The sequence below is a fragment of the Xanthobacter versatilis genome (genome assembly GCF_043193975.1).
Classification (GTDB): domain Bacteria; phylum Pseudomonadota; class Alphaproteobacteria; order Rhizobiales; family Xanthobacteraceae; genus Xanthobacter; species Xanthobacter autotrophicus_E.
The window spans coordinates 112,879-154,853 of record NZ_JBAFVB010000012.1; the positions used below are offsets into that span (position 1 = coordinate 112,879).

Sequence of the window (41,975 nt, forward strand, 5' to 3'; positions counted from 1 at the left end):
CCGGAAATGGAGGCGTTGCGCTTGATGAGCGCGCCCACCGCCGCTGCGGTCAAAAGGAAGTCCCGCAACTGGGCGTGGCTGGTGTCGGGGCAGATGTCGCGCACATAGCGCAGCACCGCCGGCACGATGCCCGCCGCCCCGTTGGTGGGGGCGGTGACGATGCGCCCGCCGGCGGCATTCTCCTCGTTCACCGCCATGGCGAACACCGAGACCCAGTCCATGATCTCATGGGGCGGGCGCTGGTTGGCGAGCCGATCGGCCTGAAGCTGTTCGTGGATGGCCTTGGCGCGCCGCTTCACCCGCAGCCGGCCGGGCAGGGCGCCGTCGCGGGCGAGGCCCCGGTCGATGGAGGCGAACATGGCGTCCAGAATGGCATCCAGCCCCCGCTCCACGTCTTCGCGCGGGCGCAGGGCGCATTCGTTGGCCATCTGCAGATCGGCGATGGAGAGTTGCGCGCGGGCGCAGGCGGAGAGCAGCTCCGCCGCCGTGGCGAAGGGGTGGGGTACGTCCTGCGCCGGCGCCTCGCGGGTCTCACCCTCCTCCACCACGAAGCCACCGCCGATGGAATAGAACACACGTTCTTCGAGGGTCGCGCCGTCTTCTCCAAATGCGCGGAAGCGCATGCCGTTGGAGTGGAGCGGCAGCAGGGTGGCGAAGTCGAAGATCAGGTCGCGCTCGGTATCGAAGGCGATGCGCGCGCCGCCGGCCTCGATGAATTTCTGGATGGCGAGGCGCGCGGAGAGCACCGGCACCTCGTCCGGGTCCAGCGTATCCGGCGCGGCGCCCATGAGGCCGAGGCAGATGGCGGTGTCGGAGCCATGGCCCTTGCCGGTCCAGGCCAGCGATCCGAACAGCTCCGCCGTGACGCGCCGCGTGCCCTGCGGCAGCCCCTCGCGAAACCGCCGCGCCGCCACCATGGGCCCCACCGTGTGCGACGAGGACGGCCCGATGCCAATCTTGAAGAGGTCGAACACGCTGATCATCCGTTGCCTCTGGTTTGAAGGTGGGGCGCGCTGGAACCCTCTCCCGCTCGCGGGACAGGACGGGTGGAGGAAGCGGCGCTCTTCACTCGGCGCCGGAGTGGGTGGCGCGGACCGGCCACTCCCCACCCGCCCGCCCGGTCTTGACCTGCCCCCGGACGGGGCCGATGCTGTGATACTGCCTGCCGCAAGCGCCTTGATCTCGGCGTGGTGCGACCCCTGTCTGGAACAGATGCGACATTCGCCGCCCTCCCGAACGCCGCCGGGCGCCCGGCACCCGAGCGCCAAGCTGCGGGTGGGCTTCGTGCTGATGCACAATTTCACCCTCACCGCGTTTTCGAGCTTCGTGGATGTGCTGCGCCTCGCCGCCGACGAGGGCGACCGCTCGCGCCCCATCGGCTGTTCGTGGCAGGTGATGAGCCCCGGCCGGCGCCCAGCGCGCTCGTCCTGCGGCATCGACATCCAGCCCACCGCCGACCTCGGTGATCCGGGCGATTTCGACTACATCGTGGTGGTAGGCGGCCTGCTGCACGGCATGCCGCCGTTGCCGGCCGCGGTGGCCAGCTGGCTCCAGCGCGCGGCCAAGGCAAACGTGCCGCTGGTGGGGGTCTGCACCGGCTCGTTCGTGCTGTGCCGGCTGGGGCTGATGGCGCAGCGCAAGTGCTGCGTCAGCTGGTACCACTACCGCGATTTCCTGGAGGAATTTCCCACCCTCGTGCCGGTGGCCGACCAGCTGTTCGTGGTGGACGGCGACCGCATCACCTGCTCCGGCGGGGCGGGGGTGGCGGACCTCGCGGCGCAACTGGTCACCCAGCATCTGGGATCGGCGGTGGCGCAGAAGGCGCTGAACATCCTGCTCATCGACCGCCCGCGCACGGCCGACAGCGCCCAGCCGGCGCCGGGCCTTGGGCAAGGCAGTCCGGGCGAGGGGCGGCCTGGGGATGGCGGCATCGAGGATGCCCGCGTCTCCCGCGCGCTGCTGCTGATGGAGCAGAACCTTGCCGAGCCCCTGCCCATCGCCGCGCTGGCCGATGCGCTGGCGGTGAGCCCGCGCCAGCTGGAGCGGCTGTTCGCCGAGCGGCTGGGCGAAAGCCCGCAGGAGAGCTATCTGGCGCTGCGCCTGCGCCATGCCCGCTGGATGCTGGCCAACACCCCGTTTTCCGCCGCGCGCATCGCCGCCGACCTGGGCTTCGCCGACGGTTCCCATTTCGGCCGGGCGTTCAAGGCCCGCTTCGGCGAGACCCCCGCCGCCTTCCGCCGCGCCACCGCCCGCCCCGCCCGCCGATCAGCCCCGGCGGAGGAGACGCGGGTGTTCGATTAGAGACCCCCGGCCACACCGGGAGCAACATGGGGAGACGACATGAGCACGACCGAGTTGAGCACGACCAAGGCGCCTTTCGTGGTGATCGCGGAGTTCGATGTGGAGCCCGCCCACCTCGCCGATTTCCTCGCCGTCGCGCGCGATGATGCCGCCCATTCGGTGGTCGACGAGCCCGGCTGCCAGCAGTTCGAGGTGACCGTGCTGGAAGGGTCGTCCACCGTGGTGTTCTTTGAGGTTTACGACGACCGCGCGGCGTTCGACGCCCATCTGGAGACGCCCCACCTCGCCCGTTTCCGCGATGCCTTCCAGGCCCTGATCCGCTCCGAGCCGACGGTGCGCTTCGGCGCCCTGCGCAGCGTGTAGGGCGCCGAAGCGCTTCGCCTTAAGGCTCGCCGTCGTCCCCCGGGACGCGGCGGTCGCTCCGTCCCGCCTCGCCGACGCTTTTCCACCAGGGGGGCTTGTCAACGCCATCCACTTTGATCAATATCTCAATCTGTATTGAGGTGTTGAGATGGATGAACCCCACGCCCTGGCCGCCTTCGCCGCCCTGTCCCAGGAGACGCGGCTGCGCATCGTGCGGTTGCTGGTGGAAGCCGGGCCGGAAGGCCTAGCCGCCGGCGCCATCGGCGCGGCGATGGATGGGGCCTCGTCCTCGCGCATGTCGTTTCACCTGAGCCACCTGGAACAGGCGGGGCTGGTGGCGTCGCGGCGCGAGGGGCGCTCCATCCTCTACAGCGCGGTCTATCCCACCCTGTCGGGGCTGATCGCCTTCCTCATGCGCGACTGCTGCCAGGGCCACCCCGAGGTGTGCGCCCCCGCCGTCGCCGCCTTGTCCTGCGCCTGCGAACCCACCGGGGACACCCATGCCTGATGCAAAATGCTCTGATGCAACTCTGCCTGGCGCCGCCACCGGGCACGTTTTCAACGTGCTGTTCCTGTGCACCGGCAATTCCGCGCGCTCGATCCTCGCCGAGAGCATCCTGAACAAGGACGGCGCGGGCCGCTTCCGGGCCTTTTCGGCCGGCAGCCAGCCGAAGGGCGAGGTGAACCCCTATGCCCTGAAGGTGCTCAGCGCCCTCGACTATCCCGCCGAGGGCTTCCGCTCCAAGAACTGGGCGGAGTTCGCGGCCCCCGACGCGCCGGTGATGGATTTCGTCTTCACCGTCTGCGACGCCGCCGCCGGCGAGACCTGCCCGCTCTGGCCCGGCCAGCCCATGACCGCCCATTGGGGCATTGAGGACCCCGCCGCGGTGGAGGGCACCGACATCCAGAAGGAGGCCGCCTTCGTCGCCGCCTTCCGCTATCTGAGGAACCGCATCTCGGTGTTCACGGCCCTGCCCATCGCCAAGCTCGACCGGCTCGCTCTGGGCGCGCAGCTGCGGGAGATCGGCCGGCTCGACGGTTCCACCCACCCCCGCCCGGATGTCGCGTGAGGCCCGCCATGGACGTGATCATCTACCACAACCCCGCCTGCGGCACCTCGCGCAACACCCTGGCCATGATCCGCAACGCGGGCATCGAGCCGCATGTCATAGAATACCTGAAGACACCGCCGTCGCGCACGCTGCTGGCCGAGCTGATCGCCCGCGCCGGCCTCACGGTGCGCGGCGCGCTGCGGGAGAAGGGCGCGCCCTATGCCGAGCTTGGCCTCGCCGATGAGGCGCTCTCCGACGATGCCCTGCTCGATGCCATGATGGCCCATCCCATCCTAATCAACCGGCCGCTGGTGGTGTCGCCCAAGGGCGTGCGCCTGTGCCGGCCGTCCGAGCTGGTGCTGGACCTGTTGCCGCCCCAGAAGGGCGCCTTCACCAAGGAAGACGGCGAGCGTGTAGTGGACGCCGCCGGCCAGCCCGTTGCCGCCGGCTGACGCACGGCAGAGAGATTTCAATCATGTCTATTTTTGAACGGTTCCTCACCGTCTGGGTCGGCCTGTGCATCATCGTGGGCATCGCGCTCGGCCATTTGGCGCCGGCCGCGTTCCAGGCCATCGCCGCCGTGGAGGTGGTCAAGGTCAACATCCCGGTGGCGGTGCTGATCTGGCTGATGATCGTACCCATGCTGCTGAAGATCGATTTTGCCGCCCTCGGCGAGGTGGGGCGCCACTGGCGCGGCATCGGCGTGACTCTGCTGGTGAACTGGGCGGTGAAGCCATTCTCCATGGCGCTTTTGGGCTGGTTGTTCATCGGCTGGCTGTTCCGCCCGCTGCTGCCCGCCGACCAGATCGACAGCTATATCGCCGGCCTCATCATCCTCGCCGCCGCGCCGTGTACCGCCATGGTGTTCGTGTGGTCGAACCTGACCCGCGGCGAGCCCCATTTCACCCTGTCACAGGTGGCGCTTAACGATGCCATCATGGTGGTGGCCTTCGCCCCCATCGTGGCGCTGCTGCTGGGGCTCTCGGCCATCACCGTGCCGTGGGGCACGCTGGTGCTCTCCGTGGTGCTCTATATCGTGGTGCCGGTGATCGTCTCCCAGCTGGTGCGCCGGCGGCTGCTGGCGCAGGGCGGGCCGCAGGCCCTCGAGGGCGTGCTTGCTAAGCTCGGCCCGGTCTCGCTGGTGGCGCTGCTCGCCACGTTGGTGCTGCTGTTCGGCTTCCAGGGCGAACAGATCATCGCCCAGCCGCTGGTGATCGCGCTCCTGGCGGTGCCGATCCTGATCCAGGTCTATTTCAACTCGGGCCTCGCCTACATCCTCAACCGCATCGCCGGCGAAGAGCATTGCGTGGCGGGGCCGTCCGCCCTCATCGGCGCGTCCAACTTCTTCGAGCTGGCGGTGGCGGCGGCCATCTCGCTGTTCGGCTTCCAGTCGGGGGCGGCGCTCGCCACCGTGGTGGGCGTGCTCATCGAGGTGCCGGTGATGCTGTCCGTGGTGTGGATCGTGAACCGCTCCAAGGACTGGTACGAGCGCGGCGGGCAGGCCGCCAAGCCGGCGCGCCAGACCCCATGACTGACGATACCCTGCCCAATGTGGACGCCCACGTCCTTCCCCTCCCGTCCGTGGATGCGCTGCTGCCGGCGGCGCCGTCCCGGCATCCGCCGCGCATCCTGCTGCTCTACGGCTCGCTGCGGGAGCGCTCCTACAGCCGCCTGCTGACGCTGGAGGCCGAGCGGCTGCTGCAGCATTTCGGCGCCGAGACCCGCATCTTCGATCCCCACGATCTGCCGCTGCCGGACGGAGCGCCGGTGGAGCATCCCAAGGTGCAGGAACTGCGCGAGCTTTCCCTGTGGTCCGAGGGACAGGTGTGGTGCAGCCCGGAGCGGCATGGCGCCATGAGCGCGGTGATGAAGGCGCAGATCGACTGGATCCCGCTTGCCATCGGCGCCATCCGGCCCACCCAGGGCCGCACCCTGGCGCTGATGCAGGTGTGCGGCGGCTCCCAGTCCTTCAATGCCGTCAACCAGATGCGCATCCTGGGACGCTGGATGCGCATGCTGACCATCCCCAACCAGTCCTCGGTGGCGAAAGCCTACGCGGAGTTCGACGCCGCCGGCCGCATGAACCCCTCCCCCTACTACGACCGCGTGGTGGACGTGATGGAGGAGCTGGTGAAGTTCACCCTGCTGACCCGCGACGTGGCGCCCTATCTCACCGACCGCTACAGCGAGCGCAAGGAAGCGGCCGAAGCGCTGGACGCCCGCCTCGCCCTCGACGCGGCGGTGCGGTGACGGGGCAGGGCGGATCCTCTCAAGGGCCCCTCCGCTGAACCGGCTTCCCGGACCGGCGCGTTTCAAGATCTTGTCGGGTCCGCTCCGGACGAGATCAGGCTCTGCCGCGGACGCGGGGCGTGATCCACCGTCATGCCGGTGCGCTGAACGGTCGTGGCCGCCCTTATCCAGACTATTGGCCAGCAAAGCACTGGTCTTCGCGCCCGCCGGGCCGACCGGGGATGCCGCAGCGATCTGAGTTGCCCGAAAACACTATTTCGCAAATTGCGAATACAGGACTTATTATGGCGTGCGGAGATGAGCTGCACAGCTTTCCCTTGCGGTCGCGTTCGCCATGTGCACCCTATCGGGCAGTGTTCCCGACGGGGCGGACGGCGACATGGCAACGCGAACAATCACATGGGCATGGGGCGCGCAGGAGGTCGTCAGCTTCGACCCCGCCACGGATGTCCTTGATTTCGGCTGGCTGAACGCCAGCGATTTCACCATCACCGAAGTCAACGGCTCGGTGGTCATCGCGCTGCCGGCCAATGCGCACAGCTACACCCTCGAAGGGGTCAGCCTCTCCGACCTGTCGCTGGCGAACATCAGCGCGTTCGATGCCTCGGTGTTCGCGCAATGGAGCGCCGCCATCGCGGCCGACGGCGCCACCACGCCCGTGGCCGGCACCCTCTTCGCGCTCTCCGCCGTGCGCGACACCGACACGGTGCTGAGCTTCAACCCCGCCGCGGACAAGCTGGATTTCAGCGGCCTGTCTGCGTCCGATTTCTCCATCGCCGAGGTCAACGGTTCGGTGGTGATCTACCTTTCGGCCGAGCGCCAGACCTACATCCTCGATGGTGTGACGCTCTCCCAGCTTTCCCTGTCCAGCATCGCCAGCCAGGATGCCGCCGTGCTCGCCGAATGGAGCCAGGCGCTGGCGAGCCCGGCGGGCAGCAGTGCCGCGCCAACGTCCGGCGGCGGTGAGGCCGTCACCACGACCCTCGGCTGGAACTGGAACACGCAGACCGTGCTGGCCTTCGATCCCACCCGGGACAAGATCGATTTCGGCTGGCTGACGCCGCAGGACTTCTCCGTCGTCGAGCTGAACGGCTCCGTCGTGATCCTGATGCCCGGCGCGCAGCAGAGCTATACGCTGGAGGGCGTGACCCTCGCCGAGCTGTCGGCGGCGAACATCACCGCGCGCAGCGCCGTGGTGCTTGAGGAATGGGCGACGCTCCTGTCCGGCGCGAGCGGATCGGGGGGCGGATCGGGCGGCGGGTCGGGCAGCACTCTTCCCGTCATCGAGGCGTCGGCCTGGATCGATGCCAAGGCCTATGTGGCTGGCGATCTGGTGAGCGTCGGCCACCTCGTCTACCAGGCCAATTGGTGGACGCTGGGCACCGATCCCACAAGCGACCACGGCGCCGTGGGCACGGGCCATGTGTGGAGCGTCGTCGGCTATGCCGATCTCACGCCGGTGGCCCCCGACGCGCCGGACGGCCTGCACCGTTTGACCACCACCGAGACCTCCGCGACCCTCACCTGGGACGCGGCGGAGGTGTCGGGCGTGGGCACGGTGACAGGCTATGCCATCTATCGCGACGGCGAGCTGGTGGGCACCACCACCGACCTGAGCTTCAAGGTCTCGGGCCTTGCGGCGGACACCACCTATCATTTCTCCGTGGTGGCCGTGGACGAGGCCGGCACATCGCCCGCCGCCACCCCCATCACGGTGACCACCGACGCCCCCGGCACCGATGCTGCCGACCAGCAGCATTTCTCGCCCTATTTCGAGATGTGGCTGCCCTCCAGCCAGAACCTGGTCCAGACGGTGGAGGATGTGGGGCTCACTGCGGTCACCCTCGCCTTCGTGCTGGGCACGGGGCCGGACCAGATCGGCTGGGGCGGTCTCGGCTCCATCGACAACGACACCCTGGCCAACGGCACCACCATCTCCTCCATGGTGGCGGCGCTGCAGCAGAACGGGGTCGAGGTCACCATCTCCTTCGGCGGTGGCTATGGCCAGGAGCCGGCGCTGTCGTTCACCGATGCGGCGCAACTGACCGCCGCGTACCAGTCGGTGATGGACAAGTACAACGTCACCTCCCTCGACTTCGACATCGAGGCTGACGCGCTGACCAATACGGCGGCAAGCCACCTGCGCAACGAGGCCCTGGTGGCGCTGGAACAGGCCAACCCCGACCTCACCGTCTCCTTCACCCTGCCGGCGCTGCCCACGGGGCTGAACCAGGCCGGGCTGGACCTTTTGGCCCAGGCCAAGGCGGACGGGGTCGAGATCGACACCGTGAACATCATGGTGATGAATTACGGCGCCTATTACGACAGCGGCGACATGGGGAAGGATGCCATCGACGCCGCCGAGGCCACCATCGCGCAGCTGCACCAGCTGGGGCTCGACGCCAAGGTCGCGATCACCCCCATGATCGGCCAGAACGACGTTCCCGGCGAGGTCTTCACCCTAGACGATGCCCGCCAATTGCTGGATTACGCCGAGGGCAACGACCACATCGCCTATATCGCCATGTGGTCGCTGGGCCGCGACCATGGCGATGACGTGGGCCACCTGACTGAGACCAGCAGCGGCGTCGCCCAGCATGACTACGACTTCGCCAAGATCTTCTCCATGGTGTGAGCGCCTGTAGCTAACTTCAAAAGGGCATGACGCTGAGAATGCGCCTTCGAGGGCTCGCGCCGCGCAACTGGCCAAGCTTTCAAACGGGCTCTGAGCGCCGCCCTTATTGATATCCAGGCATGACGGGGCGTTGGCAGAGCGCACCGCGATCTGCCGGCAGCCTCACGCGGCAGCGGGGGCCTTTTGGCTTGCACCGTCGGCGGCGCGGAACAGGTCTTCCATCTCGCGGCGCACCTTCACCGTCTGCTGGGTCTCGTCGAAGGCGACATCCGCCCAGCGCACCGGCTGGCCGCCGGCGACCGGGTTCTTCAGCACCACATTGTGGGCAAGGCCGATGGGCAGGCCGCCATGGGCCAGCGAGAGGCTGGCGGGCATGAGCTTGCCGTAGACCATGAAGCCGCCCTCGCCATCGAGCTTCTCGCCGGGCTTGAGGTCCCTTTTGGCGGTGGCGACCACATCGCCCCGGAAGCCCTGGGTGCTGCCGGTGGCCTCGCCCCGCAGCGCGGCGGAGGCGATGGAGATGCCCAGCTCAAGCCCGATCAGGTGATAGGGCTTGTACATGGTGGCGTAGCGCCCGGTGGAGTCGGTCTTCAGGCCATATTGGGCGAAGCACTGCTTCACATAGTCCGAGGGCGCCTCGAAGGTGGCGCAGACGCCCCACCTGAGATCCCGGAACACCGGGCGGCCGTCGCGCTCCAGCGAGGAGACCACTTCCACCGTGCCCTTGTGGGTGAGGATGCCGCCATCGGCGCGCGGGCGCAGGATGGTGGGCAGGTCATCCTTGCCGCAGGGCGGGAAGCTGAGGCCGTCAGCGGCCGGCTCCAGATCGCAGCCATTGGCCACCGCTGCCATTTCCAGCGCCGATTTGGTGCCGTCCAGAAAGGAGTTGAACATCTGGGCGTTGAAATCGCCCCCCGCCACCTCTTCCGGGCTGAAGCCGTAATGGCCCCACACCGTCTCTGGCGTCGACTGGTGGTAGGCGGGCAAATACTTCGTACCCTTGCCGGCGCAGATCACCTCAAGGCCGGCGGTGCGGGCCCAGTCCACGATCTCGGCGATGAGGGCGGGCTGGTCGCCATAGGCGAAGGAATAGACGATGCCGGCCGCCGCCGCATGCCGGGCCAGCAGCGGGCCGGCGAGGGCGTCGGCCTCCACGTTCACCATCACGATGTGGCGGCCATGCTTGCAGCACAGCAAAGCGTGGCGGATGCCGGCGCCCGGATTGCCGGTGGCCTCGACGATGACATCCATGCCGCCGGTGGCGATCAGCGCCTCGGCATCGTCGGTGATGAAGGTGCTGCCGCTGGCCATGGCCTCCGCGAACGAGCGCGCGGCGTAGCGCTCCGCCGGCCAGTCCACGCGGGCGCAGGAGGCTCGGGCGCGGTTCACGTCGAGATCGGCGATACCCACGATGTGGAGGCCGGGGGTGCGCGGCCCCTGGGACAGGAACATGGAGCCGAACTTGCCGGCGCCGATGACGCCGACCCGGACCGGCCTGCCGGCGGCGGCGCGTGCCTTGAGCTTGGCATAGAGATTCATGGCTTTCTCCCGTGTCGTTGGCATCGCGGTCTTTGGGCCGCGCGATCCGTCGCACAGGTGTAAGGCGGGGTTTTCCCAATATAAATGGTTGAATCGCCACATGGTGCGTGCAAAAAATCGCAGACCATGCGCGACCTCGACTGGAACGACCTGCAAGCCTTCCTGGCCGTGGTGCGGGCCGGGCGGCTCACTGCCGCGGCCCAGGTCCTGCGCGTGGATCATTCCACCCTGAGCCGGCGCATCACCGGGCTGGAGGCGGCGCTGAAGACCCGCCTGTTCGAGCGGCGTCCGGCCGGCTACGTGCCCACCGCCGCTGGGGAGCGGCTGGTGGCGGAAGTGGAGGCGGTGGAAAGCATCGTCATCGGCATGCGCGCCAAGCTCACCGACCAGGTGCTGGGCCTTGCGGGATCGGTGCGCATCGGCACGCCGGAGGGCTTCGGCACCTATTTCCTGACCCCGCACATGATCCACTTCTGCGCCCGCCATCGCGAGCTGCAGGTGGAACTGGTGGCCAATCCGCGCACCGTCAGCCTGTCCAAGCGGGAGGCGGACATCGGCATCATGATGGCCCGCCCGGAAGAGGGGCGCCTGCATGCCACGCGGCTGACGGACTACGAGATGGGGCTCTATGCCTCCCGGCACTATCTGGCGCAGCACGCTCCCATCGCCAGCCGGGCCGACATCCGCCAGCACGCCTTCATCGGCTATATCGACGACCTGCTGCCCACGGCCGCCCACGGCTATGTGGCTGAGCTGGACAAGGCGCTGAACCCGCAGATGCGCATGTCCAACATCATCACCCAGCTGGTGGCGGCCGCGAGCGGGGGCGGGCTGTGCATGCTGCCGTGCTTCATGGCCGTCGCGTCGGCCGATCTCGTCCGGCTGCTACCGGAGGAGATCGCCATCACCCGGTCCTACTGGCTGGTGATCCATTCCGACGTGCGGGAGCTGGCGCGGGTGCGGGCGGTCATCGACTTCATCGCCGAGACCGTGGCGGAGCAGCGGCGGCTGTTCCTGCCGTCCGGCTCCGCTTGAAGATGAGCAGGGCGGGCGAGCGCGCGAGCGGGCTGTGAAACCCTGTTGGATATTCGCTCAGATGGGTGCCTGAAGCCGTCCCAGGCGCATGATCATCGTCATGGCCAGGCTTGACCCGACCATCCACGCGGCCAGGCTGGGAATGAGGTTCGAACGCATCCCCAAGCGGCGCGGCGTGGATACCCCGAACAAGCCCGGGCATGACGGGGGCGATTGCGGTCAGGTCTTTTTGAATTTTCAAACAGGTCCTGAGGCCCCGGCGGCCGCAAAGCCGCCGAAGACACGCCCGCCATCCCAATCAGGACGGCAGGCGCCCCGCTGCGCCGCCGCGCACCAGGCGTCCGGGACGGGCGCCGGTATCCTCGCCGCCCTTCGTCACCCCGACGCCCTTCACATAGGTCGCCACATAGCCCTCGGCCTTCTGCATCAGGCGCTGGGCGCCATTGGGCAGGTCGTGGATCATGTGCAGCTTGCCGAGCTGCAGGTTGGGATAGTCGATGAGGTTGATGTCCGCGCGCAGGCCGGGGGCGATGCGGCCACGGTCCTTGAGGCCGTAGAAGCTCGCCGTGTCGAAGCTCTGCTTGCGCACGATGTGTTCCAGCGGCAGGCGCGGGCCGCGCTGGCGATCGCGCACCCAGTGGGTCAGCAGGAAGGTGGGCGCGCCCGCATCGCAGACGGTGGCCACGTGCGCGCCGGCATCGCTGCCGCCGGGAATGGTGTGGGCGCTGCTGAGCAGGTCGTAGGTGGGGTCGAGGTTGCCGTCCGCATAACCCATGATGGGCCGGTGCAGGAAGCCCTTGCCGTCCTCGCTGAGGAGGATGTCGAGGGCCACCTCGCGGGGGTCGCGGTTCTCGCGCTTGGCGATGGCGCGGATGCTGGTCTCCGGCGCCGGCTCGTAATTGGCCGGGTTGCTCAGGGGATAGACGCCGCGCCACTGGTTGAAGCCGGTGGGGAAGCCGAGCACATCGTTCACGCCCTCCAGCGCCATGGCCTTGCGCAGCTCGGGCTGGGCCTTGAGCCGGCCGACCATCTCGGCATAGGGCAGCTTCGACAGCTCCTTGTAGATGGGCGATTCGACGAACGCGTGGTGCCGGCTCTCGAGGCAGACCATCACCCCGATGGAGCGGCAGAACATCTGCGGGCGCACCAGCGGGCCATTGCTGCCGGCCGGCGCCGTCTCGTCGAGCTGGGTGCGCCAGAAGCTGGGCTGGATGTGGTTCTGGCCCATCAGGAAGGTGATGGGGCAGCCGGTGCGCGCCGAGATCTCCTTCATCCAGGCCAGGTCGCGGGCCGGATTGACGATATCTTCGCCGAGCAGGCCCGCCGGCACCACTTCCATCACACCGTGGCCGCTGGCCACCACCGCCTCGGCGAAGGCGTACAGCTCCTCGAAGGTGGCGAAGGTGCCGGGCACCGGCTCGCCGTCCGTGGCGCGGTGCACAACGGTGCGCGAGGTGGTGAATCCGAGGGAGCCGGCGTCCTGCGCCTGCCGCACCATGGCGGCCATGGCGGCGATGTCCTCGGGGGTGGCGTCCTCGTTGGTCATGCCGCGCTCGCCCATGACATATCCGCGCAGGGGGCCATGGGCGATCTGGCAGCCGACATCGATGGCGAAATTGCGCCGGCCGAGGAAGTCGAGATATTCGGGGAAGGTCTCCCAGCCCCAGCAGATGCCCTCGGACAGGGCGGTGCCGGGAATGTCCTCCACCCCCTCCATCATCTGGATCAACCACTCGTGCCGGTCCGGCTTCACGGGGGCGAAGCCAACGCCGCAATTGCCTGAGATCGCAGTGGAAACGCCGTGCCAGAGGGACGGGGCGAGCTGCTCGTCCCAGCTCATCTGACCATCATAGTGGGTGTGGATGTCGATCCAGCCGGGGGTGACGAGGAGGCCGTCCGCATCGACGGTTTCGCGCGCGGTGCCGCTGACCTTGCCGACCTCGACGATCACGCCGTCCTTGACTGCCACGTCGCCCGTGAACGATGGTGCTCCGGTGCCGTCCGCAATCTGCCCGCCCTTGATCAGCAGATCATACATCGCGCCTCGTCTCCCGACACTTCCCGGTTGCAAATTGCGACAAACGGGAACTTGACTCCAAATCGGCGATCAGATTACCATTGCTGCAACTGCGAAGACAGATTTCTTTCAGAAAAAAATTAACTTTTTCGGCGCTGGCGTGTCACTAGGGGCTGGCCGGGGCAGTGTAGAATGTACGTCGCGACAGCTTTGCGATCGTACCATGCTACAGCCTCTGTAAGTTTCATGTAAATCCATGTCGTGGGGTGCGCAAGTCGTGACGCTCGAACATCCAGACGTTTATGAAAGACTTACGGACGTGTTCCGTGATGTATTTCAGGACGATGATATTGTCTTGTTTCCAGAAATGACGGCCGCCGATGTCGACGGCTGGGACAGTCTGGCAAATATCAGGCTCATCCTGGCTGTGGAGACGGCCTTTTCGATTCGCCTTTCAGCGGCTCAGGCGGCCTCTCTTGCGAAGCTTGGAGATTTGGTCAGCCTGATTGCCAGCAAGATACAGCAAAAGAAATAATGTCTTAAAAACAAGGCTGAGGAATCGTGTATTGGGAGGACAGACCAAGAAGGGCTGGGGATTATGGCGGCGATCTACCGGGACCTCGCGTGGTTACCTCGCGTTCAGGACTTTCGAAAGGCCTGCAAGGCCATAGGGGATGAAGGAGACTCATCCGCTTTTCGTAAGCTTGCGGGTTACTTTCTTGATGGGACGCAGCTCAATCGACTGGCGTCGCTCCTGCGGGCGGCCAGGCTGAAGGGCGATGTGGACCAGCAGCTTGCATCGCTCCGGCTCGGCGTGATCGGCGACGGCACGCTGGACCTGCTGTTGCCCGCCATCGAGGCAACGGGCCTGCGCCACGGCTTGTCCATCGAAACCATCGGCTGCAACTATGGTCAGACCATCAATGAGGCCATGTCGGCCGAGTCGCGGCTGAACCAGAGCGGTTGCGACGCCATTCTCTTGGCGATGGACCACCGCGGGCTGCCGCTCAGTGCGCCCATCGGCGATGCTGCGACTGCGAAGCAGGCGGTGGATGCCGCCTATGACCTGATCCAGGAGCTGTGCGCTGCGCTGCGCAAGCATAATCCTACCGCCCACATCGTCGTCCAGACTATCGCGCCGCCGCCGGAGACTCTGTTCGGCCACCTCGACCGGCGCCTCGCCGGCACGCAGCAGAACATGGTCGGCAGCCTGAACCGCAGGCTCATCGACGCGCCGCCCATCGAGGGCTGCGTGATGTTCGACGTGGACGCGCTGGCGCGCACGGTCGGCCTTGCGGCATGGCATGCGCCGACCCAGTGGAACATGGCGAAGCTGCCCTTCTCCATGGATTACGCCCCGCTCTATGCTGACCATCTGGGCCGGCTGCTGGCGGCGCTGAAGGGCAAGAGCCGGCGGGTGCTGGTGCTCGACCTCGACAATACGGTGTGGGGCGGCGTCATCGGCGACGACGGGATCGCCGGCATCAAGATCGGCGAAGGCGACGGCACCGGCGAAGCCTTCCTGAGCGTGCAGAGGCTGGCCCTGTCCCTGCGCGATCGCGGCATCGTGCTGGCGGTCTCGTCCAAGAATACGGACGCCGTGGCGCGCGCCGCCTTCCGCGACCATCCCGACATGCTGCTGCGGGAAGACCATATCGCCGTGTTCCAGGCCAACTGGAACGACAAGGCCACCAATATCAAGGCCATCGCGGACGAATTGTCCCTCGGCCTCGACAGCTTCGTGTTCCTGGACGACAACCCGGCCGAGCGCGACCTGGTGCGGCAATACCTGCCGCAAGTCGCCGTGCCGGAACTGCCCGAGGACCCCGCGCTCTACGCCCGCACCCTGAGCGCCGCCGGCTATTTCGAGGCCACCCTGTTCTCCGAGGAAGACCGCAAGCGCGCCGCCTTCTACGAGGGCAACGCCCGCCGGGCCTCCCTGGGCCAGGGCGTGGCCAGCATCGACGACTATGTGGCCGCCCTCGACATGGAGATCGACCTGCGGCCGTTCGATGCCATCGGCCGCTCGCGCATCTACCAGCTCATCAGCAAGAGCAACCAGTTCAACCTCACCAGCCGCCGCTACAGCGAGGCCGACGTGAAGGCCATGGAGGAAGACCCCTCCATCTTCACCCTGCAGGTGCGGCTGAAGGACCGGTTCGGTGACAATGGCATGATTTCCGTGGTCGCCTGCCGGACCGTGGAGGGCAACCGCTGGCTCATCGACACCTGGCTGATGAGCTGCCGCGTGCTCGGGCGCGGCGTGGAGAAGATTGTCCTGCGCCATCTGGTCGAGGCGGCGCGGAGGCAGGGCATCGCCGAACTGGTCGGCGAATACCGGCCCACGGAGCGCAACGCCTTGGTGCGCGACCACTATGCCCAGCTCGGCTTCACGGCCCTATCCACGGGCGCGGATGGCAACAGCCTCTGGACGCTGGAGACCAGCGTCGAGGTGCAAACCCCACCCGTTCGCTATGCGAACGCGGCCCCGGAACTGATCGCCGCCGAGTGAGACATGAGCGTCCCTTCCTTTGAGTTCTTCCTGTTCGCGCTGGTCGCGGCCGGGATCTACAATCTCGTCCCCATGGGCGTGGCGCGGCGGCTGGTGCTGCTGGTGGCGAACTTCGCCTTCCTGGCGACCTTTGCCACCACCGGCTACGATCTCATTCCCTATGCCGCGTTCCTCGCCATCGGCTACCTGTTCATCCGCGGTTGCGCGCCGATCCAGACCTCGTGGGCCTTCTGGTTCACGGTGGGCGCGACCATTCTGCTGTTCTGCTGGCTAAAGAAATATACTTTCCTGCCGGAGGCGAGTTTCCTGCACGTGGTCTATGTGCAGGTGGGCCTGTCCTATGTCTTCTTCCGGGTGCTGCACCTGGTGGTGGACGCCCATAGCGATGAACGGCTGCAGAAATTGTCGCTCATCTCCTATCTCAATTTCACGCTGAACTTCACTGCCCTCGTGTCCGGCCCGATCCAGCGCTACGAGGATTATATCGACTCCACCGAGACCCGTCCGCGTCCCCTCGACATGGGGGTTCTCGGCGAGGTGCTGGAGCGGTTGGTGGTCGGCTGCTTCAAGGTGTGGGCGGCGGCGGCCATCGTCGCCGAGCTGCAGCACGCGCTCGAATTCCAGGTGGTGGAGGCGACCGGTCTGTTCACGCGCATCCTCTGTGCGGCGGGGCTTGCGGCGCTGTTCCCCATCTTCCTGTTCTACAATTTCTCCGGCTACACCGACGTGGTCATCGCCATCGCCCGGCTGTTCCGCATCGAACTGCCGGAGAATTTCAACAAGCCGTTCACCGCCGCCAGCTTCATCGACTACTGGAATCGCTGGCACATGTCGCTGTCGAACTGGCTGAAGACCTATGTCTACACGCCGCTGTTCGCCTCCATCATGCGCAATGTGAAGAACCCCAGGCTCCTGGCCTATGCCAGCGCGGTGTCGCTGTTCGTCACCTTCTTCCTGATCGGCGCCTGGCACGGCCGCACGTCGGAATTCTTCTTCTTCGGCTTCCTGAACGGCCTCGGGGTGGCGGTGAACCAGATCTACCGCACGATCCTGCAAGACAAGATGGGCCGCAAGCCCTATGCGGCGCTTAGCGCCCGCCCGCTCTACCTGTTCTTCGGCCGCGGCCTCACCTTCACCTGGGTGGCTTTCACCCTCCTGTGGTTCTGGTCGGACTGGGCGCAGCTGGCGGAGATCGCGCGCGGCATCGGCATCGGCGGCGTGGTGGCGGCGGCGCTCATCCTCATCCTTGCCTCCTGCGTCGCGCTGCAGGCCCTGGTGACGGTGGATGCGCTGCTGCGCGGCCCCAAGCTCGACGGCCGGCCGCTGGTGCTGAGCCGCTATGCCCGCACGGTCTTCGTCACCGTGCTGGTGATGGGCGTGGTCACGGTGCAGAGCGTCATGACCTCGCCGGCGCCTGACATCGTCTACAAGGATTTTTAGCACGCGCCGGAACAGGCGGCCCCCTTCCCAGAATTTCGAGCCGGAGCACACGACTTGGAGCGTCGCGACTACTTCATCCTGCCCCTCATCGTGATCGCCACCGTGCTGGTGGTCGCCGTGCCGGTGGAAGCGGCGCTGCGCATCTTCTTCCCCTATTCGGAAGCCGACCGCTGCGTGGTCTATGGCGACCCGCGTCCCAGCGCCTTCCACGCGACGCCCAATTGCTCGTCCCGCATCAAGGTGCCGGAAGGCCCCTGGGTGGACATGAAATACAACGCATGCGGCTACCGCAGCACCGACCCGTGCACGCCGAAAAAGCCCGAGAGCCTGCGCCTCGCCGTCATCGGCAGTTCGCTGGCGGCGGGCTATCTCGTGCCCTACGACGAATCCGTGTCGGCCCGGGCGCGGGAAAGCCTCACCACCCTCTGCCGCTTGCCGGTGGATGTGCAAAACCTGGGCGCCGAGGGCAACATGGGCGTGCGCCTCACCGCCAGCGCGGAAGCCGCCGCCGCGCTCACGCCCGATGCCATCGTGCTGGTGGTGTCGCCCACCGACCTGGTGCTCGACAATGCGATGGACCAGGCGGCGCCGGCGCCCGGTGCCGTCGCCAAGCACCAGGCCGGCTGGATCCAGGAATTCAAGGCGCAGCTGTCCCGCTCGCGGCTGCTGTACATGGAATCCTACCTGCTGCTGCGGAACGACGACAATTACGTGCCCATCTACCGCCGGTCCGGCCACAAGGCCGATTTCATGCGGCTGCCGCTGTCGGAGGACTGGCAGGCGCGGCTTGCCCATCTCGACCGCGACATCTCGCGGGTGAGGGCTGCCATCGGCCCCGATATTCCGCTCATCATCCTGTTCGCGCCGGAGCGCGCGCAGGCCGCCATGCTGGCCGTGCCCCACCTCGCCAAGGGCATGGCGCCGGCCTACCTGCAGAGTGAAATCGCCCGCCGTGCGCAGGCCCATGGTGCGTATTTCGCCGACATGTCGCCGCTGATCCCGCCTGGCACCCCCTCGAGCGACATCTACTACGCCATGAACGGCCACCTGAACGGCGAGGGCCACGCCCTGCTGTCCGAAGCCCTCGTGGGCGGCCTGTTCAATGCGCACATTCCCGCCTTCACGTCCGCCTGCACTGCCCCTTCTGCTACCGCCGAGCTCAATCCCGGCTGAGCGCCGGGGCGCTGGGAGGAGCGTCGGCAGCCGCCGTGGCGGCCGCGGGGCGCCGCAATCTGCTCGGACAGCGGGTTGCGTTTCCTTAAGCTAGAGTGCGATTCGCCGGGCAGGCGGGTCCGATGGCCCGGAAAACGCGCTCCAGCGGCAGGAACAGGAATGGGCACGCCTTCTCCCAGCGGCTCGGATCTCGATGAAGCCAAGGCCTTCCTTGCGCGCCATCCGGATCTGCAAGCCATCGACATCATCCTGACCGACTACCACGGCATCGGCCGCGGCAAGACCATCCGGCGCCATGAGCTGGAGGCGCTCTACAGCACCGGCCGGGGCATGCCCGCCTCCTTGTTCGGGCAGGATGTGGCCGGCGACGACGTGGAGGAGAGCGGCCTCATCCTCACCGACGGCGGCGGCGATCAGGTCTGCTGGCCGATCCCCGGCACCCTCGGGCTCCTGCCCGCCACCGGGCGGGGCCAAGTGCTGGTGAGCATGTACCACGGCGACGGCACGCCGCTTGGCGTCGAGCCGCGCCACGCGCTGGGCCGGCAGGTGGCCCGGGCCCGCGCCGCCGGTTTCGAGCCCATGGGGGCGCTGGAGCTGGAATTCTATCTGGTGGACCGGGAGCGCGATGCGAGCGGGCGGTACCAGCCGGCGCGCTATGCCCTCACCGGGCGGCGCTCGCTTGCCACCAACACCATGTCGGTGGACGAACTGGACGAGATGTCTCCCCTGTTCGACGCCATCTACGCGGGCGCGGCAGAGCTGGGCGTGCCGCTGGAATCACTCATCTCCGAGTACGCGGCGGGGCAGTATGAGCTGACCATCCGCTATCGCGACCTGGCGCGGGCAACCGACGATGTGATCATCGCCAAGCGGCTGATCCGCGCCACCGCGCGCCGCTTCGGCATGGAAGCCTGCTTCATGGCCAAGCCGTTCGGCGATCGCTCCGGCTCGGGCATGCACCTGCATCTGTCGCTGGCCGGGGCGGGCGGCGCCAATTTGTTCGCGGACCTGCCCTCGGGCGAGCTGAGCCCCCTCATGCTCCACGCCATCGGCGGCATCCGCGCGACCATCGCCGACACCATGCTGGTGCTGGCGCCGTTCCTCAATTCCTGGCGGCGCTTTGCCTCGGTGGTCTATTCCCCGGTCTCGGACACCTGGGGCGTGGAGAACCGGACGGTGGCAGTCCGCGTGCCTTCGGGCAGCGCCAAGGGCCGCCATTTCGAGCACCGGGTGGCGGGGGTGGATGCCAACCCCTATCTGGTGGCGGCGGTGACGCTGGCCGGCGCGCTCGACGGCATCGCGCAGCGCCGCGATCCTGGCCCGCCGGCGGAGGGCAATTCCTATGCGGGCGCGCGGGCGGTCCATCTGCCGCGCAGCTGGCTGGACGCCATCGACTGCTTCGCGCAATCGGACTTCGCAAAGCAGGCGCTGGGGGCGGAGCTGCACCACAGCTTCGCCGCCATCAAGCGCGCGGAATGGCTGCGCCTCGCGCTGGAAGTGTCCGATGCCGAGTGGGCGCTTTACGGCTTCACGGTCTGAGCTTCGGCTTCGGCCTCAGGCACAGTCTTGCCCACCTGCCCGCGCCGCAGGAAGGCTTCGATCATGTCGGCGATGGCAGGCGTGGAGGTTTCGCCCTCAAGGCTTTGGGCGGCCTTGGCGGCAAGTTCCTCCGGCAGCGCCTTGCCGCGCGCCTTCAGCAGGTCGGCGCCGAAGGCCGGGGTGAATTCCGGATGGGGCTGGAACGACAGCGCCCTGTCGCCATAGGCCAGCGCCGCGAACCGGCAGAAGGGCGAGGTGGCGATGACCTCGGCGTCGGCCGGCTTCTCCACCACCTGGTCCTGGTGCCACGCCACGAGGCGGGCGTCGTCCAGCAGGCCTTCCACCGCATAGCGCTCCACGCCCACGGACCAGCCGCCGGCGAATTTCTCCACCTTCCCGCCCAGCGCCTGCGCCAAGATCTGGTGGCCGAAGCAGATGCCGACCAGAGGCACCCCGGCCGCATAGGCGCGGCGCAGGAAGTCTTCCAGAGGCGCGATCCACGGATGGGGCTCGTAGACGCCGAACCGCGAGCCGGTGATCAGCCAGCCCTCGGCATCGTTTACGCTGTCAGGGAGGACGCCGTCGAGCACCGGATAGGTGACGAACTCGAACCCCCGCCCGGCCAGCAGGCGCCGGAACATGGCGTCGTAATCGCCGTGCTGCTCGTGCAGATCCTCCGGCGCGCGCCCGGTTTGCAGGATGCCGATCTTCATGCCGCGGTCCTTAAGCTTGCCCACTGCCTATTTAGAGACCGGTTTGAAATTTAAAATGGGCATAAGCGCGATCACCCCGTCATGGCCGGGCTTGTCCCGGGCATGACGGCGGCAAATTACGGACGAGGCCGCGAGCACCCATCCGAGCGAATTTCCAAACGGCTGCTCAGATCGGCATCGGCGCGGGCAAAGAAAATGCGACAAAAGAAATTCGCCGCGCAACTCGCCCCTGCGCGGGTCACAGGCCGAGATAGGCGGTGCGTACCTTGGGATCGTTGAGCAGGGCGGCGCCGGAGCCTTCCATCACCACCCGGCCGGTCTCCAGCACATAACCGCGGTCGGCGATGGCCAGCGCCGCCGAGGCGTTCTGCTCCACCAGCAGCACGGTGATGCCTTCCGCCTGCAAGGCGCGCACGGCGGCGAGGATCTGGTCCACCAGCAGCGGGGCAAGACCAAGCGAGGGCTCGTCCAGCAGCAGCAGCTTGGGGGCGGCCATCAGCGCGCGGCCGATGGCCAGCATCTGCTGCTGGCCGCCGGACAGGCTCATGGCCGCGATCCGGCGTTTTTCCGCCAGCACCGGGAACAGGGCGAAGACATGATCGAGCCGCGCCCGCATGCCCGCATCCTGCCGGCGATAGGCGCCGAGCCGCAGATTGTCCTCCACGCTCAGCGGGCCGAACACCTGTCGGCCCTCCGGCGACTGGGAGATGCCGCGCACCACCCGCTGGTGGGGCTCCAGCCGCTCGATGGCTTCGCCCTCGAACACGATGCGGCCCGAGCGCGCCGGCTGGACGCCGGAGAGGGTGCGCAGCAGGGTGGTCTTGCCGGCGCCGTTGGAGCCCACCAGCGCGACGATCTCCCCGGCCTTCACCTCAAGCCACACCTCGTGCAGCACGTTGATGCGGCCATAGGCGGAGGTGATGGCTTCAACCGTGAGCACGATCGGCCTCCCGCGCGCCGTGGTCGCCGAGATAGGCGGCGATGACCTGAGGGTTCTCGCGCACCACGCGCGGCGGACCTTCCGCCAGCGGGCGGCCCTGGGCCAGCACCAGCACGCGGTCGGAAATCTTCATCACCAGCTTCATGTCGTGCTCGATCAGGACCACGCCGACGCCGGCCTTGGCGATGTCGGCGATGAGATGGTCGATGGCTTCCGTCTCCACTGCGTTGCAGCCGGCGGCGGGCTCGTCGAGGAGCAGCACCTTGGGGTTGGCCGCCAGCGCGCGGGCGATCTCCAGCCGCTTCAGCGCGCCATAGGGCAGGGCGCCGGCGGAGGCATCCGCCAGATGGGCAAGCCCCACCCGGCCGAGCAGCGCGAGCGCGTGCTCGCGCGTCACCTTGTTCTGCCGCGCTACGGAAGGCAGGCCGAGCAGGTCGGCGAGGAAGGAGGTGCGCTCGGCGAGGTGGCAGCCCACCATCACGTTCTCCACCGCGCTCATGCGGAAGAACACCTGCAGGTTCTGGAAGGTGCGCGCCATGCCCCGGCGCACCAGCAGGTGCGGGGCGAGGCCGGTCATGTCCGCGCCGGCCAGCGTCACCTTCCCCCGCGAGGGGCGGTAGATGCCGGTGACGAGGTTGAACAGGGTGGTCTTGCCGGCCCCGTTCGGCCCGATGATGGAGAACACCTGCCCGGCTTCCACCGAGAAGGAGACGCCGTCCACCGCCCTCAGGCCGCCGAAGGAGATGCCCATGTCGCGGACTTCTAGGAGGCTCATGGCAGGCGCTCCAGGATATAGGCGCGGATGGACGGCACGATGCCCTGGGGCAGGAAGATCATGAACACCATGATGAGCAGGCCCAGCACCGCCTGCTCATATTCCTGCAGCGCGGTGAGCATCTGCGGCAGCACCACCAGGAAGGCCGCGCCCACCACGGTGCCGAACACCGAGCCGAGGCCGCCGATGATGACCATGGCCACCAGCTCGATGGAATGGGAGAAGCTGGCCGCCTCCGGCGTGATGAGCCCGTTCATGGCGGCGAGCAGCCCACCCGCCACCGCCCCGTAGACCGCCGCCACGACGAAGGCGGCGAGCTTCTTGGCGCCCACATCGATGCCGGTGCCGGCAGCGGCCACCTCGCTGTCGTGAAGCGCGCGGAGCGCCCGCCCGGTGGGGCTGGCCGCGATGTTGAGCGCCAGCAGTGCGCCGATCAGCAGCGCGCCGGACGTGACCCAGTACCAGTTCAGCGCCCCGCTCACACGCCAGCCGAACAGGGACAGGCGCGACACCGCCATGCCGTCCGGCCCGCCGGTGATCTCGGCCTCGCTGTGCAGCACCAGGGCCACGATGACGCCGAAGCCCAGCGTGGCGATGGCGAGGTAATAGCCCTTCAGCTTGAGGATGGGCCGGCCTACCCCATAGGCGATCATGCCCGCCAGCACCGCGCCGAGCACAAGGCACAGCAGGGGATCGAGTCCCAGCCGCGCCGGCCCGATGGCCACCGCATAGGCGCCGATGCCGACGAAGCCGGCGTGCCCGAGGCTCACCTGTCCCGCATAGCCCATGAGGATGGTGAGGCCGAGGGCGGCGAGCGCGAAGATCCACACCAGCGCCGCCACCCGCAGATGGAAGGAGGAGGGCGCCAGCACCGGCACCAGCACCATCAGCGCGGCGAGCACGATGAGCGGGGTGAGGCGGGCCCGCAGCACGCGGGAAAGACTTGCCGTGGCGGCCATCACACGCGCTCCACGCTGCGGCCGCCGAACAGGCCGCGCGGCAGGAAGAACAGCACGAACAGGATCATCAGGAAGGCCACCGCGTCCTTGTAGGTGGAGGAGACATAGCCGGCGCCGAAGGTCTCCAGCAGGCCGATGAGGAGGCCCCCCACCACCGCCCCCACCGGATTGCCCATGCCGCCCAGCATGGCGGCGGCGAAGCCCTTCAGCGCGAACAGGGTGCCGATGTCGTAGCGGGTCAGGGTGATGGGGGTGGCCACCACGCCGGCCAGCGCGCCGATGGCCGCCGACAGGCCGAACGCCATGGCGAGGATGAGCGTGACATTGATGCCCACGAGGCGGGCCGCGAGCCGGTTGGCGGCGGTGGCGAGCAGCGCCTTGCCCGACAGCGTGTGCTCAAGAAACAGATAGAGCGCCACCACGAGGCCCAGCGTGGTGCCTAGCACCCACAGGCTCTGCGGCAGCAGGGTGGCGCCGCCCACCGGGATGGGGGCATCGCCCGAGAAGGCGGGCAGGGAATGGAACTGCTTGTCGAACACGATCTGCGCCACCCCCTTGATGAAGATGGAGGCGCCGATGGTGATCATGATCAGCGTCACCGGCGAGGCGCCGCGCGCCGGCTCGATGGCGAAGCGGTGCAGCAGCAGCCCCACCCCCACCGACGCCACCACCGCGATGAAGGCCGCCACCGGCAGGGCGAGGCCGGCCGACATGAGGAACACGGTGGCCATGCCGCCGATCATGACGAAATCGCCCTGGGCGAAGTTGATCACGTCGGAGGCGTTGTAGATGAGGGTGAAGCCGAGGGCGATGAGCGCATAGATGGCGCCCACCGTCAGCCCGGAAAACACCAGCTGGAGAAATTCGGACATGGTCGGGCCTGGCCTTTAGCGCCATCGCTCGGACGGCGCGCGCGGCGCCGCCCTGTTTCGGGGGCAGGGGTTAAGGGGCGCCTCAGCGCGTGGCGGCGTCCAGCGTCCAGTCGCCGCCACGGATCTCCAGCATGCGGAACGAGTCCGTGCCGAGGCCCAGGTGGTCGGTGGGCGAGAAGCTGTAGACGCCGGTCACGCCCACATAGGACTTGGTGGCTTCCAGCGCGTCGCGGATCTTCTTCGGCTCTGCGGACTTGGCCTTGTCGATGGCCTGCGTCACCAGCTGGATGCCGTCGAAGCCGTAGCCGCCGAAGGTGGAGACGCTCTGGCCCGTGGCCTTCTCGTAGGACGCCTTGTAGCCGGCGACCACCGCCTTCTGCGGATCCTCGGCGGCGAGCTTGTCGCCCACCAGGATGGCGGGTGCAGGTAGCCGCACGCCTTCCGCCGCCGGTCCCGCCAGCTCGATGAAGCTCTTGGAGGCGACGCCGTGGCTCTGGTACAGCGGCAGCTTGAGGCCGAGCTGGGCATAGTTGCGGGTCACGATGGCCGGTCCCTGGCCGAAGCCGGGATTGAGCACCGCCTCGACGCCGGCCGTGTTCTTGATCTTGTTGAGCTGGGGCGTCATGTCGGAATCGGTGGCGCCATAGGTTTCGTCGGCGAGCACGGTGATGTTGTAGCCGCCGACCACCTTCAGGCACTGGTTGCGCATGGACTTGCCGAAGCCGTCGGTGCCCGAGATCATGCCGATCTTCGTGATGCCCCGCGCCTTCATGTCTTCGAAGATTTTCTGGCAGGCGGTCTTGTCGGTGTGGGGCGTCTTGAAGACGAAGGCACGCACCGGCTCGATGATCTCGATGCCGCCGGCCAGCGACACGAAGGGGATGCCGGCCTCCTCGAACACCGGGATCATGGCCATGGTGGCGCCGGTGGAGGTGCCGCCCACCATGGCCACCACCTTGTCGTCTTCCACCAGACGGGTGGCGAAGGTGCGCGCCTTGTTAGCGTCGCCGCCGTCGTCGTAGAGCACCAGCTCCACCGGGCGGCCGAGCAGCCCGCCCTTCTTGTTCAGCTCCTCCACATAGAGCTTCAGGGTCTTGGCCTCGGGGTCGCCGAGGAAGGCGGACGGGCCGGTGGCGGACACGACCGAACCGATCTTGATGGGGTCCGCCGCCAGGGCGGGCGCGGCGGCCAGCGACGCGAAGGGGGCGAGAGCGAGGCTTGCGAAGGCGAGGGCGGCGCGCAGCACCGGCCGCAGGCGAGCGGTCGTATCCATGAAGCGTTTCTCCAAAAGGTCCGTTTCGGGCCAAGGAGCGGGTTTGCCCGCCTCCAGCCGCCGCGCCATTGGGCCGACGGTAGGGGAACTATATAATTGACCGACCGGATGGTCAATATAATCGACATCTCCCGGAAGCGCTTGATGTGGATCATTGATCGACCAGACGGACAATATTTGTTATCTCCTGTTCGTCCGCCCCCGGGGCGGATGATGGCCGGTGCCGGGGCTCGCCCAGCGGGGCGCCGGAGGGCAGGAACAGGACAGATGGCTCGGACCCGCGCGCAGGACTACGACGCAAAACGGCAGGTGATCCTGCACAAGTCGGCGGAGCTGTTCGCCCAGTTCGGCTATTCCGGCACCTCGATCACCATGATCGCGGAGGCGTGCGGCGCATCCAAAGCCTTGCTCTATCACTATTATCCGGACAAGGAGGCGGTGCTCTTCGATATCCTCTCCACCCATCTGGAACAGCTCATCCAGGCGGTGGAGGCGGCCCTGGAAGCAGCTCCCGAGGGCGATCGCCTGTTCGCCATCGCCGCCGCCTTGCTTGAAGCCTATCGCGATGCCGATGCCGAGCATCAGATCCAGATCGCCAACCTCAAGCTGCTGCCGGCCGACAAGCAGGACGCGCTGCGGGCCATGGAGCGCCAGCTGGTGGTGCTCATGTCCGATGCTATCGCGCAGGAGGTGCCGGAGATCGGCCGGGGGCCGCTCCTGAAGCCGGTCACCATGTCCGCCTTCGGCATGCTGAACTGGCACTATCTGTGGTTCCGCGAGGGCAAGGGGCTGACCCGTGCCGAATATGCCCGCCTCGTCACCAGCCTGATCACCGCCGGCGCTGCAGGAGCGGTGGCGGCAGTTGCAGGTCCGGAGGCGCCGCCCCGTGCCGAGCCGCGCGTGCGCGCGATCGCTTCGCCGGTCGCGGCCGCGCGCCGCCGGGCTCCGCCGTCCTCCGCCAAGGCCGGACGGCGCAAGGCGGATTAGACCGCGAGCTGGGCAAATGGCTTCAATTTGCTCGGTGAATCGCCTTCCTATGGTCTCGGCCGGGGTTTCCGCTTCCGCTTATCTCGCGCTATGGAACGCCATGTCGCGCCGCGCCCTCGATCTCATCCTCGACCATGTCCGCGCCGAGCCCTCGCGCACCTGGTCCATCATCGTCACCATCTATGGCGATGCCATCGTGCCGCGCGGCGGCTCGGTGTGGCTCGGCACCCTGCTTGCCTTCTTCAAAGGGCTGGATATCGCCGACGGGGTGGTGCGCACCGCCATGTCGCGCCTCGCCGCCGACGGCTGGCTGACGCGCACCCGCATCGGCCGCAACAGCTTCTACCGCCTCGCCGACAAGGGCCGCGAGACCTTCGCGCGGGCGACCGAGCATATCTACAGCCACCGTCCGCCGGAGTGGCGCGGCCATTTCCAGATGCTGCTCGTCGAGCCCGCCGCGCGGGAAGGCGCGCGCGCCGCGCTGGATGCGGCCGGCTATGGGGTTCCCCTGCCGGGCGTCTTCATCGCGCCGGCGGGCGCCGAGGTGCCGGAGGAGGCGCTGGCCGCCCTGCGGCTTGAGGTTTCGGGCACGCCGGAGGCCCAGCAGGAACTGGCGGGCCGCGCCTGGCGGCTGGAGGAGACGGCGCAGGCGTATGTGAGCTTCATGGAGGTGTTCGCGCCCCTGCGCGCGGCGCTGGCGGCGGGGGAAACCCTCACTGATCTTGAGGCCATGGTGGCACGGGTGCTGCTCATCCATGAATATCGCCGCATCGTGCTGCGCGATCCCATCCTGCCGGCCGCTATCCTGCCCGCCGACTGGCCCGGCCCGGCGGCCCGTGCCCTGTGCGCCGACATCTATGCCCATGTGATCGCCGCGTCCGAGCGCTGGCTCGACGACAACGCCGTAGGCGAAGACGGCGATCCGCTGCCGGCCAGCGCAAAAATCGGGCGTCGTTTCAAGGACTAAGCGCCCTTTTTGCTCCACCTGGCTCACCCGGAGCGGATATGATGCGCCGCAATATGTTACGAAAATATATTGCTATAGAATTTTTCGTAATATATAAAACCGACACCCAGGGAGGAGAGCCCATGTACACGCAGGCCCTCAACGCCAATCCGGACGCCGACACCCGTGACCTTGAGGACGCCGCGCAGCTGGCCCGTTTCGAGGCGCGCGTGGCGGACGAGGAGCGGATCGAGCCCAACGACTTCATGCCCGCCGCCTATCGCCGGACGCTGACGCGGCAGATTTCCCAGCACGCCCATTCCGAGATCATCGGCATGCAGCCGGAGGGCAACTGGATCACCCGCGCGCCCTCCCTGCGGCGCAAGGCGGCGCTGCTCGCCAAGGTGCAGGACGAGTGCGGCCACGGCCTCTATCTCTACGCGGCGGCCGAGACGCTGGGCACCGCCCGCGAGGAACTGGTGGAGCAACTGCTCTCGGGCAAGGCCAAATATTCGTCCATCTTCAATTATCCGACGCTGACCTGGGCGGATATCGGCGCCATCGGCTGGCTGGTGGACGGGGCCGCGATCATGAACCAGATCCCGCTCTGCCGCTGCTCCTACGGGCCTTATGCGCGGGCCATGATCCGGGTGTGCAAGGAGGAATCCTTCCACCAGCGCCAGGGCTACGAGATCATGCTCACCCTGGCGCGCGGCACCGCCGAGCAGAAGGAGATGGCGCAGGACGCGCTGAACCGCTGGTGGTGGCCGAGCCTGATGATGTTCGGCCCGCCGGATGCGGCCTCCAGCCATTCCGACAGCTCCATGCGCTGGAAAATCAAGCGCTTCTCCAATGACGAGCTCAGGCAGAAGTTCGTGGACGCCACCGTGCCCCAGGCCCATTTCATCGGCCTCACCTTGCCCGATCCCGACCTTTCCTTCGACGAAGCCGCCGGCCACTGGCGCTACGGCGCCATCGACTGGGAGGAGTTCAAGCAGGTGATCGCCGGCAACGGCCCCTGCAACCGCGACCGCATGGCCACCCGCCGCAAGGCCCATGAGGACGGCGCCTGGGTGCGCGAGGCTGCCCGCGCCTTCGCCGAGAAGCGCGCCGCCGCCAAGACCGCCGCAGCGGCCTGAACCAACAGAAGAGATCGAGGAGACGCCCATGGCCGACGCCGCAACGCCCTTGTGGGAAGTATTCATCCGCAGCCGCAACGGGCTCGCGCACAAGCATGCCGGATCGCTCCACGCCGCCGACGCCACGCTGGCGCTCCAGGCCGCGCGCGATCTCTACACGCGGCGCGGGGAGGGGCTGTCCCTGTGGGTGGTGCCGTCCAGCGCCATCACCGCGTCCGACCCGGCGGACAAGGGCATGATGTTCGAGCCCACCGCCTCGAAGATCTATCGCCACCCCACCTTCTACGAAGTGCCGGAAGAAGTCGGGCATATGTGACCGGGGCGCGTGGCGCCCCTCATCACCAACAAAGCTGCCCGCACGGCGGGCCGAGGCGAGGAACCCCACATGGCCACCACCTCCATCACCGTGCGCGAGACGCCGCTGGTGCGCTACCTGCTGCGCCGGGCCGACGACGCGCTCATCCTCGGCCATCGCCTGTCGGAATGGTGCGGCCATGCGCCCACCATGGAAGAAGAGATGGCGCTGGCCAACATGGGCCTCGACCTCCTGGGTCAGGCGCGCTCGCTTTATACCTGCGCTGCCGAAGTGGAAGGCGCGGGCCGCACCGAGGATGATTTCGCCTATCTGCGCGGCGAGCGCGCCTACGGCAACCTGCTGCTGGTGGAACAGCCCAACGGCGACTTCGCCCAGACCATGGCGCGGCAGCTGTTCTATTCGGCCTTCATCGATCCCTATTGGCGGGCGCTGATGGCCTCGCCTGACGCGACGCTTTCCGCCATCGCCGCCAAGGCGGAGAAGGAAAGCGCCTATCACGTGCGCCATTGCGCGGAATGGCTGATCCGCCTCGGCGACGGCACGGCCGAAAGCCACGCCCGCGCCCAGGCGGCGGTGGATGGCCTGTGGGCCTTCACCGGCGAGCTGTTCGAGGCGGACGCGGGCGAAGCCGGCCTCATCACCGAGGGCATCGTCCCGGATCCCGACAGCCTGCGCGCGGCGTGGCAGGCCACCGTGTCCGCCGTGCTGGCTGAGGCCACCTTGAAGCTGCCGCAAGCCGGCTGGATGCAGAAGGGCGGGCGTGACGGCCGCCATTCCGAGCATCTGGGCCCGCTGCTCACCGAGCTGCAATATCTCCAGCGCACCTTCCCGGGAGCCATCTGGTGACCGGCGCGGCGCTGGCCGATCCGGCGGCGCTGCGCGAGGAGGTGTGGCGCGTGGCGGGTGCCGTCACGGACCCGGAAATCCCGGTGCTCTCCATCGCCGACCTCGGCGTGCTGCGCGACGTGCGCATCACTGACGGGCGGGTGGAAGTACTGATCACGCCCACCTATTCGGGCTGCCCGGCCATGACCATGATCGCCCTCGAGATCGAGCTGGCGCTCAGCAAGGCCGGCCTCGGACCGGTGGTGGTGAAGACCGTGCTGGCCCCGGCCTGGACGACCGATTTCATGAGCGAGGACGGCCGGCGCAAGCTGAAGGCCTACGGCATCGCCCCGCCGACGAAAACCGCTGGGCGGCGGGCGCTGTTCGGGGTCGAGGTGGTGGAATGCCCGCAGTGCGGCTCCTCCGACACGGCGGAAATCGCGCCGTTCGGCTCCACCTCCTGCAAGTCCCTGTGGCAGTGCAAGGCCTGCCGCGAGCCGTTCGATTATTTCAAATGCCACTGACGGGTGACGCCATGGACAACGCGATCGACACCACCGCCGCTTCCGGCATCCCGTCCACCGGCGTGGGCGCTGCCCCGAAGGGGGCGGGTACGCCGAAATTCCATCGCCTCGCCGTGCGCGAGGTGCGCCGCGAGACCATCGATGCGGTCTCCATTACCTTCGAGGTGCCCTCCGCCCTTGCCGCCGATTTCGCCTTCGCCCCCGGCCAATACCTGACCCTGAAGGCGACGATGGAGGGCGAGGAGATCCGCCGCTCCTATTCCATCTGCTCCGGGCCGGATGACGGCGAGCTGCGCATCGCGGTGAAGCAGGTGGAGGGCGGCCAGTTCTCCACCTGGGTGAATGAAAGCCTGAAGCCCGGTGACGAATTGGAGGTGATGACCCCCACCGGCCGCTTCGGTCTGGAGCAGGCGCCGGGCAACGCCCGCATTCATGTTGCGTTCGCGGCGGGCTCCGGCATCACGCCGGTGCTCTCCATCGCCCGCGGCGTGCTGGCGCGCGAGCCCGACAGCCGCTTCTTCCTGTTCTATGGCAACCGCTCCACCGACAACATCCTGTTCCGCACCGAGCTGGAGGAGCTGAAGGACCGCTTCCTCGGCAGGCTGAGCGTGTTCCATGTGCTGTCGCGGGAGCAGCAGGACCTTGCCATACTCAACGGCCATCTGGACGGGGAGAAAGTGCGCCTTCTGCTCACCGCCATGGTGCCGGCGGCGGCGGTAGACCATGCCTTCGTCTGCGGCCCCACCGCCATGATCGACGAGCTGGAGACGACCCTCGCCGATCTCGGCCTGCCGAAGGACAAGGTGCATGTGGAGCGCTTCGTCTCGGCGCTGGGCGGCAAGCCGCGTCCAAAGCCGGTGGTGGCACCCGACGCCGCGCCGGCCCATGTGGCCTCCCTCATCGTCGACGGCAAGCGCCGCGACGTGCCGGTGGCGCAGGGCGAGGCCATCCTCGACGCGGCGCTGCGGGCCGGCATGGACCTGCCCTTCGCCTGCAAGGGCGGCATGTGCTCCACCTGCCGCGCCAAGGTGGTGGAAGGCTCGGCCGAGATGGAGGTGAATTATTCGCTGGAGCCGTGGGAGCTGGAAGCCGGCTTCATCCTCACCTGTCAGGCCCGGCCCACCAGCGCGCGGGTGGTGGTGGATTTCGATCAGGTGTGAGCGCGCGTTTGAAAATGCGCTCAGATGGGGGATTGCAGCGGTCGCAGGCGCATTATCACTGTCATGGCCGGGCTTGTCCCTGCCATCCACGCGGTGGGGCTGGGAGTAGTTTTCCCATGCTGTCCCAAGCGGTTCGGCGTGGATGCCCGGGACAAGCCCGGGCATGACGGAGGTGATTGCGTTTATGCCCTTTTGAATTTCCAAACGATCTCTGATCGCGCGGCGGGTCCGTCGCCATCCCGCCTCTTGGCTGCAAAGAAAGGCCCGGCTTGCGCCGGGCCTTTTTCTTCTGGGGGTGACGGCGGGCGAACCCGCCGTCGGGAGGATCCTGGAAAGCTCACCCCTTGGGGCGGCGGTCTATGATGCGCTTGGCCTTGCCGGTGGCGGTGCGCTCGATGCCGCCGGGCTCGTGCAGCTCGATGCGGGTGGTGATGCCCACCGTGTCCTTGATGCGGGCGAGGATGTGTGCCGCGCAGGCCTCAATGTCGGTGCTGCCCTGGGCCTCCTCGCGGATCTCCGCATGCACGGTCATCTCGTCCATGCGGCCCTCGCGGGTCAGCTCCAGCTGGTAGTGGCCAGAGCAGGTCTCGATGGAGAGCAGGATCTCCTCGATCTGGGTGGGGAACACGTTCACCCCCCGCAGGATGATCATGTCGTCCGAACGGCCGGTGACCTTCTCCATGCGCCGCATGCCGGGCCGCGCCGTGCCGGGCAGAAGGCGGGTGAGGTCGCGGGTGCGGTAGCGGATGATCGGGAACGCCTCCTTGGTGAGGGAGGTGAACACCAGCTCGCCCTTCTCCCCGTCCGGCAGCACCTCGCCGGTGATGGGGTCGATCACCTCCGGCAGGAAGTGGTCTTCCCAGATGTGCAGGCCGTCCTTGGTCTCCACGCATTCCTGCGCCACGCCGGGGCCGATGACCTCGGAGAGGCCGTAGATGTCGGTGGCGTCGATGGCGAAGTCGCGCTCGATCTCCTCGCGCATGGCGTTGGTCCAGGGCTCGGCGCCGAAGATGCCGTACTTCAGCGAGGAGGCGCGCGGGTCCAGCCCCGCCTTGGCGAAGCCGTCCAGCAGCGCCAGCATGTAGCTGGGCGTCACCATGATGGCGTCGGGCTTGAAGTCGTGGATGAGCTGCACCTGGCGCTCGGTCATGCCGCCGGACATGGGCACCACGGTGCAGCCGAGCCGCTCCACGCCGTAATGGGCGCCGAGGCCGCCGGTGAACAGGCCATAGCCATAGGCCACGTGCACCATCATGCCCGGCTTGACGCCCGCGGCGCGGATGGAGCGGGCCATCACGTCGGCCCACATGTCGATGTCGGCGCGGGTATAGCCCACCACGATGGGCTTGCCCGTGGTGCCGGAGGAGCCGTGCACCCGCAGCAGCTTCTCGCGCGGCACCGCGAACAGGCCGAAGGGGTAGTTGTCGCGCAGGTCGGTCTTCACCGTGAAGGGGAACTTGGCGAGGTCCGATAGGTCGCGCAGGTCGGAGGGGTGCACCCCCGCCTCGTCGAACTTCCTGCGGTAGAACGGCACGTTCTCATAGGCGTGGCGCAGCGACCAGGCGAGGCGCTCGCGCTGGAGGGACATGATTTCGTCCCGCGATGCCCGTTCCGCTGCATCAAGGCCGGTCTCGAAGGTCCGGCCAAAGGAAACCGCCGGCAGAGCCATGTTCATCGTCTCCTCCACTCAAGCTGTGGTCGTGTGGTCGCGGCTCTCCGGCGCGCTTGGGGGCGGGGCGATCAACGCCCCGCCGATGGTGCGAGAATGCCCGCGAAACTGCGCGATCACCACGCCGTCCTCGCTCACCTCCACGTCGTAGATGCCCGAGCGTCCTGTGCGGGCGATCTCCCGCGCCGTCGCGACGAGTGTCTTTCCGCGGGTGCCGGGGCGCAGGTAGGTGACCGCGCAATGGGCGGCCACGGTGCGCTCGTCATAGGAGTTGCAGGCAAAGGCGAAGGCGCTGTCTGCAAGGGCGAAGATGAAGCCGCCATGGGCCATGCCGAAGCCGTTGCACATTCGCTCGGTGAGCGTCATGGAGAGCGTCGCCGTGCCGGGGCCCACCGCCACCAGCTCCATCCCGAGGCCCTGGCTCGCATGGTCGGTGGCCCACATGGCCTCCGCGCTTAGACGCGCGGTGTCCTGTGGCGTGCGCGGCGGGACGGGATGAGGGGCGTGGGTGTTCATGCGCGCCGCCCCGAGAAGCGCGCCGGGCGCTTTTCCATGAAGGCGGAAACGCCTTCGCGATAGTCCGGGGTGCGCCCGGCCTCGCGCTGGAGGTCGCGCTCCAGGTCGAGCTGGGTGTCGAGAGCATTGCCGGCGGAAGCGTTCAGCGCCTGCTTGGTGAGGGCAAGGCCCTGCGTGGGCTGGCTGGCGAGATGGGAGGCGAGGGCGCGGGCCTCGTCCATGAGCGCGGCGTCGTCCACCGCTTTCCAGATGAGGCCCCAGCTTTCGGCCTTCTCCGCGCTGACCGGCTCGGCCAGCAGCATGAGGGCGCGGGCGCGGGCATCCCCGATGAGGCGGGGCAGGAAGAAGCTGCCACCGGAATCCGGCACGAGGCCGATCTTGGCGAAGGCCTGGATGAATTTCGCCGACCGCGCCGCCAGCACGATATCGCAGGCAAACGCGATGTTGGCGCCGGCCCCCGCCGCCACCCCGTTCACCGCGCACACCACCGGCTTGCGCAGGGCGCGGATGCGCCGGATGAGGGGATTGTAGAAAGCCTCGATGGTGGCGCCGAGATCGAGCGGGCCCTCAGCCTTCGCCCGGTCGCCGAGATCCTGTCCGGCGCAGAAGCCGCGCCCGGCCCCGGTGAGGAGCACCGCCCGGCAGGCGTCATCCGCCGCCGCGTCGAGGGCTACGGCGAGCGCGCGGTGCAGCTCCTCGGTGAAGGCGTTGAGGCGGTCGGGGCGGTTGAGGGTGAGTTCCACCCAGCCCTCGTGCTGCGCCACGAGCAGTACCGGCGGCGCTGCGGCCGGCTCGCTCGTCAAGGTGTCCGCCTGGCGTGCGACCACGTCATCCTCCCTGATCCGGGCCCTTGCGAGCCTCTTGAATTAACCGATCGATCGGTTAATCTTTAGCGCAAGGGGCGGGCTTGTCAACAGGACGAGGCCCCGTGCCGGGAGGGGACGCCGGCCGGTCGCGGCGATCGGGCGGCAAGGTCCCTCGCAAACCAGTACAGCGCCTGGCCAGCACGGCCAGGCCTCAGGGAGAAGGCCATGGATGATCTGTTCCAGGCGCATGCCGCGCTGCTGGAGAAGGCCGTTGCGGCATCGCGCGAGCGCGGCTTCTGGGCGGCGTTTGCGGAAAATCCCAAGGCCTATCCGGAAGGCGCCGCGAGCGCCGGAAAGGCGGCTTTCGCTGCCCTGAAGGGTCAGCGGTTCGATCTTGGCGAAGAGGGGGGGCAGGCAGGGGAGGGCGCCCGCGTCGGCGCCGAGGTCTCGCCCTTCGGTCCGGCGCTGGGCATCACCTATGCCGCGCGCAGCGTCGATGCGCTGGTGGCCCATGCGGAACTGGCCGGCGAGGGCTGGGCGCAGGCATCCGTGGAGCAGCGGGTGGGGGTGGCGCTGGAAATCCTGGCGCGCCTCAATGCCGAAAGCTTCCTCATCGCCGAGGCGGTGGAGCACACCACCGGGCAGGCCGGCCCCATGGCCTTCCAGGCCGGCGGGCCCCATGCGCAGGATCGCGGGCTGGAGGCGGTGGCCTATGCCTACGCCGAGATGGCGCGGGTGCCGGGCGCGGTGCGCTGGGAGAAGCCCATGGGGCGCTCGTCCATCCGCCTCGACAAGGATTTCCATGTGGTGCCCCGCGGCATCGGTCTCGTCATCGGCTGTGCCACCTTTCCCACCTGGAACAGCTATCCGGCCCTGTTCGCCGATCTCGTCACCGGCAATGCGGTGATCGTGAAGCCCCACCCCGCCGCCATCCTGCCCTTGGCCCTTACCGTGAAAATCGGCCGCGAAGTGCTTGCCGCGCAGGGCTTCGACCCGGACGTGCTCCAGCTCGCCCCCGACACGGTGGAGGCGCCGCTCGCCAAGGATCTGGCGACCCACCCCGCCATCGGCCTCGTGGATTTCACCGGCTCGTCGGCCTTCGGCGGCTGGCTGCGCGAGACCCTGCGGGACAAGCTGGTGTTCACGGAGGAGGCGGGGGTGAACACCATCGTCATCGCCTCCACCGGCGCGTTCGCGGCCATGTGCGCCAACATCGCCTTCTCGCTCTCGCTCTACAGCGGGCAGATGTGCACCGCGCCGCAGACCATCTTCGTTCCGGCGGCGGGTATCGCCACGGACGAGGGCCACAAGAGCTTCGATGAGGTGGCCGCAGGCATCGGTGGCGCCATCGACGCGCTGTTGTCGGACCCTGCCCGCGCGGCGGCGGTGCTCGGCGCCATCCAGAATCCGGCAACGCTCACGCGCATCGAGGAGGCGCGCGGTCTCGGTCGCATCGTGCGCGACAGCGCGGCGCTTCAGGTGGAAGGCGCCCGTACCGCCACGCCGCTGCTTCTCGCCGTGGATGCGACCGATGAGGCGGCCTATTTGGAAGAGCGCTTCGGCCCCATCGCCTTCGTCGTGGCGGTCAAGGATGCGCAGGACGCCATCGCCCGCGCCACCCGCGCCGCACGGGAAAAGGGTGCCATCACCGCCGCCCTCTACAGCACCGACGAGGCCGAGATCGCCGCCGCCATCCCCGCCTATGCCAAGGCGGGCGTGGCGCTTTCGGTGAACCTCACCGGCGGCATCTATGTGAACCAGAGCGCGGCGTTCAGCGACTACCACGTCTCCGGCGCCAACCCCGCCGGCAACGCCTGCATGACGGATTCAGCCTTCGTGGCGAGCCGCTTCCGCGTGGTGTGCGTGCGCCGCCCGGCCGCCGCCTGAAACCTGACATCAGGAGAAGAACAATGGCGCACGCCTTTATCTGCGATTTCGCGCGCACCCCCATCGGCCGCTATGCCGGCGCCCTGAAGGATGTGCGCGCCGACGACCTCGCCGCTCATCCCATCCGCGTGCTGAAGGAGCGCAACCCAGGCATCGACTGGGAGGCGGTGGACGATGTCATCCTCGGCTGCGCCAACCAGGCGGGGGAGGACAACCGCGACGTGGCCCGCATGGCGGCTCTACTTGCCGGCCTGCCGGTGAGTGCCCCGGGCACCACCGTGAACCGCCTGTGCGGCTCCGGCCTCGACGCGGTGGGCATCGGCGCCCGCGCCATCATGACCGGCGACGCCGACCTCATCGTCGCCGGCGGGGTGGAGAGCATGACCCGCGCCCCCTTCGTCCAGGGCAAGGCGCAGGAAGCGTTTTCCCGGCAGGCGGAGATCTACGACACCACCATCGGCTGGCGCTTCGTGAACCCGCTGATGAAGGCCCAGTATGGCGTGGATTCCATGCCGGAGACCGGCGAGAACGTGGCCGAGGACTTCCAGGTTTCCCGCGCCGACCAGGACCTGTTCGCGTATCGCTCCCAGCAGCGGGTGAAGGCGGCGCAGGATGCCGGCTTCTTCGCCCGCGAGATCGCGCCCATCGAGGTGAGGGGCAGGAAGGGCGCCGTGATCCGCGTGGAGGCGGACGAGCATCCCCGCGCCGAGACCACCCTGGAACAGCTCGCCGGCCTGAAGACCCCGTTCCGCAAGGCCGGTGGCACGGTGACGGCGGGCAATGCCTCGGGTGTCAACGACGGGGCCGGGGCGCTCATCCTCGCTTCCGAAGCGGCGGCAAGGAAGTATGGCCTCACGCCCCGCGCCCGCGTGGTGTCGGTGGTGCAGGCGGGGGTGCCGCCGCGCATCATGGGCATTGGCCCGGCGCCTGCGACGCGCAAACTTCTAGAGAAGAACGGCCTCGCGCTGGCGGACATCGACCTCATTGAGCTGAACGAGGCCTTCGCCGCCCAGGCCCTCGCCGTGCTGCGCCAGCTGGGCCTTCCCGACGACGCGGAGCATGTGAACCCCCACGGCGGGGCCATCGCGCTCGGCCATCCGCTGGGCATGTCCGGCGCGCGGCTCGCCATGACGGCGGTGAGCGCGCTGGAGGTGCGCGGCGGCACTCGGGCGGTGGCCACCATGTGCATCGGCGTCGGCCAGGGCATCGCCGCCCTCATCGAGAGGGTCTGAGCCGTGGATGCCGTGACACCTCCGGTCACCGTCACGCGCCATGGCGGCGGGGAAGGCAAGGTCGGCGTGATCGCCATTGATTTTGCGCCGGTGAACGCCTTGTCCAAGGCGGTGCGGCAAGGGCTGCTCGATGCCGTGCGCACGCTCGAGGCCGATCCCGACGTGGCGGCGCTGGTGATCAGCGGCGGTCCGGGCCGCTTCATCGCCGGCGCCGACATCCGCGAGATGAGCCAGCCGCCGGATGCCCCCTTCCTTCCGGACGTGGTGGCGGCCATCGACGCCTGCGCAAAGCCGGTGGTGGCGGCCATCGCCGGGGCGGCGCTGGGCGGCGGGTGCGAGATCGCGCTCGCCTGCGACCTCAGGCTCGGCGGGCCGAAGGCGCTGGTGGGCCTCACCGAGACCCGCCTCGGCCTCATTCCCGGCGCCGGCGGCACCCAGCGCCTGCCGCGCCTGGTGGGCGTGGCGCAGGCCATCGCCCTCATCTGCGAGGGGCGGGTGCTGAAGGCGGGCGATGCCCTCGCCCTCGGCCTCCTGGACGACGTTGTGGAGGGCGACCTCCTCGCCACCGCCATCGCCCGCGCGCCGGGCGTGCCCAAGCGCCGCCTCTCGGCGCTGCCGGTTCCCACGCGCGACGCGGCGGCGGAAGAGGCTGCTGCGGCGCGTGCCCGCAAGGCAGCGAAGGGTGTCCCGGCCATCGACGAGGCCATCCGCGTCATCCGCGCGGCGGGGGAGGGGGATTTCGCGACCGGCCTCGCCCTTGAACGCGCCGCCTTCCTCACCCTGCGCGAGAGTACGGAGGCAAAGGCGCTGCGCCACCTCTTCTTCGCCGAGCGCGAGGCCGGCAAGGTGCCGGGGCTGGAAGGCGTCGCGCCGCGTCCGGTGGCGGCGGTGGCAGTGATCGGCGCCGGCACCATGGGCGCCGGCATCGCCGTGGCGCTGGCCGATGCGGGGCTTGCCGTCACCCTGATAGAGCGGGATGCGGAAGCCGCCGCCGCCGGCTTTCAGCGGGTCAGTGACCTCTATGCCCGGCAGGTGAAGAGCGGCCGGCTGACCGATGCGCAGGGCGCCGAGCGCCGCGCCCGCGTCACCGCCACCGCCGACTGGGGCCGCCTTTCGGCTGTCGATCTGGTGGTGGAAGCCGCGTTCGAGGACATGGCCGTCAAGGCCGACATCTTCCGCCGCCTCGATGCGGTGGCGAAGCCCGGCGCGGTGCTGGCCACCAACACCTCCTATCTCGACCTCGACGCCATCGCCGCCGCCACCTCCCGCCAACAGGACGTGGTGGGCCTGCACTTCTTCGCCCCCGCCAATGTCATGAAGCTGCTGGAGGTGGTTCGTCCGGCCCGCTCCGCGCCGGATGTCATCGCCACGGCGCTGGCGCTGGCGAAGAGGATGGGCAAGCAGCCGGTGGTGGCGGGCAATTGTGACGGCTTCATCGGCAACCGCATCTATGCGCTCTACCGCCGCCACGCCGAAATTCTGGTGGAGGATGGCGCCAGCCCGCAGGAGGTGGATGCGGCGCTTGAGGCCTACGGCTTTGCCATGGGCCTCTTCGCCGTGTCCGACATGTCCGGCCTCGACATCGCCTATGCCATGCGCAAGCGCCGGGCGGCGACGCGCGATCCGGCCGAGCGGTATGTGGCCATCGCCGACCGGCTGGTGGAGCAAGGCCGCCTCGGCCGCAAGACCGGCGCCGGCTGGTACGCCTATGACGCGGCGGGGGCCAAGACCTGCGATCCCGTGGTGGAGGCGCTGATCGCCGAAGCCCGCGCGGAGAAGGCCATCGCGCCCCGCGCCTTCTCCGCCGGCCAGATCCAGCGCCGGCTGCTCGCCGTCATGGCCAACGAAGGCGCCAAGGCGCTGGCCGAGGGCATCGCGCTCAGGGCCTCCGACATCGATCTCGCCTTCGTCCATGGCTACGGCTTCCCGCGCACCAAGGGCGGGCCCATGTGGGCCGCCGACCAGATGGGCCTGCGCGCGGTCCTCACCGAGGTGGAAGCCGCCCACGCCGCCGGCGGCGCCGGATCTGAACCGGCGCCCCTGCTGGTGGCTCTCGCCCGCGACGGACACAGCTTCGCCGACTGGCAACCGACACAATTGGGAGGACAACAGCCATGACGAAACTCCTCAACAGCTACGCCCTCGACCGCTGGTTCGTGCCGCAAGAGGGTCTCATCGACATCCCCAGCGCCATTGACGGCCGCGTGGTGGCGCGCGCCTCCACCAGGGGACTGGATCTCGCCGCCATGGTGCGCCATGCCCGCGATGCGGGTGGGCCGGCCCTGCGCGCGCTCACCTTCCACGAGCGGGCCGACATGCTGAAGGCGCTCGCCGCCCATCTCGGCGCCCACAAGGAGGCGCTCTACGCCCTCGCTGCCGACACCGGGGCCACCAGGCGGGACAATCTCATCGACATCGATGGCGGCATCGGCACCCTCTACGCCTATGCCTCGCGCGGACGGCGGGAGCTGCCGGGCGAGCGCTTCGTGGTGGAGGGCGGGCCGGAGGGCCTTTCCAAGGGTGGCTCCTTCATCGGCCTTCACATCCTCACGCCGCTGAAGGGCGTGGCGGTGCATGTGAACGCCTTCAACTTCCCCTGCTGGGGTCTTCTGGAGAAGCTCGCCCCCGCGCTCCTCGCCGGCGTGCCGGTCATCACCAAGCCGGCCACCGCCACCGCTTATGTGGCCGAGGCGGTGGTGCGGCTGATCGTGGAGGCGAACATCCTGCCGAAGGGTGCGCTGCAGCTGGTGTGCGGATCGGCCGGCGACCTGCTGGATCACCTCACCGGGCAGGATGTGCTCTCCTTCACCGGCTCGGCTGAGACCTCGCAGCTGCTGCGCGATCATCCGGCGGTGTCGCGCAACGCGGTGCGCTTCATCGCCGAGCGGGATTCGCTCAACGCCGCCGTGCTCGGCCCGGACGCCACCGAGGGCGCCCCCGAGTTCGACCTCTTCATCAAGGAGGTGGTACGCGAGATGACGGTGAAGGCGGGTCAGAAATGCACCGCCATTCGCCGCATTATCGTGCCCCGTGCCCAGGAAAGCGCGGTGATCGCCGCGCTGAAGGGCCAGCTGGCGAAGATCACCCTCGGCGATCCCCGCCGCGACGACGTGCGCATGGGTCCGCTTGCGAGCCTGGCCCAGCGCGAGGCCGCACGTGCGGCGGTGGCGCAGATCGCGCAGGAGGCGGAGATCGTCTTCGGCGACCCAGCTGCGGCCGAGCCCATCGGGGCGGATGCGCAGGCCGGCGCCTTCATGGCGCCGGTGCTGCTGCGTTGCGCGAGGCCGCTGGCGGCGGTGGCGCCCCATGCTGTGGAGGCCTTCGGCCCAGTGGCGACCGTCATGGCCTATGACCGGCTCGACGACGCGGTGGCTCTGGTGGCGAAGGGGGAGGGCAGCCTCGTCGCCTCTGTCTTCACCTATGATCCGCAGGTGGCCGACACGCTGGTGTTCGGCATCGCCGCCCATCACGGCCGGCTGTTGGTGCTCGACCGCGACTGCGCCGGGGAATCCACCGGCCACGGCTCGCCCCTGCCGGGCCTGGTGCATGGCGGCCCTGGCCGGGCCGGCGGCGGCGAGGAGATGGGCGGGCTGCGCGGGGTGTTCCATTACATGCAGCGCACGGCACTGGAAGGCTCGCCGGCCCGGCTATCGGCCTTGAGCCGCACCTGGCTTTCCGGCGCGCCAGCCCCGGTGACCGCCGAGCATCCCTTCAAGCGGGACTATGAGGCGCTGAGCGTGGGCGACACGGTGGAGACGGCCTCCCGTGTCATCAGCCTCGAAGACATCGAGCATTTCGCCCATTTCACCGGCGACACCTTCTATGCCCACATGGATGAGGCGGCGGCCAAGGCCAACCCCTTCTTCCCGGGCCGGGTGGCCCACGGCTATCTCATATTGTCGTTTGCCGCCGGGCTGTTCGTGGATCCCGCGCCGGGGCCGCTCCTGGCCAATTACGGCCTCGACACCCTGCGCTTCCTGAAGCCGGTCTCGCCGGGTGATGCCATCCGCGTGCGGCTCACCGTCAAGCACAAGCAGCCCGGCCGTCGGCCCGACTATGGCGAGGTGCGCTGGGACGCGGAGGTGTTCAACCAGAATGGCGAGACGGTGGCGCGCTATGAGCTGCTGACCATGAGCGCGCGGGCTTTGGAGGCAGCGCCCGTGCGCGTTGCGGTGTGAAATCCAGCCGGACCAACGCGCCGCGTACCCGGCGGCGTGGGGCGGATTTTTTCAGGAATTTCGACGCGTCGGCGGCCGCGAGCAGCGCTTGCGGCGCCGATCTGGCGGGTAACGGGGGCGGAAGCTGCTACCGCTTATCCCCAGCCCCACCTTGCCATAAGGCGTTGTTATAAAGCTTGATTTGGCGCCCGGTTCACAACGCCCTGATGACAGCGGAACGCGGTTTTTCATTTTTTGCGCAGATGGTCGTTGACAGATCTGAAGGGCATCCCCTATAAACCGCCCATCGACGACGCGCTGCCGCCGCCCACTGGACGGATGACGGCGCGTCTCCGACGCTCCTCACGACAGATTGTTGTGAAGCCGCCGGTTTACAAGCCGGAGGATGAGGCGTCGGTTCCT

The 41,975-nt window shown here is 68.2% G+C and carries 37 protein-coding genes (1 of these 37 running past the window's edge); 25 read left to right on the plus strand and 12 right to left on the minus strand.

The genetic code is table 11. The features are described from left to right. Window positions 1–983, minus strand: the 5' portion of a protein-coding gene (locus tag V5F66_RS19790; protein WP_394094558.1) for an L-serine ammonia-lyase. It extends 364 nt beyond the left edge of the window; only the first 983 of its 1,347 coding nucleotides appear in the window; it begins with the start codon at window positions 981–983; its stop codon lies off the left edge, out of view. A gap of 229 nt (window positions 984–1,212) precedes the next feature. Between V5F66_RS19790 and V5F66_RS19795 the strand changes: the two genes are divergently transcribed. The 8 genes from V5F66_RS19795 (at window position 1,213) to V5F66_RS19830 (ending at window position 8,601) form a co-directional block, all read left to right on the plus strand. Then, window positions 1,213–2,301, plus strand: a complete 1,089-nt coding sequence (locus tag V5F66_RS19795; RefSeq protein WP_394001922.1) for a GlxA family transcriptional regulator — start codon at window positions 1,213–1,215, stop codon at window positions 2,299–2,301. A gap of 39 nt (window positions 2,302–2,340) precedes the next feature. Beyond that, complete coding sequence (locus V5F66_RS19800) at window positions 2,341–2,664, plus strand: putative quinol monooxygenase (protein WP_012112892.1); 324 nt, start codon at window positions 2,341–2,343, stop codon at window positions 2,662–2,664. Between the two features lie 148 nt (window positions 2,665–2,812). Further along, window positions 2,813–3,172: an ArsR/SmtB family transcription factor gene (locus V5F66_RS19805; RefSeq protein ID WP_012112893.1), complete on the plus strand. Its 360-nt coding sequence runs from the start codon at window positions 2,813–2,815 to the stop codon at window positions 3,170–3,172. Beyond that, window positions 3,165–3,734, plus strand: a complete 570-nt coding sequence (locus V5F66_RS19810; RefSeq protein WP_394094559.1) for an arsenate reductase ArsC — start codon at window positions 3,165–3,167, stop codon at window positions 3,732–3,734. Before V5F66_RS19805 ends, V5F66_RS19810 begins: the two co-directional genes overlap by 8 nt. An 8-nt stretch (window positions 3,735–3,742) precedes the next feature. Further along, a complete protein-coding gene (gene arsC / locus V5F66_RS19815) occupies window positions 3,743–4,168 on the plus strand; it encodes an arsenate reductase (glutaredoxin) (RefSeq protein ID WP_394094560.1) in 426 nt (141 codons plus the stop codon). A gap of 23 nt (window positions 4,169–4,191) precedes the next feature. Next, window positions 4,192–5,247: an ACR3 family arsenite efflux transporter gene (gene arsB / locus V5F66_RS19820; RefSeq protein ID WP_394094561.1), complete on the plus strand. Its 1,056-nt coding sequence runs from the start codon at window positions 4,192–4,194 to the stop codon at window positions 5,245–5,247. Then, window positions 5,244–5,966: an arsenical resistance protein ArsH gene (arsH, locus tag V5F66_RS19825; protein WP_394094562.1), complete on the plus strand. Its 723-nt coding sequence runs from the start codon at window positions 5,244–5,246 to the stop codon at window positions 5,964–5,966. Before arsB ends, arsH begins: the two co-directional genes overlap by 4 nt. A 379-nt stretch (window positions 5,967–6,345) precedes the next feature. Then, on the plus strand, window positions 6,346–8,601 hold the full coding sequence (locus tag V5F66_RS19830; protein WP_394094563.1) for a fibronectin type III domain-containing protein: 2,256 nt from the start codon (window positions 6,346–6,348) through the stop codon (window positions 8,599–8,601). A 162-nt stretch (window positions 8,602–8,763) separates the two neighbouring features. Here V5F66_RS19830 and V5F66_RS19835 read toward each other — a convergent pair whose 3' ends face one another. Next, window positions 8,764–10,140: an NAD(P)H-dependent oxidoreductase gene (locus V5F66_RS19835; protein WP_394094564.1), complete on the minus strand. Its 1,377-nt coding sequence runs from the start codon at window positions 10,138–10,140 to the stop codon at window positions 8,764–8,766. Between the two features lie 126 nt (window positions 10,141–10,266). On the opposite strand from V5F66_RS19835, the gene V5F66_RS19840 reads away from it, so the two are divergent. Then, window positions 10,267–11,175 (plus strand): LysR family transcriptional regulator, encoded by a 909-nt coding sequence (locus V5F66_RS19840; protein ID WP_394094565.1) that lies wholly within the window; start codon window positions 10,267–10,269, stop codon window positions 11,173–11,175. Between the two features lie 298 nt (window positions 11,176–11,473). On the opposite strand, the gene V5F66_RS19845 is transcribed toward V5F66_RS19840, so the two are convergent. Further along, on the minus strand, window positions 11,474–13,213 hold the full coding sequence (locus V5F66_RS19845; RefSeq protein WP_012112901.1) for an N-acyl-D-amino-acid deacylase family protein: 1,740 nt from the start codon (window positions 13,211–13,213) through the stop codon (window positions 11,474–11,476). Window positions 13,214–13,469: 256 nt separating this feature from the next. Between V5F66_RS19845 and V5F66_RS19850 the strand changes: the two genes are divergently transcribed. The 5 genes from V5F66_RS19850 (at window position 13,470) to V5F66_RS19870 (ending at window position 19,856) form a co-directional block, all read left to right on the plus strand. Beyond that, a complete protein-coding gene (locus V5F66_RS19850) occupies window positions 13,470–13,727 on the plus strand; it encodes an acyl carrier protein (RefSeq protein ID WP_394008877.1) in 258 nt (85 codons plus the stop codon). 246 nt (window positions 13,728–13,973) lie between these two features. Then, the gene (locus tag V5F66_RS19855) at window positions 13,974–15,704 is read left to right on the plus strand and encodes an HAD-IIIC family phosphatase (protein WP_394008875.1); all 1,731 of its coding nucleotides are present in this window, start codon (window positions 13,974–13,976) and stop codon (window positions 15,702–15,704) included. A gap of 3 nt (window positions 15,705–15,707) precedes the next feature. Continuing rightward, window positions 15,708–17,144, plus strand: coding sequence for an MBOAT family O-acyltransferase (locus tag V5F66_RS19860; protein WP_394094566.1), 1,437 nt, complete (start codon window positions 15,708–15,710; stop codon window positions 17,142–17,144). Window positions 17,145–17,198: 54 nt separating this feature from the next. Continuing rightward, window positions 17,199–18,317, plus strand: coding sequence for an SGNH/GDSL hydrolase family protein (locus tag V5F66_RS19865; protein ID WP_012112905.1), 1,119 nt, complete (start codon window positions 17,199–17,201; stop codon window positions 18,315–18,317). A gap of 159 nt (window positions 18,318–18,476) precedes the next feature. Continuing rightward, a complete protein-coding gene (locus tag V5F66_RS19870; RefSeq protein ID WP_394053378.1) occupies window positions 18,477–19,856 on the plus strand; it encodes a glutamine synthetase family protein in 1,380 nt (459 codons plus the stop codon). Here the strand turns inward: V5F66_RS19870 and V5F66_RS19875 are convergent. From V5F66_RS19875 to V5F66_RS19900, 6 genes are all read right to left on the minus strand, one after another. Beyond that, window positions 19,838–20,569, minus strand: coding sequence for a type 1 glutamine amidotransferase (locus V5F66_RS19875; RefSeq protein WP_394094567.1), 732 nt, complete (start codon window positions 20,567–20,569; stop codon window positions 19,838–19,840). The two genes, V5F66_RS19870 and V5F66_RS19875, sit on opposite strands and share 19 nt — an antisense overlap. A 238-nt stretch (window positions 20,570–20,807) precedes the next feature. Continuing rightward, window positions 20,808–21,509: an ABC transporter ATP-binding protein gene (locus V5F66_RS19880; protein ID WP_012112908.1), complete on the minus strand. Its 702-nt coding sequence runs from the start codon at window positions 21,507–21,509 to the stop codon at window positions 20,808–20,810. Beyond that, window positions 21,496–22,284 (minus strand): ABC transporter ATP-binding protein, encoded by a 789-nt coding sequence (locus V5F66_RS19885; RefSeq protein WP_394008865.1) that lies wholly within the window; start codon window positions 22,282–22,284, stop codon window positions 21,496–21,498. Before V5F66_RS19885 ends, V5F66_RS19880 begins: the two co-directional genes overlap by 14 nt. Continuing rightward, window positions 22,281–23,243: a branched-chain amino acid ABC transporter permease gene (locus V5F66_RS19890; RefSeq protein WP_394008863.1), complete on the minus strand. Its 963-nt coding sequence runs from the start codon at window positions 23,241–23,243 to the stop codon at window positions 22,281–22,283. The genes V5F66_RS19885 and V5F66_RS19890 overlap by 4 nt, the downstream gene beginning before the upstream one ends. Beyond that, on the minus strand, window positions 23,243–24,115 hold the full coding sequence (locus tag V5F66_RS19895) for a branched-chain amino acid ABC transporter permease (RefSeq protein WP_012112911.1): 873 nt from the start codon (window positions 24,113–24,115) through the stop codon (window positions 23,243–23,245). The genes V5F66_RS19890 and V5F66_RS19895 overlap by 1 nt, the downstream gene beginning before the upstream one ends. An 82-nt stretch (window positions 24,116–24,197) precedes the next feature. After that, window positions 24,198–25,388 carry an ABC transporter substrate-binding protein gene (locus V5F66_RS19900; RefSeq protein WP_394094568.1) on the minus strand — a complete coding sequence of 397 codons (1,191 nt, stop codon included), beginning with the start codon at window positions 25,386–25,388 and terminating at the stop codon, window positions 24,198–24,200. Window positions 25,389–25,655: 267 nt separating this feature from the next. Here V5F66_RS19900 and V5F66_RS19905 point away from each other — a divergent pair, with 267 nt between their 5' ends. From V5F66_RS19905 to paaE, 7 genes are all read left to right on the plus strand, one after another. Continuing rightward, window positions 25,656–26,375, plus strand: coding sequence for a TetR/AcrR family transcriptional regulator (locus V5F66_RS19905; protein ID WP_394094569.1), 720 nt, complete (start codon window positions 25,656–25,658; stop codon window positions 26,373–26,375). Window positions 26,376–26,475: 100 nt separating this feature from the next. Then, entirely contained in the window at window positions 26,476–27,342 is an 867-nt protein-coding gene (gene paaX, locus V5F66_RS19910) for a phenylacetic acid degradation operon negative regulatory protein PaaX (protein ID WP_394094570.1), read from the plus strand. A gap of 122 nt (window positions 27,343–27,464) precedes the next feature. After that, window positions 27,465–28,460, plus strand: coding sequence for a 1,2-phenylacetyl-CoA epoxidase subunit PaaA (gene paaA, locus V5F66_RS19915; protein ID WP_394094571.1), 996 nt, complete (start codon window positions 27,465–27,467; stop codon window positions 28,458–28,460). 28 nt (window positions 28,461–28,488) lie between these two features. Further along, a complete protein-coding gene (paaB, locus tag V5F66_RS19920) occupies window positions 28,489–28,776 on the plus strand; it encodes a 1,2-phenylacetyl-CoA epoxidase subunit PaaB (RefSeq protein WP_149578500.1) in 288 nt (95 codons plus the stop codon). Between the two features lie 69 nt (window positions 28,777–28,845). Beyond that, the gene (paaC, locus tag V5F66_RS19925) at window positions 28,846–29,622 is read left to right on the plus strand and encodes a 1,2-phenylacetyl-CoA epoxidase subunit PaaC (RefSeq protein ID WP_394094572.1); all 777 of its coding nucleotides are present in this window, start codon (window positions 28,846–28,848) and stop codon (window positions 29,620–29,622) included. Then, window positions 29,616–30,125 (plus strand): 1,2-phenylacetyl-CoA epoxidase subunit PaaD, encoded by a 510-nt coding sequence (gene paaD, locus V5F66_RS19930; protein ID WP_394094582.1) that lies wholly within the window; start codon window positions 29,616–29,618, stop codon window positions 30,123–30,125. Before paaC ends, paaD begins: the two co-directional genes overlap by 7 nt. 11 nt (window positions 30,126–30,136) lie before the next feature. Continuing rightward, complete coding sequence (paaE, locus tag V5F66_RS19935) at window positions 30,137–31,285, plus strand: 1,2-phenylacetyl-CoA epoxidase subunit PaaE (protein ID WP_394094573.1); 1,149 nt, start codon at window positions 30,137–30,139, stop codon at window positions 31,283–31,285. Window positions 31,286–31,622: 337 nt separating this feature from the next. Here the strand turns inward: paaE and paaK are convergent, their stop codons facing one another. From paaK to paaG, 3 genes are read right to left on the minus strand one after another with little or no spacing between them, the layout of a single operon-like run. Then, window positions 31,623–32,960 carry a phenylacetate--CoA ligase PaaK gene (gene paaK, locus V5F66_RS19940; protein ID WP_394094574.1) on the minus strand — a complete coding sequence of 446 codons (1,338 nt, stop codon included), beginning with the start codon at window positions 32,958–32,960 and terminating at the stop codon, window positions 31,623–31,625. 12 nt (window positions 32,961–32,972) lie between these two features. Further along, window positions 32,973–33,470, minus strand: a complete 498-nt coding sequence (paaI, locus tag V5F66_RS19945; RefSeq protein WP_394001889.1) for a hydroxyphenylacetyl-CoA thioesterase PaaI — start codon at window positions 33,468–33,470, stop codon at window positions 32,973–32,975. Further along, window positions 33,467–34,240 carry a 2-(1,2-epoxy-1,2-dihydrophenyl)acetyl-CoA isomerase PaaG gene (gene paaG, locus V5F66_RS19950; RefSeq protein ID WP_394094583.1) on the minus strand — a complete coding sequence of 258 codons (774 nt, stop codon included), beginning with the start codon at window positions 34,238–34,240 and terminating at the stop codon, window positions 33,467–33,469. Before paaG ends, paaI begins: the two co-directional genes overlap by 4 nt. A gap of 261 nt (window positions 34,241–34,501) precedes the next feature. Between paaG and paaN the strand changes: the two genes are divergently transcribed. Genes paaN through paaZ form a run of 4 tightly spaced genes read left to right on the plus strand, consistent with a single transcriptional unit; the run spans window position 34,502 to window position 41,573 of the window. Continuing rightward, window positions 34,502–36,163 (plus strand): phenylacetic acid degradation protein PaaN, encoded by a 1,662-nt coding sequence (gene paaN, locus V5F66_RS19955; RefSeq protein WP_394094575.1) that lies wholly within the window; start codon window positions 34,502–34,504, stop codon window positions 36,161–36,163. Between the two features lie 23 nt (window positions 36,164–36,186). After that, window positions 36,187–37,395, plus strand: coding sequence for a 3-oxoadipyl-CoA thiolase (pcaF, locus tag V5F66_RS19960; RefSeq protein WP_394094576.1), 1,209 nt, complete (start codon window positions 36,187–36,189; stop codon window positions 37,393–37,395). A 3-nt stretch (window positions 37,396–37,398) separates the two neighbouring features. Continuing rightward, the gene (locus V5F66_RS19965; protein ID WP_394094577.1) at window positions 37,399–39,513 is read left to right on the plus strand and encodes an FAD-dependent oxidoreductase; all 2,115 of its coding nucleotides are present in this window, start codon (window positions 37,399–37,401) and stop codon (window positions 39,511–39,513) included. Further along, window positions 39,510–41,573, plus strand: a complete 2,064-nt coding sequence (gene paaZ, locus V5F66_RS19970) for a phenylacetic acid degradation bifunctional protein PaaZ (protein ID WP_394001881.1) — start codon at window positions 39,510–39,512, stop codon at window positions 41,571–41,573. Before V5F66_RS19965 ends, paaZ begins: the two co-directional genes overlap by 4 nt. The last annotated feature ends 402 nt before the right edge of the window (window positions 41,574–41,975 follow it).

Excerpts from the sequence above, each read along its gene's own strand:
- V5F66_RS19795 (WP_394001922.1), top strand. The coding sequence starts at position 1,213 with ATGCGACATTCGCCGCCCTCCCGAACGCCGCCGGGCGCCCGGCACCCG.
- V5F66_RS19800 (WP_012112892.1), top strand. The coding sequence starts at position 2,341 with ATGAGCACGACCGAGTTGAGCACGACCAAGGCGCCTTTCGTGGTGATC.
- V5F66_RS19805 (WP_012112893.1), top strand. The coding sequence starts at position 2,813 with ATGGATGAACCCCACGCCCTGGCCGCCTTCGCCGCCCTGTCCCAGGAG.
- V5F66_RS19810 (WP_394094559.1), top strand. The coding sequence starts at position 3,165 with ATGCCTGATGCAAAATGCTCTGATGCAACTCTGCCTGGCGCCGCCACC.
- arsC (WP_394094560.1), top strand. The coding sequence starts at position 3,743 with ATGGACGTGATCATCTACCACAACCCCGCCTGCGGCACCTCGCGCAAC.
- arsB (WP_394094561.1), top strand. The coding sequence starts at position 4,192 with ATGTCTATTTTTGAACGGTTCCTCACCGTCTGGGTCGGCCTGTGCATC.
- arsH (WP_394094562.1), top strand. The coding sequence starts at position 5,244 with ATGACTGACGATACCCTGCCCAATGTGGACGCCCACGTCCTTCCCCTC.
- V5F66_RS19830 (WP_394094563.1), top strand. The coding sequence starts at position 6,346 with ATGGCAACGCGAACAATCACATGGGCATGGGGCGCGCAGGAGGTCGTC.
- V5F66_RS19835 (WP_394094564.1), bottom strand. The coding sequence starts at position 10,140 with ATGAATCTCTATGCCAAGCTCAAGGCACGCGCCGCCGCCGGCAGGCCG.
- V5F66_RS19840 (WP_394094565.1), top strand. The coding sequence starts at position 10,267 with ATGCGCGACCTCGACTGGAACGACCTGCAAGCCTTCCTGGCCGTGGTG.
- V5F66_RS19845 (WP_012112901.1), bottom strand. The coding sequence starts at position 13,213 with ATGTATGATCTGCTGATCAAGGGCGGGCAGATTGCGGACGGCACCGGA.
- V5F66_RS19860 (WP_394094566.1), top strand. The coding sequence starts at position 15,708 with ATGAGCGTCCCTTCCTTTGAGTTCTTCCTGTTCGCGCTGGTCGCGGCC.
- V5F66_RS19870 (WP_394053378.1), top strand. The coding sequence starts at position 18,477 with ATGGGCACGCCTTCTCCCAGCGGCTCGGATCTCGATGAAGCCAAGGCC.
- V5F66_RS19875 (WP_394094567.1), bottom strand. The coding sequence starts at position 20,569 with ATGAAGATCGGCATCCTGCAAACCGGGCGCGCGCCGGAGGATCTGCAC.
- V5F66_RS19885 (WP_394008865.1), bottom strand. The coding sequence starts at position 22,284 with ATGAGCCTCCTAGAAGTCCGCGACATGGGCATCTCCTTCGGCGGCCTG.
- V5F66_RS19890 (WP_394008863.1), bottom strand. The coding sequence starts at position 23,243 with ATGGCCGCCACGGCAAGTCTTTCCCGCGTGCTGCGGGCCCGCCTCACC.
- V5F66_RS19895 (WP_012112911.1), bottom strand. The coding sequence starts at position 24,115 with ATGTCCGAATTTCTCCAGCTGGTGTTTTCCGGGCTGACGGTGGGCGCC.
- V5F66_RS19900 (WP_394094568.1), bottom strand. The coding sequence starts at position 25,388 with ATGGATACGACCGCTCGCCTGCGGCCGGTGCTGCGCGCCGCCCTCGCC.
- V5F66_RS19905 (WP_394094569.1), top strand. The coding sequence starts at position 25,656 with ATGGCTCGGACCCGCGCGCAGGACTACGACGCAAAACGGCAGGTGATC.
- paaX (WP_394094570.1), top strand. The coding sequence starts at position 26,476 with ATGTCGCGCCGCGCCCTCGATCTCATCCTCGACCATGTCCGCGCCGAG.
- paaA (WP_394094571.1), top strand. The coding sequence starts at position 27,465 with ATGTACACGCAGGCCCTCAACGCCAATCCGGACGCCGACACCCGTGAC.
- paaB (WP_149578500.1), top strand. The coding sequence starts at position 28,489 with ATGGCCGACGCCGCAACGCCCTTGTGGGAAGTATTCATCCGCAGCCGC.
- paaC (WP_394094572.1), top strand. The coding sequence starts at position 28,846 with ATGGCCACCACCTCCATCACCGTGCGCGAGACGCCGCTGGTGCGCTAC.
- paaE (WP_394094573.1), top strand. The coding sequence starts at position 30,137 with ATGGACAACGCGATCGACACCACCGCCGCTTCCGGCATCCCGTCCACC.
- paaK (WP_394094574.1), bottom strand. The coding sequence starts at position 32,960 with ATGAACATGGCTCTGCCGGCGGTTTCCTTTGGCCGGACCTTCGAGACC.
- paaI (WP_394001889.1), bottom strand. The coding sequence starts at position 33,470 with ATGAACACCCACGCCCCTCATCCCGTCCCGCCGCGCACGCCACAGGAC.
- paaN (WP_394094575.1), top strand. The coding sequence starts at position 34,502 with ATGGATGATCTGTTCCAGGCGCATGCCGCGCTGCTGGAGAAGGCCGTT.
- pcaF (WP_394094576.1), top strand. The coding sequence starts at position 36,187 with ATGGCGCACGCCTTTATCTGCGATTTCGCGCGCACCCCCATCGGCCGC.
- paaZ (WP_394001881.1), top strand. The coding sequence starts at position 39,510 with ATGACGAAACTCCTCAACAGCTACGCCCTCGACCGCTGGTTCGTGCCG.